Below are 45,641 nucleotides of genomic sequence, written 5' to 3' on the forward strand. Positions count from 1 at the left end.
CAGCCAAATTTTGAACATATTGTTAACCTCAAAAATCATCAAAAATCGGCAATTTTTGCAATAAGGCGGATGGGATTCGAACTTCCAGCTTCAAAGTGATATAAATATGTCAATTCCATGAAGGTGCGGAAAATACAAACTAACAACAATTTAGGAGATACACTTGTTGGTCTAGAAACCCAACCTGATGAAGGTAGAAATAAGTATCCCTCAGTTGTATTGGTTCACGGATTTGGAGCAACAAAAGAGGAGGGTGGCATGTTTGATGACATTACAGATAGTTTGGCAAAAAGTGGAATCTTAGTATCTAGGTTTGATTTTTCCGGACGTGGAGAGAGTGAAGGTAATTACTCTGATACGTCACTTAGCAAACAACGTGATGATTTGGAATCAATCCTCGATTTTGTTAAATCACAGCCATTGGTTGATACGGCCCGAATTGGAGTACTCGGACAATCTTTTGGTACACCTACCACTATAACCTTACATCCTGATATAAAATCACTTGTTTTAATGGGGTCGTTTGGTCACGTTAAAGAGATAATGAAAAACCTTTTCGGTGATGGTTACAACCCATCAGGAATATCAACTAGAGTGAAAACGGACGGCGAAACTGTAAAGTTAAACCCTGTGTTTTGGAGCGATTTTGAAAATCACGATATTTTAGCCTCAATGAAACTGATTAAGTATCCCGTCCTTTTTATACACGGATCCGAAGATGATATTGTTCCAGTGTCTGAAATGGAAGCTCTTTTTAACGTTGCAAATGAGCCAAAAGAAAAAGTTGTTATCGAGGGTGGAGACCACGGACTAGATCCACACAGAGATAAAATGATTAAAGCTGTCGTTGACTGGTTTAGGAAAACATTATGAAGATTGTTGACATTCCTTATGTTAAACAACCTGAGCCAACTTCTTGTGCGCTGGCTTGCTACACAATGGTTGCCAAGCATTTCTTTCCGGAATCAACCTTTGAACAAATAGCAGAAATATCAAACTGGCAAAAAGGTTATGTCGTTTGGGCTTTCAAGTTTTGGCTTTGGATTATAGACAAAGATATCAAAATCACAGAATACGACACGCTTGATTACGATGCTTGGGCAAAAGAAGGTCTACATGGTTTAAAAAAGTCTGTTTCAGAAAAAGAGTTTAACTATTATTTAAACAACTCAAAGGATCTAGAATCGTACTCCGAAGATATTGCTAAAGTTCTTCAGCATCCAAATTTTACATTAGTTCAAAAAAAGCCGACATTTGAGCAACTAGAAGAAGCTGTAAATAGCGAAAAAGTTTGTGAGGTAGTTCTGGATTCAAGGACACTTAGAGATCATGATGGCTTTTCACTTCACCGAGTCGTTGTGTTGGGAATAAACAAAGACGAGATAACTTTCCACGACCCGGCTTTCGCGCCAAACACTAAAGTTTCAAAAGAAAAATTTATTAAATCTTGGTTAGAGGCAGTTTCAGAGCCTGAGTTATGCGTTTATGAAAGGTGAACATTAACAGCAAATTACTGTGACAAATTATCAACAAAAGCAGATTGAAGTAATCAATAAGATTGAGAAGCAAGTGAATGGTAATTCGCTACGCTTCAGTACCGTATCGCCAGTCGAAGACTACGAAAATGACAATAGACAATGTTTAACAAGTGTTCATATACCGAACAAAACTCTTAAAGAAAAGATACAAACTGTACTAACTGAACCCCTGCAGGCTATTGAGCCGGATTATTACTACTACTTACCCGATTCGCTTCATTTGACTATCAAAAACGTGAGGGTAATCAACGAACCTGCACACTTCGACGAGAACGATATATTAAAAGTCGAAAAAGTCTTTTCCGAAACGATTCCCAAATACAAAGAATTTAACGTGTATTTCTACCGTTTATTACTTTTTCCTAATAGTCTTGCACTTATTGGTACTACTGATGAGGAATTAGATGACCTTGTTTTAGATTTGGACAAAAAACTAAGCGAGGCCGGCGTCCCAGATGATAAAAAGTACTCGAACTTAAGATACTTTTTTTGTAACATGACCCTCGCTAGATTCTCCCAGGCATCAAAGAAATTCAAGCAAAAAGTAGAAGAGTTGTCAGATTCCATAGATTTTGAACCCTACGCAATTAACTCTGTTACCTTGTTAACCTGTAACGCTGCTTTCAAAAAACGGCATGTAATCAACACTTGGAGCTTGAAATGAAACTTATTGTAGGAATTGTACTGATTTTTGGTAAACTAATTCGGGATATTTGATAATTTCTACCCAGTTTGCGGTTCGGAAGTCATCAACTACTCCCAGCAAAAGGTTTTGGCACAGGGCCAAAGACTTTTGCTGGGATGCAGATTGAACCTTTCAGGTTCGGGCAGCTCTTGCTTTAGCAAAAGAACCCCTGGTTGATGGCATCCTAGTCCCGCAGCTAACTTTTTGTCTTACGCGTTTCCCCCAATTGGAGTAAGAGGTCATATTGCCAATTTCGTTCTTTGACTACGGCAGCATTGGCATCAGAAGAGCCTGTGGCTCTATAGATAGCCTGCTGAGCATAAATCGCAGAACCATAAGAGTGTCGGGGAACATGCGCGGTTGCTACAGCTTGCCTTGCGGCACGGGCGGCAGAGCGGGCGGGGCTATCTTCTCCTACATCACGAGCAGCAGCATGAGATTCAAGAGAAGCCTTGCGAATAACTGCCATCTTGAATACCCCTGTATTAATCCATGCCTCAAGGATTTCGATAGCTTGTCTAGGGCGATGGTCTTCTGGATAATCTTCCTCAAAGTATGGCAGGACACGCTCGGCGCAATTAATTGCCCAGATTGCCAATGTCTTATGGTCAGTTTTACTCACAAGTTCCAACATTGCCTCATCTTTGTGCGTAATTGAGAATTTTTTTTGCTCCACATTAGTCTTTAGATTGTAACAAAGTTGCTTTTAAAATCGTTTTAGTCACAAGTTTTAAATTTGAACACAGGTGAAACATCCCGAAGAAAAATGCTGACTGTTTTTGGACCAACTCCCTTAAATTCGAAAAGTTTTTCTTCGAGATCTTTTTTACTTTTGGCTAATTCAAATAGATTAGTGAGAGTTTTGTAATCTCGTTTTAATTTTTTAGAGACCTCCAACAATTTTGTTGCAGATGAAAAATCATAGCGTACATAATGTCCACGATCTAAAACCTTGACCAATTTATCCCAACCCGCATCAATAATCGAATCAGGAGTTATTAACCCTTCCTTCAAAAGTTCAAGATAAGTATTTCGAGCTACTTTCTGTTGAATAGGCTTGCCAAAAAGTAAACATGCTAAAAACCATTTGAAAAGCTCTGTCTCTTTTTTGCTTTCTATGTCTATACCTAGATCTTTTGAATAAATATTTTTTTTCATTAAAAAGTACTTCCTTTTTACCTTTAAATATAAAGTTTAAGTCCATCATAAGCAGGGAATGCTCTTGGACAAATTTTTGTAAGTTCTTTCTGGAATTTTTCATGGGGAGGTACTGATTTACCAATTTGGGTCAAGAAAATTTGGCTAACTTTCCACTGACAAATTTTAGGTAAATCTTTGTCCACTCTTAAATGAGAATAGATTTTCCTTTCCCAGGTTGAACCATCTACTATAAGCAGATCTGCCCCTTGGCAAATGTTTTGAAACTTTTTTGTCAACTTAGCTGTATCAGAAGCATAAATAATTGTTTTTAAACCTTTTAATTTCCAAGCAAAGGTAGGGAACTTTTTATCTTTAGAATGAGGTACCTCATAGGGAGTGATCTTCCAGGAGTCTAGCCTGATATCTTGACCGTCTTTAACTGGGATTAGTTTGAAGCCGGATATTTTAAATTTAGTTTGAATCACTTTTAAAGTTTTAGGGTGGGCAAAAACAGTTATCCCAGATTTCTTATGTTTATTTAGCCACTTTTGAATCTTTCTCATACCACCGCATGCGTCCATGTGGCCATGGGTTAAAAGGATAACGTCTACCCCTTCTATATCCTTAGCTTGTTTAAGGAAGTCGCGAGTAACATCTATCAAAATATTTAAGTTATTTTTTATCAACACAGAGCTTTCTAGTCTTTTTGATTTTTTAACTCCCCGAGTTCCACCGCTTGCGCCCGTGCCAAGAAATTTTATTTGCATATCATCCTTTTACGACTACAACAGGTCTAAGTTTTGCAACTTTTTTGGCGATGCCTGCTTGATGTACAACGTCAATAACATCGTTAATATCCTTATAAGCAACGGGCGCTTCTTCTGCCAGGCCCCTTATCGACCCTGCTTGGATAAAAATTCCCTCTTTCTCCAGTTCAGCCTTGAGCTTTTTGCCTTGAATCTCTTTTTTGGCAGCATGCCTTGACATTCTTCTACCGGCTCCGTGGCAAGTTGAACCAAATGAAATATTCATTGCTTCATCTGTTCCAACAAGAACATAAGAGGCCGTCCCCATGCTGCCAGGGATGATTACCGGTTGGCCGGTTTTTTTATATTCTTCGACTAAATCAGGATGGTTTGGGCCGAAAGCTCGCGTTGCACCTTTTCTATGAACGATAACCTTTTTAATCTTACCGTCGATTTCGTGTTCTTCAACTTTGGCGATATTATGGGCAACGTCGTAAAGAATAGAAAGTTTAGTTTTTGTGCCGAACATTTGCTCAAAAGATTTTCTAACTTCAAATGTAATAAGCTGCCGGTTTGCCCATGCAAAATTGGCCGCCGCCGCCATCGCATTAAAGTAGTCTTGACCCTCCTTTGAAGAGAATGGGCTGCATGCCAGTTCTCTATCAGGCAAACTGATTTTGTAAGCAGAAAGTTTTGAGAGCATAAGCCTGATGTAATCGGTTGCAACCTGATGTCCCAAGCCGCGGGAACCTGTATGGATTAAAATAACAACCTGATTTTCAGAAAGGCCAAAAACCTTGGCAATTTCCACATCATAAAGTTCATCTACTACATCGACCTCTACAAAGTGATTACCGGCACCGAGAGTTCCAAGCTGGTCCCGCCCGCGATCTTTAGCTTGTTGGGAAACTTTTGTGGGATCAGCGTTTTTTAATACCCCGCCGGATTCCAAAAATCTGGTGTCCTTCTTTTCGCCGAAATCTTCCTCGATAATTCTGGAAGCACCATTTGACAAAATTTCATTAAGTTTTTTATCGTCAAGCTTAAGCCGTCCGCCCCGTCCAACTCCCGATGGGATATTTTCAAAAAGAGTTTTGGAAAGCAAACCCTGATGATGTTCGAGGTCCCTTACCACCAATTCTGATTTGAGGAGCCTAACACCACAGTTGATATCGTAGCCGATGCCTCCAGGGGAGATAACTCCGTCCGGATATTCTGTTGCAGCAACGCCCCCTATTGGAAAACCATAACCTTCATGCACATCAGGCATAGCTAATGCTTGGCCTTGAATGCCCGGTAGGGTTGCAACGTTTATGAGTTGCTCGAGCGATTTATCGCGAAAGATTTTGCCAAGCATTTTTTGGCTCGCAAAAATTCTCGCAGGCACAAGCATGTCGGTACGATAAGTCTTAGGAATTTCCCAAATGTAGTCTGTGATTTTGACAAGATTTGATAAAGTTACTGTCACTTTTAGATATCAAAAATTATTGTAGTTTGATACTCTCCCTTTTTGTTTTTGCTAATTTCGGCTTCATGATAAGAGACCGCCTTGATGTCTTCGTCGAAACTTTCTATTTTAAAACCCTGAATCTCCGCTTCGAGGTCGTGTTCTCCTAATTTTTTAAAATCCACGTAAGAAAAAATTGCTTTGTTAATTTGTGAAAGCGTTAAAATTTGAGACAGAAAGTCTACAAGTAAACTCGTTTGGTCATTTGATTCAATCTTAATATGCTCTATTAACAAATTTTGATTATCTTTGATTTTTGAGTCCTTTTTGAAGATTTGGTTCATCCCCAAAAGTGCAGCTTCAAAAAGCTCTGGGAGAGTATCTGCTTTTACTCGAAGTCTAACATCCGCAACATGCGGTTTAACTTTAAAACTTTTCATTTTTTATCTTTCAATTTGAAAGTTTCAATGAGATTGTATGCCGGACCGTCTCGTCCAAGAATTGATTCAAAGAGCTTGATTTCATGAACATGAACTACATTATCTGCTAGTTGAAAATTAGGCAGTTCCACGTTTTTTAGACTTGTTGATTTTTTAAATCTTGCAAGCATGATATGGGCAATATAATCCCTATTTTTTTGTTTGTTGCTTGGAAATTCAGTTTCGAGGCTTATTACGAGGTTCTTATAAGGTGTACTTTTTTTAAAGGTAACCCAGATCGTTTTAATCCTATTTTCGATTTGTTCTACCCCTTTTGGATTTAGAGTAAATGGCGTTATTTCCGTGCATAGAAATTTGATTATAGTTGCAATGTTTACCAGATGTTCTACTCTCACATCCCCTAAAAAATGTGCCGTAATATGCAAATTTTCCGGGCGGGTGATTCTAAGATTGTACTTGTTGAGACTTTTTAGATATCTGGCAAGTTTAGTTTTTAGATGGGTTGGAATGGTTATTGCTAAAAAAACTCTTTTTGTATCTTGTGTCATTTTTATTCATTTTTCTTTGGCTTCTCTGGCTCTGGACGATATGGGGCGGGAATAAATTCGACACCACGGCTTGCATATTTTTCTTTGGGGTAAAGTTTCATGAGACTGTATATTTCCTCGGGAATTTTGTCTGACACTGGAAGACCAATGACTTTTAACTCTTCAACGAAGATTGGATAATCATGGGTTCGTCTGCCGCTTGTTAATATTTGGGCAATTTTTACAGCTTTGTTTTTGGAAAAGTGTTTTAACAGGAGATTTTGGGTTGCCTCGTAAATTTGATTTTGTGCTTTTTGGGCAATATCGCCGTAGATTAGGGTTTTGTCATCTCGATTAGGGTTGGCTGTTTTTAACGCTTTGAGTATTGAAACTGCAGGAAATGCACCTGTTTGCGGATCACCAAGCTGAGGATCGATTGCTCCAAGCACTGCGTTTTGGCTCATAACTATGTTGTCTGCAGCAAGAGCAATAAATGTGCCGCCGCTCATTGCATAGTGAGGGATAAAAACTGTAACTTTTCCTTTATGCCTTTTGAGCGCGAAAGCAATCTGCTCTGAAGCAAGAACTAAGCCTCCTGGTGTGTGCATAATGATGTCAACAGGCATATTGTTTGGAGTCAGGTGAATTGCCGAAAGAATTTGTTCTGCATCTTCTATCCCTATATATCTGGATATAGGGATTCCAAGAAAACTCAAGGTTTCCTGCCGATGAATCAGGGTAATGACTCTGGATTTTCTTTTCTTCTCAATAGATTTTATAAGCAGAATTCTTCTCGCCTCAAGAAGCCGCTTCTGTCCCATTGGCAAGAATATTGAAAGTATTATGAAAAACCAAATTAAATTAAAAATGTTGTCCATAGATGTTTTTATAAAATTAAGGTTAATTTAAAATCTTTTTGGTTTATCTTGAAAACTGTTCCAAGTTTTTTGGAAAGGTTTTGCATTTTCTGCGCGATGATTTCGGCCCTGTCTTTGGATGCGAGCAAAGCCTGACAGTTGTCGATAATTGTGGGAGTTAGTGTAAGTTTTTTGATGCGGCTTCTTTTTACATCTAAGTCCAAGATGAAAATAAATGATTCATCATTTCTTTCAACATCATTGACTGCATAATCATCAACAAAATTGCCAGCACAGTAAATAATCAGTTTGCCTTTGTAGATTTCGACTCCTCTAAAAACATGTCCTGAGTGACCGAAGATGATATCTGCACCTGCATCTATAAGAGCATGAGCGAAGGGTGTGTGATTTTTAGGTACATCATAGCCCCAGTTTGAGCCCCAATGAGCGGATACTATTAAAATTTTGACATCGTCTCTTGTTTTTTTGACTAATTCCAAGAGTCTTTTGGCACGTCTGTCTTTAAGGTCCACAGGAACATAGAAGATTCCCGGCTTATTTTTTGCTGCTTCCCATTGGGGCATGTTGTCGCAAAAAGAGATCATGCCAACGTAATTTCCTGCACCGTTTTCAAGCGCCGGCATGAAGGCCTCAGTGATGTCGATTCCTGCTCCGGCAAAATTGATTGATTCCTTCTTAAAGATATCGATCATTTGCATCAGAGCGTTTGGCCCAAAATCCATTGCGTGGTTGTTGGATATGGATATCGGCGAGAAGTTAGCAATATTCAAACTTTGAACGTTTTTTGGGTCAGTTCTAAAGTGAAAGGTTTTGTTAGGCCAAGGTTTTCCGACGTTTGCTATAACACATTCAAGGTTACATATTTTAATGTTAGCTGACTTGATCGTTGGCAATATATCTCCCCAGATATAAGCCGGAGGATTGTGTCTTAATACTCCGTTGACAAGTCTTCCCAGCATAACATCGCCGACAAAGAGAATTTTCATTTTCTTGCCCCTTTTTTGAAATATTTTAAAAACCAGTCACAGGCCAAATCTGCTACCTTTTTGAGTGTCCCTTCCTCTTCAAATAAATGTGTTGCACCCTCAACAATCTCGAGTTTTTTGGTGCATGTTAATGCGTCATACGCTTGTTGGTTTAACTCGATGACCTCAAAATCACGCCCGCCGACAATTAAAAGGGTCGGCGAAACAACATTCTCTAACATGGCCATTGCCAAATCAGGGCGCCCTCCCCGAGAAACAACTGCTGTGATTTCATTTTTAAGCTGTGCTGATGCAATTAGCGCAGATGCCGCGCCGGTGCTTGCCCCAAAATAACCAATTTTAAGACCTTTTGTTCCTGGCTGTTTTTTTACCCAATTGGTAACGGCAACCAACCTTTTATTTAAAAGATCAATATTGAAGCGATTTTCATAAATCTGATCTTCTTCTTCGGTCAACAGATCGAAAAGAAGGGTTGCGATTTTTGATTTATTCAACACTTTTGCCACAAAAGTATTTCGGGGAGAAAGTCGGCTGCTTCCGCTTCCATGGGCAAAAAGCACGAGGCCGTTGGCTCCTTTTGGGATATCAAGCGTTCCCTCCAGGGTTACATTATCAATTTTTACGTTTACTAACTTAGCCATGATATCACTCCTTTTTCTTTGTTTAAAAGAGCATCGGTAAGTATTGGCATAATTGAGAGAACCTTAATATTTTTCGTGGCAACTTGTTTTGGCAAAGGGATCGTATCCGTACAATAGACACGTTTAGCACCAAGTTTCCATAAATGTTTCCATTCGTCTCCAGTAAATAACCCGTGTGTGACCATAATGTAAATTTCAACAACACCAGCTTCCCGCAATTTATAGCATGCTGAAACCAGGGTGCTTCCGGTGTCTAACATGTCATCCACAATTATGGCTTGGTTCGTTACCTTCCCATACAGTTTTGAATGGACTACGCCACTTGCCGTTCTATGTTTTTTAAAATATGCAATGCGGGAGATATTTGCCTCTTTTGCGACAAGCCGGCATCTTTTAATTGCTCCCTCATCCGGAGCAACGATAGTGGCATTTGAAAGTTTAAGAGCCTTGATTTCACTGGCGAAAATAGGTGAACTGGCAACAGAGATTACTGGCACTCCAAAAAGACCTTTAGATTCCTGGCTGTGAATATCAATCGTAATAACCTTGTTTATTCCTGAGGATTTGAAAACCTTGCCTAACCAAGAAAAAGCCTGGCTTTTGGCAACCTCATCTTTATCATGACGGGAGTAAGCCATGTAAGGCAAAATTGCTGCGACTTTTTGGGCGCCTTCTTTTTTAAGGGTATGAGCCAAAAGAAGCAAAGCGAGTAAATTTTCATCGGGCGGGTTGATTGAGACAACAATCACACATGGTTTTTTGTTTACTTTAGTATTTAAAGAGATGTGGATCTCCCCATTTGCAAAACGACGTGTTTCATAGCTACCAAAGTCTTTTGCGGGGATGTTTACAAAAGCTTTTTTTAGATACTCATATCTGGGCTGCAAAAAGATGACCATTTTGTTTCACCTCTCCTTTCATAATTTTGATAACCTCGTTGTCCTCCACAGGTAAAAATTCATCGTAGTATGCCCCGATTCCGCCAAGAAACTCGTACATACTTGGAATATCAAGCGCGACGAATTCGTCAACCTCGGCGCCGATTTGGGATGCGGTGTCTTTTGGGGCAATGGGTACTGCGACAATAATTTTTTTAGGATGTCTATGTTTAAGTTCCAAAATTGCAACTCTCATTGTGAGTCCTGTTGCGATACCGTCGTCGACAAGAATAGCAATTTTACCTTCAGGTGAGATCGATGCTTTTGTGCCAAGATACAATTCTCTGCGCCTTTTTGCCTCTTGCCGCTGATTTTTGGTTTCTTGTCTAAACCAGACTTGGTCAACGGCTTTTACTTCCTCCTCATTTTTGACTATATGGCCGTTTTCGGCAACGGCGGCAATTGCATATTCGGAAATATAAGGATGGCCGATTTTACGGGTAATAATTAAGTCAAGAGGTGCATTTAGGCACTTTGCGATTTCGTTTGCTGTTACAACCCCACCGCGAGGTAGCGCGTAAACTACGATATCTCTCCCTTTGTATTTTTTAAGTTTTTGCGCAAGTTTTTGTCCTGCATCGGCTCTATTTTTGAAATACATGTTTTTTTGGCTTATCACGATAATCCTTCCATTTGATTAAATATTTTTCAAACCACTGCGCAGCCAGGGTAGCAACCTTATCAAGAATCTGGTCTTTTTCAAAAAGGTCTTTGGATTGGAAGATTTTTTCTAAATTTTTGGCGGCGGTAAGACGGGTATATGCAGATTCGTTCGATGCTATTATCTTTTCATCTTCTTCCGCAACTAATAGCAACACAGGGCTCTTTACCAAGTCCAATGCACTTCCGGCTATTTCCGGATGCCCTGCTTGAGAAACGATTGCTTTTATAACTTTTGGGCCAAGTTCGGCTGCCGCGCAAATCGCAGCTGCCGCTCCAGTATCTGTTGAAAAATAACCGATTGGCAGACCTTTTAAATCTGGGTGTTTTTGAATCATTCTCGTGGCTGAAATGAGACGACTTGATAAAAGTGGAATATCTGCTTTTAGCTCAAGATTTTCTTCTTCGGACTCATTAAGCAAATCAAAATGGACAGTCGCAACATTTGCGCTCCGTAGAATTCCCGCAATAAAATTGGCAGTCTGGCTATGCCTGGAACGTCCAGATGCATGTGCAAAAAGAACAACGCCTAAAGCATTTTTTGGAATTCTTATGTCTTCCTCCACGAGGGTAGCATCCAGTTTGATATCATCTACAGTTCTTGTTGCTTTTGCCATAATTTTTCTTACTCCTATGTAAGTAATACACCTCCATCCACAATAATTTGACTACCAGTTATATAAGAGGACATGTCAGATGCTAAAGAATAATGCGACTTTACCAATGTCATCTGGTTCTCCCATTCGCTGCATTGGATTTTTTATAAAGTTTTCCAAGTTTTGAAGCATCATAATGAGCAAGACCGACAGATGACGGGTGAAGAACATCAATTGAAGTGACGTTAATAATCCTTCCGTCACGTCCTCGCTTAATCATTTGCTCTGCAACATATTTTGTGTAGAGAAACACGCTCTTGAGGTTTACAGCAAGAACTTTTTCAAAATCTGCAAGAGCCATACTCATAACAGGCATGGAAGGATATATACCGGCATTATTGATTAAAGTATCAATGGAGCCGTAAGTTTGAATTGTTTTCTTAACCATCTGCATAATATCTTTTTCTTTAGGTACATCAGCTTGAATTGATAATGCATTACAGCCGGTTTTTGGTAGTTCCCTCGCAGTCTTATCGGCCTTGTCTTTGCCGAGGCTAGTGACGATTACGTTAGCTCCGGCTTGAGCCAGTCGGCAGGAGATACCATATCCTATTTCAACTGCTCTCTGTTACGATCGCAGTTTTCCCGGTTAAATCTAGTAATTTATTGACTTGTATTAATTCCATCTCATCATGTTAACCACCCCTTTAAGGTTGTAAGATGTCCTCCGTTTTTCCATCAATAGAAATTATTACGTTCTTAACTGTAGGAAATTGTTTCAGCGTCTCGGTAATTTGCGCGCGAATTGCAGCTACCCGACACGATCCTCCTACTTGCTCTTCAAGCTTTTTGTCAAAATCAACTTGCGCTACTCCATCCGTAATAGTTAATTTTTGTATCTTCACGTCTGTATTAATACTAGTAAAGTAACCGTGCAATTTTTCCGATTCTGTAGGACCTTTAAGCAGTTCTTCTACGGCAATTCTTGCTGGTGTTTGTGTTTTTCCGGTGCTTCGAAGTACCGGAAAAACATTCGCGCATTGCAATCCTCCTGGTTGCTGATTGCTTCCAAAATAGATTCGTATCGTCGTATTCTTCTCCTTGTCAAACTGAACAGGGATGGTGACCTTATCTATCTCGGAAGCATCTTTTGCTGAATAGTCAAATACTTCAATAGTTCCCATTGTTCCGGAGGGTTCTGCCAGTGTGTTTGTAGAGATTGTAAAAGCTCCAAACTGACCAATATCAGGACTATTTGCGTATGCGCTGCCTTCGGCGAGAATTGTGCCATCTGCATCACGAACTCGCCAGTTAAATTGGTTTTCAAAAACACGCGCCTCTCCTCTTATGACAATTGGTAAGGACACTGTTTGATTTGGTGCCGGTGAAGTAACCTTAATATTTCCCTGTTCGCTGACAATTGGCGAGGATAAAGCTGATGGACTTGGACTTGACAAGGACAAGGGTTGAGGAACATTAAATCTTGCGCGCAACAAATAAACTGCTCCCGCGACAATTAACGTCAGCGCGATTCCTACTAATATTCCTATCGATGTCTTGTTCATTTAGCTCCTTTTAGTGGTTTTTACCAACTTAAGGTAGCCAAGAATGAGCGCGATTACAAACCCTATTGCAACGATAATGAATCGAAACTTATCGTCTCCGCTGGCTATTCCTCTTATGATGCTGTAAAAAAGCGTAAGAACACCTCCAAGCAACAATCCGTCCGCGATAAGTAAAATTTTCTTGAAAAAAGTAAGGCTGATTACGAGCGTTACTATTGAGGCGACAATCGCGATAAGCGCGACATTGCGGTTATAAACTTTCATCCTCTCCTGAAAATCTTTGAACTCTAGGTCGTATTGTTCTTGTTTATTTTTCAACTCTACAAAAACAGATTCGCTAACCCTTTCTTCGGGCCGTGTAACCTTAAGCGCCGATGGCATTTCGGGCTCCTTTGGAGTTTCATAAAATGCAGCAATGCCGAAACCTACAAGCGCGGCAAATAAAACTCCAATAAATATCGTGTAAACAAACCTAAGAATCATACTTTTCCCCTTCCGGACGAACAACCAATATCGGGCATGAAGCATGGCGAATCACATAATCGGCAACAGAACCCAAAAGTACACGTCTAAGGCCTGAACGACCGTGTGTCGATATTACAATTAGGTCGCAGTGCTGTTTTTTTGCAGTTGAGACAATTTTTGAAGTATCAATGCCTTGCTGCACAATTATGGAGACTTTCCCGGTATGATTTTCTTCCAGTTGTGCCTTTATTTCTTCCAGTCCTGCTTTTGCTCTTTTAACTTTGTCTTTGATAATTTCTTTTGCTAACGCTTCGTCTGCGGGAATAGGAGAATATACTGTTGGAGGAATTCCAACAGGAACAAGACCAGCTATTTCCTGCTCTACGGTTGGAACCACCTGAAGTAATATAACTTCAGCGCCCAAAAGGTTTGCCAAGGTGTTAACGTGTGGTATGGCAGCGGACGCGAGCTTCGAGCCATCGTGCGTTACAAGGATTTTTCTGTATACTACTTTCCTCATTCTCTGACCTTTCCTTGTCCACCCGGTTTTCCCAAAATTGCCATTGGTCGTTCCCGCCATATCCGGTTTACCTTGTATTTAAGCGTATAGATATAAAGAAGAACCCAGCCATTTTGGAGTAATGAATTTACGATTTTTCTTCCTTCGGATTCTATGTTGTGTCCGGCAAGCTGTGTAATATTTAAGGACCATAATGGTTTGCACGAAAGGTCAATTATCTTTCGTGGAATTTTTATAATTTCGGAGAAATTACGTGAATTTGTGAACTCAATTTTTGTATCGTCTTTCATAAAGAAATAATTATTTGTCTTTTTTTAGGCCCATTTAACTCGATCAAAATGATTCTTTGATACTCCCCCAAAAGTAGTTTTCCATTTTTATATGGAACGGAAAGTGAAGGACCGAAATAAGCGGCAGTGACATGACTAGGTAGATGAGCAACATGGTGGTTATGGGCGTATTGGTCTCTAATTGTTGTGAATCTTGGAATTTCAACTTCAAACGCGTCTACCAGTTCCAGTTCCAACTTCGGGTCTAAATAGGAGGTTGTAAGCGCGGCTGTAGTATGCGCTACAAATAGTTGGCAAAAACCCTCTTTTTGCTTTTGTGCTTTAACAAGCGCAGCGATTTTATCTGTTATATCAACAATCCCCTTCTGTTTTTTAGTTTTGATAATAAGTTTTTCCATCTATCACCTCTTTTTCATTTTATTTTCCATACTAGATACAAGAAGAAGACGAGAAGCAGTGCGTCTACAATCATAGCTATAGTGTTGATTTCCCGGGTAAGAGTAAAGTTAAAAAAAGTTTTACTTGTAAATGGCATCATGTCATCAAGAATAAACCAGGCGTGAACTAATAATTCGTGTACGAGTGCGCCTACTGCGAATATGGAGATAATCTTTAATTTATTCATTTTCTACTCCTTTTCCGGTGTTTATCCCCTGTGCGATTTCCTTGCTATGTAAAAAAACTTCGTTCAGGGGAATATTAAGTTCCGTGACAAATTCTCCAAGGACAAGTTTGTTAAGCGGGTAAGTTAAATGTTTTTTAACTTTCGGGATAATGTCTTTATGGCCACCGATGATGACAAAACTGACGGGGTAATCTTTGGCAAACTTACGTGTTTCCCGAGCTATTAATTTAAGGTGCCTGTGCAAATGATCTTCTATATGTCTCATAATTTTCCCCTGTTGATCCCACGTGTCGTCTCCATGCTTTACCCTTTGCGGCACTTGTCCATCGAGGACATTCTTATGCTCCTGCATCTCCCCCAAATAAACAGTGAACAGTCGTGCTTTTTCCCTGTCGGCGAGTAGGACTAAATACGGCTTATATTCGTCCAAAGCTTCTATTATGGGTTGAATGTAAGGTGAGTATGAGATAGTGCAAAGTGGAGGAAGATAAAACTCGAATTCTAAAATTTCCCATAATTTCTTGTCTGCTGTAAAGAAGGCGATGCTTCTGTTGCCGCGAGAATCGTATGCAGTTTTAAGGTATTCATCTACACGTCTAATGTCCTTTCTGAACTTTTTCCATTCTTCTTCTCCCAGGGTTTGATTAATTAGAGAGTGAAATATAGAAGATATATTAGATGAAATAGGTGTTTTCGTTCCCGTCGTGCCCAGGTAGACAGATAATATTGGAAAGGGAGAATTAGAAAATTCTCGAAGTTTTTTTATGGTTTTCTCAACTTTGTTGTCCATATATTTTATGATTATTTTTTTGCTTCTGATAAAAATTGCCAAAGTTATCGCCAAAGCCTAATTTTCCTCGAAGCGGGACAAAAGCAACGGGTTCGATGTCGATAAATTTGATCGTACTTCCCGTTTTTTTACCTACTTTTAATTGTTGTCCATAAAGATTATCTCCGATCGGAATGACGATTCTGCCGCCTGCTTTAAGTTGGTCAATCAATGGTTGAGGAATTCGATTACCGGCAGCTGTCACAACAATAGCATCATACGGAGCGTATTTAGGAAGACCGACAGAACCATCGCCTATTTCAACTTGAACATTATTAAGTTGTAATTCTTCGAGAACTTTTGCCGCCCTGTCTGCTAATTTCCCAATTACTTCTATCGTATAGACCTTTTTGGCGAGCTGCGAAAGAATTGCCGCTTGGAAACCGGAGCCTGTACCCACTTCCAGTACCTTTTCGCGGCCCTCGAGTTCCAGCGCCTGAGTCATTACGGCGACCAGCGACGGTTGACTGATCGTTTGACCTTCACCAATCGGCAGCGGGATATCCAAATAAGCATCCTGTCGATATTTTGCAGGGACAAACTTATGTCTCGGGACCTTCAGGAAAGCACTTATGACACGCCGGTCTGTCACCCCTGCCGGTTTTATGTAACCTTCCACAAGTTCTTTTTGCGATTTTCGAACCTCTCTAAGTTTAAAATCCATAATTCCTCCTTACCGATTCATGACGATAGTACTGGCTGTCATTCGTAAAGTGCTTCCCCTTATATCTGCTTAATTCTTTAAACAAATGCTCAAAAGCCTGATTAATTGCTTCGTCCGCGTTAGCACCTTGGAAGTAAGTGTATAAATGTTTTTTAGGAAGAGAGAGATAAATAGAACCATCAAAAAAATTTCTTCTCCTGTTTCTTTTAATGACCACTTTGATTAAACCCAGACCTCGATCGATATGCGGCAACCATTGTTCAAGTTTTTGTACATGCCTATCAATTGAATCCCAAAGATGGCTGCTTAACCGATACTGTCTTGCTGTAATACATAGATTCATATTTTATTCTCCCTTAAGATAAAAGGTTTTTGTTCCTTTGTTTCTACCATTTGTTGAAAAGCTCTGCTTATTTCTACCATGTGCCCTGTGCTGTCCTTTCAACCTGTCTTTACGACAATTTTTTTAGGTTGAGATTTTGGAGCTTTTGCAAAAGTTACCGTCATAACACCATTTTTTGCTTCAGCCTTCGGTTCTTTATTTGTGTCTACTTCTCCCGGAACCAAAACGCGGTAAGAAAAAGAACTCGATGCTTTGCGAAAATATTTTTTCTTCTTTTCTTCCTCTTCTTTTTCGCCCCTAATTGTTAATATTCCTTTTTCGAAAGTGACGTCGACATTTTTAGGGTCGATCCCCGGCACCGCCGCTTCTACATATACGTTATTATTGTCTTCGGAAATCGAAAGCCCGCTGATTGTCGCAGTTGCAGGTAGTAGATCGTCTTCTAATTCTTCGAACAGAGTTGGGAATCCCCACATAGATCTTGGTACTAAATAGTCATTCATTTACATTCACCCCCTTTCGTCTCACTTGTTATAATTGTGTCCGGGTTGAATGCTAGAACTTGGAAGATCTGTCCGGGTAATGAATCTTGAACTAAGCTCTTCAGAGGCCTCAAGGATGTGCTTAATTTTGACGGAAGTAGAAGGCGTGCTCCCTCTAAACCGCGACTTGGGAGAAATAAATTATTTTTAGTGACCGTAAGTGTTTCTATCATGTTGAATGTAGAATAACCGATTCTTCAAGAGACTGCAGTGATGTTCATTACATGCTGTGGATGATATGTAGTACCTTTAATTTGTGACGTTTGTCACAAAAACCTGCTAGAATTCGCGGGCCGCCGATTTTATTGTGGTAATTGATACTGTTTCTCAAAAATTAGACCGGTTTTTCTCTCAATCAAAACCTTTCTACTATAAAAAAGGTGATATTTTAGTCCGTGCGGATGACCCAATATTTGGAGTTTTTTTGTTAAAAAAAGGTCTCGTCAGGCAGTATGTTGTTTCCGAAAAGGGCGATGAGTTGACAATCCATATATATAAACCGGTTTGTTTTTTCCCAGTCATGTTAGTTTTTTATAGCGTTGCCAATCCTTATTACTTTGAAGCAATGGATGACATAGAGGTTTGGCGAATGCCTCCGGAGAAGGTAACAGAATTTTTGAAAAGTGAACCCGATGTTCTTTTGGATTTAACAAGAAGGTTTGCAGCAGGACTTGTTGGCCTTTCGACCAGGATAGAAAATTTAATGTTTAAAGACACATACGGAAGGATTGCTTCTCTTTTAACCTATTTTGCGAAAAGATTTGGACGGCGAGAAGAAGGTGTAACCGTGATAAAAATACCATTGACTCACAAAGATTTAGCTTCCTGGGTTGGCGCATCAAGAGAAAATGTTACCAGGCAAATTGAAAAGTTAAGGAGAAAGGGTTTAATTACTTTCGACAATCACATGATCGGAGTGAAGGACATTCGAAAGTTAGAGAAAGAATCTACTGGTGGCCGTGATTAAAGACTCATAGGTAATTGGGAACATAAAGGAGATAAAAAATGTATTATCTCTATATTCTTTGATGTTCAGACAATTTTCAGGCTGGTTTGGTACGAGTTTGCGTGTATAATACAAATTTATGGTCGAATCTTTGGTCGAAGGAGGCAGTGTTGAATCCGAAAATGGATACGTGTTGCTGGAACTGGGATGCGGAAGCAGGCCTCTTCCCTTCCGGGCAAGCGGAAATTTTCGAGGAGACAATTACTACATCGGCGTTGATTTACCACGCCATCTGCAAGAAGAAGTTTATTCACAGAGTAAGTGGGGACTTCCAAACGACGGTTTAAAAAAGTGCGTGGAGCGAATAGAGAGTTTAGATCCCGAAGAGCAAAAACGAATCGGTCTTCTGGAGGCCGATATGTTCCTCGGACTTCCAATTGGTGACCACGCTGTCGATGAGGTATACCTCTCGAATGTTCTTTCGGATCCACGCATATTTTACGACGATAACAGCTCGGCAAATTTTGTGACCTTGTTTTGCGAAATACGAAGAGTTCTAAAAGTTGAGGGTCGTCTGACCGTATTTACCTCTTATGATCCATTGTACGAGAAACAGGTTAAGCAGTTATTGGACGAAAATGGTTTTAGAATAGAACAACAATATAGTGCGAGAAACCCAAAAGATTTGGAATTTATGCGCAGATATAACCGTGATGTGTATTACGGTGAAGGAGCGTATCTTTTGTCGGCTGTTCCTGTTTAATTTTCTACACCAGGGGTATTTGGCCAGGGTCGGACACGGTTTCTCTCTAATATTTCTCGTTGCCCGCGGATTTTATCGCCCCTAAGGGTTTGGTTGTTATGTGTCAGGACGAGTTGTGCGCCAGGCATGGTTTGGTCAACATCGTGGAGAAGGTAACAAGCTGTTGCAAGAGTTCTGTCTTGGGCGTCGACAAAACGTTGCTTAACCACTCCTCTTATGTCTATATCTGGCAGTACGGCTGTGCGTCCAGTTCTACTATCAGGGTGAGAAGCTCGCATCACGTCGCAGAGATGCCAGTAAGAAATTCTTCTTCCGTTGATGCCTGTTGCCCTTAGTTTTAAGGCGTACTGAAACCTTCCGATGTTCTCCTCCTTCAATTCTCGTCTCTCCTCTGGAGTTCTTGGATTTAGGTATTTGGAGTTTGTGACTGCGGATACTTTGTTGGGTGGGTTGGAAGAAAGAAAGTCGAGAAATTCTTCGTATGAATCTGCGCGAAGTTCGCGTTTCACCATTTCTGGAATGTTTCGTATCGTTTCCTGAATTCCCATGGTTGGAGATTATATAGGAGTGGAGGCTTAGAGTAAACTCAAGGTGATTTTTATCGTCCTATAGTGTTATAATAAACAGGTGAAAGAAAATTTAAGTTTCAATAAAGTCCTTGCCGTAGGATCTGTTTGCGGTTTAGGCGCGACCGTAGTTACTGCGGGTATTGTAGAGCGCATGAGCGACGGTGAAGGTATGAATATTCTGCCGACCGTACTTGTAGCGTGGGGTTCGCTCGCTGTTACTTGGGTTTTTGCTTCTGCTGCGGAAAAAAGGGAAAATGACGACATATTTAGAAGAGTAGATAAACACCTTGAAGAAGCTCGTCGTGAACAACTACTTCGAAATCTTTAGTGGCGAGTTTAGAATTCTGGCTAATATAATTATTCCAATATCAACGGTGATTATTTTTACAAGCGAGTTGGTAGCCATTTTGAAAAATGGGTCTAGGTGTTTTAGCTGGGAAAGAGCGTTTATAAAGGGTTGTGTTCCCCAAACAAAATATACTACGCCAAGAATCAAGCCAACCGCTATTCCAAGTTCGATCGCGCCTTCCATATCGCGGCTACTGGAGAACATCGTGTTGCCAATTTGAAACAAAATGTAGAAAAGCACCGCTGCGGGCAAAAACCCCGTCAGCCCGAGCCTTGAATAGATAGTGATGTTAAGAATAATTAAAAATAGACCTACAATAAGAGGCGCAACGCCGATTAAAAAATGCCTAAAAGGGTCGCTTTCTGCTATCTGTACACTTCCCAACTGAATATCTTTTTCGCCTATTTTCGGAGTTAAGTTCATTTCCCCAACGTAAACGCCGAGTATTTGGGCCGTGGCTGCATGCGAAAATTCGTGGATTACCGTTCCCGGCAAAAATAAAAAGGAAAAGATGCCAATCGCGAGCCGTTTACTTCTGGTAAGTCTGAAAAGAAGCATCAGAAGGCTGCTGGTGAGCACTCTTGAAAGAAGAAAGAGTGATATTAAAAGCAGAATAAATGTTAAGGCAGGATTCACCTTTCAATCTTATCAAAAACTCTTATTTTTCGAGCGGAAGCGAGGAAAATAGACTCTTATTGTCCATCAGTCCATCAGGGTGCCACCTTGTCGTAGAGACAAGGTGGCACCCTGATTTATTATCGTCTTCTTACCTTTTTCTGGTAAGATTTAATTAGGCAATGGATTTGCAGACAGTTTTTTACGTACTTGGAATTATCTTTTTTAGCATCTTGCTCGCCTTTATGCTGGCGGTTGTTATTTTCCTTTTCTACGTTAAAAACAAGATAAACAATATCCAAAGACAGATCGACAGAAAGATTGGGGCAGTGACAACAATTGCCCGGGCTGGCAGTAGTATTGCTTCGGGTATGGGAAATACCGTTGCCGGTGCTGCGCTTGAGGGTGTCTCCAAAATTTTAGCCAAAACAAAGAGTAAAAGGAAAAGAAAAAGTTAGGCTTCTTCTGTAAACATGCTTAGCATGCAGACTAGCTGGTTTTCAAAATCATCGAGTTCGCGAATCGATTTTATCTTTTTGAATTTGGCGCTCTTTTGGAGATTTGAAAGCGTGTAACCTTTTTCGTAGGCGTTGGTGATAATCGGACTGATGTAGTATTTCTTGCACGTGTCCGGCTTATTGCGAAGGTGGGCAGCCACTTTTTTTACAGCATCGATGACATTTTTGTTTGATTCCGTTCGTTTGCGAACAATACCAATTTGGTCAAGTAGTTCTGCTGCAAGCAACGTTCCTCCCCAAGTTCGGAAATCTTTGGCTGTGATGTCCCTGCCTGTCACCTCTTTTAAGTAATTATTGACGTCGTGCGAGTGGATCATCTGGTAGTTTCCGTTTTCGTCCAAATATTCAAATAGCTCTTGACCAGGAATTTCCTTGCAGCGTCTTATGATGTCTGCTACCTTTTTGCTGTGAATTCGTAGTTTGTGATAGACGCCCGATTTGCCTTTGAATTCGAATTTAACCATGTCGCCCTCGACGTCGACTTGCTGCCTTGTGAGTGTTGTTAGGCCATAGGATTTATTTTGAAGAACGTAAGCTTCGTTGCCGACGCGGATCAGAGTGTTTTGGAGTAGCCAAACGGCTGTTGCTATTACTTTTTCTCTCGGCAGCCCTGGAAGATTCAAGTCTTTTCTTATTCGCCTTCTTATCCTTGGAAGGCTTCTTGCAAAATCTAAAAGATGAAGAAATTTGTGTTCCTGGCTAAGTTCGGTCCAAAGGTCATGATACCTGTATTGTTTTCTGCCTTTGCTGTCGTAACCAGTCGCTTGGAGATGGCCGTTGATGTGGGGGGAAATCCAGACTTTTTCCCAAGCAGGAGGAAGGACGAGTTTTTTGATACGATCAAGTGTATCCTTATCCTCGATCGGTTTTTTGTCAGGGCCAAGATATGTAAATGATTTAGGGCCAGTTCTTACCCTTTTTATCCCAGGTTGTTTGTCCGAAACATATCTTAGGTGAGCTTCTGCTAATAAATCGTCTGTTGGCATAACTGGCAATTACTATTCTGCGGCAATATTTGGTCTTTTGCCAGCTTTTTGCTATTTTGCCCTAAGCAGTATGGGCGGAAATGATTTTAATTCACGTTTTCAGAAAATTAAGATGGACAAGGTTTTTGCCCCGCTGGCGGAAATGGTTGCTGAAAATCCGGATATGAATATCGGGGGTTTTGCCTACATTATGGTCACAACGCCAGAGATAATTCGCGCAAGTAACCCACACGTGGATAAGTTTGTAGACAATGGGGGTGTTTTGGTGATGCTGCCGATTACTTGGTGGAATTTGACAAAAAGAGCAGAAATTGCAAAAGATATTTTTGTGTTAAGTGGAGGCGTGAGCGGTCAAGGTTAGTTTTAACTTTTTATTCTTTTTGGTTTCCAGGCCATGTTCATGTACACTCCACCCTTTTCTAGTTCGTCTAGCACTTGATTAAGTCTTTTTTCTTGGGTTTGTTTTTGTTTGGCGCGTGTAATGCAGCCGATGTAGTCGTTTTGTTGATAAGGCAGACGTTCTTTGTATTTTTCCATCATTCCCCCACTGACCAATGCTTTTCTCATAAATTCGGGCATTGGGTAGCGTTGTCGCTTCATGTGATTATTATATCCAGATCTGCTTTAATTATTCTGTGCCGGCCAAAAAATCTCATTACGAACAACTGCGCAAGAAGTGGCTAAAGCGCCACGACGAAGCCAGAAAGAATCTTCACGAAAAACACAAAGAAGCGCTGGACTATGTTATCGATAAATTTCCAGCTAAGGACAAGCTCGCCTCTTCTGCCGTTGGTCTCTTAATGCTTTCCTCGGTTGTTCCAGCATCGACCGCGTTATTGCCCGTAACGGATGCAGAAAATACTCACGTGGTTGCAGCTCAAGGCTACAACAAAAGTAAGCTTTTAGGTGAGCTTTCCCTGACAGTGCCAGAGGAGATGCGGGCTCTTACCCCAGAAGAAGAGGCAAAAATTGGTGAGGTGCTCTCACGTAACTTTAACGCAAAAGTTAGCGCTGATATAAATGGCTTAAGGTTGAACAGATCCTATGGATATATTGGCGCGGAGCAGCATTTAATGAGGTACCCTGGCGACACAATGGCTACCCACCTGACTCCATCGGAAGCTAGCAATCATATGATTTATTCTTCCGGGATGGCTCCGGGTCGAGGGGCGTGGGGGTATTTCGCAAAGTCTAAAGCGGAAATGAATCAGACAGTAGTTGAGCGTGAACGGTGGTATATCGCGACACAAACTTTTCTGGCGCCGAATTATAAAGGGAGGCTTTCGGAGTATCGCGACTTTTTCAAATACAGGAAAATGCTTCTTGTGAACACAAAAACGGGTCAAACGGTCGTTTGTGATATTGGCGACGCGGGTCCTGCCGAGTGGACGGGAAAGCACTTGGGTGGGTCGCCTGAAGTGATGTATCATTTAGGTTATGGCGGTGGTTCAAGGAAGGGGTCTGTCCTGTACTTTTTCATTGACGATCCGGAAGACCGGATTCCGCTTGGGCCTGTGGAGGAGTCACAGAAGATATGAAAATTTCAAATTTCTAATCAATTTATTAATTACTGAATTTTAAATTAAGAATTAAAAGGTATGAGAAAAAAATATTTTTACAGCCATCTTATTAATCTCGATACGTTAATTTCGGACCTTGATTCTCTTGATTTAAAAAGCGAGGAGAAAAAGGAGCTGCTGGATATTGCCCATATGCATGTTCACCAGACGATCATGGATAGTATTCTTTCGGAGCTTACCGATGTCGACAAGAAAAGATTCTTGGAGCTCGTTCTTCACGGAGAAGACGAAAAGGTTTGGGGACACTTAAACGAAAAGGTTGAGAAAATTGAAGAAAAAATAATTAGCGCAAGTGAACAGATAAAAGGTGAGCTTAAAGAGGACATTAAAAAGGTGAAGAGCTAGTAAAACTATTTTCCATTTAAAAATTTGCCATTTACCATTGATTTTTCAATTCAATATCTATAAAAATGATAAATCATTAAGATGTCTCAAGAGCGACTAATTTACCTTGACATTCTTAAGGCGATCGCGATAATCGGCGTTATTTGGATCCACGTAATTAGCGGTGCTTTTAATTTCATTGACCCAAAATCGATAAGTTTTAAATTTTACCTGGTTTTAGATCAAATCTTTAGGTTTTCTGTTCCTCTTTTTGTCGCGCTTTCGGGTTACACGCTCGCCTTAAAGTACGAAGATTTTAAGGTAAACTTGAGGGAATTTTTTACGAGGCGGGTTATCAGGATTCTGCCTTGGTATTTATTTTGGGCGACCTTTTTTCTGCTTTACGTAAAATTAACCGAACCTGCTTATTCTTCACAGTACACGCTTTTTGAAAAGTATTTTTTGGGACGCGCGGATTACCATTTGTACTTTGTGCCAATGATTTTTCAACTTTATTTGCTTTTTCCGCTTCTATTGTTTTTGTTGCGCAGGGCGAAACTGGGGTTGCTTGTTGGCATGTTTCTGTTTGAGCTGGGGTTTTATTATTTTTTGACACAGGTTACCGAGGGCAGCGTTACTTCTGATCTGTTTAAGACGGACCAAAAGCAATATGTATTTTTCGGAACGTGGGTTTTTTATTTTCTTTTGGGGATTTATCTGCGAATTAAGGGCAATACGCTTAGAGCTTTAAAATATATATCTGCAGTTTTTTTGGTCGCTTCATTTTCTTGGGTGCTTTTTGACAGTTTTAAAATTGTGAGTGAATCGGGCAATTTGCTGGCCGCGACAAGGTTTACAAGAATTCCGGTTCTTTTTTACGCCAGTTCGTTTATTGCCTTCTGCTTATTTTTTTCTCAATACTTGCTGCGCTTGCCTCAAAAAATTGTAGATATGCTTGTCGTTGCGGGTAAAAGGTCTTACGTAATTTACCTTCTACATACTTTTGTTATCCGGTTGGCCTTTGAACATATTCCCTTTTCCGGAAACTTGAAAGTACTGGCAGTTGCGACTTTTACAATTGTCGTTTCTAACTTTTTGGCGCAAATTGCGATTTTTACTGCTTTGTATTTGACGAGGAAGGTAAAGCTTACTGGCTAAAGAGTCGAGATTGGGGAATTATTTGTTTTGCTTGAGATGGCGAACTCCAACGTAGTTGAGCAGTTGCCGCACCACCATTTTCGTAGAAATCCATTCTGATAGAATATCTTTGACCAGCAGTTAGGGTAATTGTCCCTGAAACTTCTGTTGCCGCTTGATCGACCCACCTGTTGATTATTTGTTGATTATTGACCCAGAGTCTTGTTCCGTCATCGGTTCTTGTATAGAACCTGTAAGTTTGCGTGAATTGAGGGACTATAAAACCGGTCCATCTGGTTGAGAAGGTCTGGTTGGCTATTGATGAATGAGGAGAACCGCTTCCCCAAGTAAAGTTAATAGTCGGATCAATTCTTGAAAAAGTGGTTCCCGTAAAATCCATGTTGTTGTAATAAATAGCGGAAAGTCCGTTGCCGGTGGTTGGTGGTGGGGGTGTCGTGTCGTTAAAAGTAGCGGTATAAGCCGCGTTTGTGGATGCAGTTATATTGTGACTCGCGGCGCCGCTGTCTGACCAGGAAGCAAAGGTATAAGTTCTGCCACCCATTGTTTGAGGAGAAGGGGCGCTAATGGAGTTATTCGATCCTTCTATTACTGTACGAGTAAATGGTGCTGCGGTCGTGCCGCTGTTGAACCCAAGAGTCAAACCAGTAAGAGCAGTCTGCAGAGTAAGCGCTACTGTTTTTGGTTGGAGAGCAACGGATGCCGAACTTTCAAGTCCTTGGGAATCTTTTGCAGTCAGTTGTAGTTCAAGGTGTGATGGGTATTCGTGGTCCGGGGCGCTGAATGAACCACTGCTTGCGCCGCTAAAAGTTTGAATTGTATGGGTGTGACAGTTAGAAGGACAGTGCTGCATAAGGAGGGTCCAGGTTAAGGCCGATGCCGGTAGATCTCCGTCCTCGGGATCTGTTGCCGATCCTGAAAAGCTAATGACGTCTCCCACTTTCCAGGTATTTAAGGATGTCGGATTGTCGATTGTTGCAGTTGGTTGTTCGTTGGGCGGAGGAGGAGGTGTAGGTGTGGGTGTAGGAGTTGGCGCGGCGGTTCCATCATTCATCGTGTTTACTATTTCCGCGTCGGTCAATTTTCTGTTGTAGATTCTAACCTCGTCGATTAGACCATTGAAATATTGATGGCCGCACCAGGTGTCAGGACATGTATCTCCGATTGTGAATCTTGGAAAAGGATTTGGAACTGCGTGATTTGTGGATGGCTGGGTTTTAACAAGATTACCGTCGAGATAGATATACCTGTTTGTTCCATCGTAAGATGCTGCAACGTGATGCCAAGAGCCGTTTGTGAGGCTTGGGGCGCACAATTTTGCTTCGTTGGACCATGTCCACCAGTAATTAGAAATTATGTGGACCGTACTTGGACATGTGGAATCATTTCCAATTTTAAGCGCGGTTACCTGATTGGTTGTGTAATTACCCCAGCCGATAATGCCGTTGACTCCAATGGCGTTTGGGTTTACCCAGGCACTAATAGTGTAATTGGAGTTGCCTGTTGGTATGTTTGCCGCGCTGGAAACGGTGACGTTATTGCTGGTTCCATTAAAGCTAAGTCCTCCTCCTACTTTTCCCGTAGTCCAGGTCGCGCCGTTTACAGTGCCGAGGTTACCGCTGCCGGCTGTGTTTACGGTTGTGGTGCCCGAACCTTCAGAAAACGGCCAGTAAGCAACAAGACCATCGGTTGGTGCAGTACCGCCTGAGGGTGGTGGTGGAGGCGGAGGAGTATTGCCAACATATTTTACTCTTCTAATCTGCCCGTCAAAATTAACATAGAAAAGCTCCCCTTGGGGAGATATTTGCAGATCAACCGGCCTGGCTGCTTGTTCGACAAAGGGTTCAATGTTTTGAGGGCTTGGTAAACCGTTTGTTCCTTTCAACATAGCCCAAATGCAGTTTCGGGAAAAGTCGGCAAAAAACAGCGAGCCGTCATATTTGTCGGGGTACGCGCTACCTTCGTAAAATTCGAAGGCGACTCCCGCTAAAGAGGAGCTTCCTATGGTACATGTTTCTGTGGGTACGACTTTGTTGTTGTGGTTGTAAGTGAATACAGGTGGTGTGACAGCATTTGCTGAATATAAATTCTCACAAATATTTAAATTCAATGCATCGTAACCGGGCTGACGACCGTTGCCTTCATAACATGGCCAACCGAAGTTTTCGACGGTTGCGTCTGTCGGATTTGCTACCCTGTTTATCTCCTCCCATGTTTCCCAACCTACATCTCCCAACCATATTTCGTTCGTACCGGGACGCATGACTATTCTAAAAGGGTTCCTTAAACCATAAGAGATTATTCTTTTGGCTTTTGGATCAGGGTTATTGAAGAGAGGATTATCGGGTAATGCTTCGCCTGTGTCCGGATTAATACGGATGATTGATCCATCGAGACTTGTAGGATCGCCGTTGGTCCTTAAGTCTTGACTTCTTAGAGCTCCACCTTCTGCGGTAGGCGGTGTGAGTGCTGTACCTGCTACGCCTGGTGGGTCACCACAAGGATTAACAGGGTTTCCGTCCTGACCATAATCAGCAAAAGTAAAACTCGCGCCATCGCCTCCACTTGCGTAAAGCGCGCCGTCGGCTCCGAATGCTAAGGAACCAAGGGAATGACTTGGATACTGCTGGCACCAGTCTTCAACGAGAACTTGCTCTGTGCCTGTCATAGTGTTGCCGTTTGCTTGGAGTCTCGAAAGACGGCCGCTGACGACACAGCCATCTGTGGTGGCGCCCGGAGGTGTGGGACAGGCATCGCCCCATGTGGGTGGGGTTCCGCCAATAGGGGCGTCGTATGCGTAAAGTACGTAAATATATGGTTTGGTGGGGAAATTTGGATCCAGCACCATTGACATTAGGCCTCTGTCCCAAAAATTGTGAACATTAGCGCTGAGATCCGCGAAAACTGCGGGGGTTGTGTCGGTTAAGTTGTCGAAGACTTTAATTATGCCGCTTTTTTCCGCGACAAATATTCGACCGTCCGGGGAAAAGCGGAGTGTCATAGGGTTTGTGAGACCGCTAAAGACTACCTCATCTTCAAAGTTTACCTGTGTTGCTGCTTGGACGTTTTTGTCAGACTGCTTATAAAAGATGAAAGTAAAAAGGATCAGGAGGAGGATTGGTAAAATGAATTTGAGTTTTGCCACCTATTTAAAAACTGACTCCAAAAGATGAAGTTAGATATACTATAGCGGATTATAGATTACTTTTATTGTTTGTCAACGAACAAGTACGTTTTTACTGTCGTGCTAAACTAAGTTTATGACTGGAAGAACGCATGATTTAGCGGCGTTTACCGCTTTGTCTCTCGTCATTTTAAATACTCCCCTACCTCCAATTTCTCTGGCAACCGGATTATGTGCGCTAGGGGCTAATTTTATAGGTGGGCTTGCGCCGGACCTGGATCAGCCGACCGCTGATTTATGGAGAAGACTGCCAGCCGGGTCTGTTATTGGCAGATTAGTTTCGCCAATTATGGGAAGCCACAGATTTATTTCACATTCAATATTAGGAGTTGTCCTGTTTGGATTTGTCTTGAATGCTCTTCTGAAATGGATGGGAACTTTTGTGCTCGTTGATATGGGGCTAGTTTGGAGCGCTTTTATGATAGGTTTTGTGTCGCATTTAATTATGGACACGCTGACGAGGGATGGTGTGCCTTGGTTCTTTCCCATTCCTGTAAGACTAGGATTCCCGCCGATTAGCGCGCTTCGAATGAAGACGGGTGGCTATTTGGAAAAATACGTCGTGTTTCCGGGGCTTCTAATATTTAATGGCTACTGGTTTTCGCACCACTACCACTTTTATGTGGAGTTCTTGAGGAGATTCTTCTAGTTTACAAATAACTTTACAATTAAGTTGACAAAGGTCTCGTAGGCGCGTGAGATCTTGTGATTTAAGGTGGCATCCTTGAGTCCCCGAAAGGTGCCCTACCTTAAATTCTAGGATGTTCAAGGATTGGGACCTTAAAGAAGGATCTCACCTTGAACTTTACCTATACAAATTAACTTTGTCGTTGCGGCAAGGTGCCACCTTGATTCCGTAGTCCGCAAGGTATTTGAGGTTTACAATTAACTTTACAATTATATTGACAATTGGCCTCTATGTTAGTATAATATTAGTTATGTTTCAACCTAAATTTAGCTACACTCCAAAAATGATAAATACTCTCGCTTCTATCGAGAGGCTTTACGGTCGGCTTCTTGGAGAAAAGCTCGTGCCCTCTTTGGCGTTGAAGCTTTCTCAGGAAAATCAGATTCTTGCGACTCACCATTCAACGAGTATTGAGGGTAATCCCCTAACGCCTCGTGATGTGACGAACATCATCCTTGGTGATCAGATTCCGACTACAAAATCGGAAACGGAAGTTAAAAATTACTTTGCGACTTTAAATAAATCGTTCGTGCTTGCCAAGAAGCGGGTTCCCATAACAATTGATTTAACAGAAGATCTGCACGCGGAACTAATGCGGGGCTTAATAAGAGACGGAGCGGGAAAGTTTCGAGACGGCCCTGTTTTTGTCGGTCATAAAACCAAAGTTGAAATTGTTGTTAAACACAATCCGCCTTTTCACTCGGCCGCGGAGATTAAAGGCGCATTAGACGAAGTTTACGACTGGACAAATGAAGAAGACGATTTACATCCTCTTATCAAGGCCGGCGTTATGCATCATGAATTTGCCTATATCCACCCGTTTTTTGACGGTAACGGGAGGCTGGCGAGGATTTTGACTGCTTACTTTCTGCTTTTGAAGCAATATGAGGTCGTACGGTTTTTTATTCTGGACGATTATTACGACATTGACAGGCAGCAATATTCGGACACGTTGCATACGGCAGACAGTGGAGACAAAACAAAGTGGCTGGAATATTTTCTGGAAGGAATTGGCTATTCTTTGCAGGCTGCTTTAGCGCGAATTGAAGGCTTTAGACGAGATTCGGTCGATGAAGTTGCGGGAGAAAAGAGGGTTTTGGTTAGCGCGCGGGAAGAAGACGTTTTGCAAATTATTATCGACAAGAAAGCAGTTAGAACTTCCGACATTCAAGAGGTGCTGGATGTAACAAGACAGCAGGCTCACGCGCTTCTGGCATCTTTGGTCAAAAAGGGTTTGCTTAAAAAGTTTGGAAAGACCAAAACGAGTTACTACAAACTAATTTCTCCCAAAAAGCAGGAGGAGACCAGTCTTTGATATACTTTTCGTGATGCTTAAACGTTTTTCTGTGGCACTTTTGGGAGTCTTGCTCTTTGTGATTTTTTCGCAATCAGCTTTAGCGCAAGCTCCAAGACGCGGAGTCGTCTCACCTACTCCCTCACCGACACCTAGTCCGCCTGTGACAATGGCTGCAACACCCTCCGCAACCGTTAAAGAAGACATAACTCAACCAGAGGAAGAGGTCGCAAGAGAAGAATTCATCAGGCTTTTTTCAAGGCGCGAAATAACCAACCTTAATTTTTTTAATGCCGGAGGCTATATCGTTCAGAGCGCAGTTCGATCGGGAGTTCCCGCGAACACGATTATTTTGATTTTGCTTTTGCCATTTTTGGCAACATTATTCGCGTTTGTCAGGCACGTCGTAGGTTTGCCCAGTTTGGAGATGTTTGTGCCAATCGCGCTTTCAGTGACCCTAGTTTCGACCGGGTTTACGGCAGGTGCAGTGTTGCTACTTGCGATTTTGTTTGGTTCGACTATTGCCAGGGTGATTCTAAAAAGGGTAAGAATCATGCAGTTTCCCAAAATGGCGCTTTCGATTCTGGTCGTTGCCGTTTCTGTTTTTGCAGCTTTGACGATCAGCGCCGAGTTGGGAATGCTTTCTGTTAAGCAAATTTCGATTTTCCCGATTCTTATTCTAATTCTTATTGGCGAAAAAGTTGTTTCGCTGCAGTTAACAAGGAGCTTCAGAGAAACATTTTTGGTTACAACCGTGACGTTATTTTTAGGACTTGTTGGATTCGCGCTTCTCTCGTGGCATGTTGCGAGGCAAGCTGTAATTTTGTATCCGGAAGTAGTTCTGTTGTTGATTCCACTCAACGTGATGATTGGAAGATACTTTGGACTGAGGCTGACTGAATTTTTACGCTTCTATACTCTTTATCGACATGCCCGTAAGTAAAAGCGTTCTGGGCATGAATGCCCGTAACTTTTTGTATATCAGAAAGTACAATCTGCGCGATTCCAAAAAAACCGCGGATAACAAGCTTGCGACCAAACGTATCTTAATTCGCGAAGGAATTCCGACCACTCGTCTGATCAAGGCTTTTTCTAGCAGGAAATCTATTACGAAATTTGATTGGGACTTGCCCAAAGGCGGATTTGTTGTCAAACCTGCAAGAGGTTACGGCGGTGAAGGCGTTTTAGTTTTTAAAAACTGGAAGGGTGAATTCGGAGAAACGCTTTTTGGCGAGGATTACGATACGGGTAGGCTAGCATCGCACATACTCGATATCATAGAAGGTGTTTATTCTCTACAATTTCTGCCGGATCGCGCTTTTATAGAAGAAAGAGTCAGACCTCATCCGTTCTTCAAAAAAATCGCGCCCGGGCTTGCGGATATTCGGGTTATTGTTTTTAACAAGGTGCCAATAATGGCGATGTTGAGACTTCCGACCGCGGAATCAAAAGGCAGAGCAAACCTTCATTTTGGGGCAATTGGTGTTGGGATTGATCTGCGGACTGGGATTACAAAGCACGCGATTTATAAGAATCGTTCAATAAGAAGGGTGCCTGGGACGAAAATTAAGACGAGGGGTATCAAGATTCCAAATTGGGATGAGATTTTGGAGATGGCTGTTCAGGCTCAAGCGGCTATTGAAGGTTTGGGTTTTGCTGGTGTCGATATGGTTGTTGATATTAAACGCGGGCCGTTGGTGCTTGAAATTAATTCAAGGCCAGGGCTATCGATCCAAAACGCGAATCAGGCTTCTTTAAGGTCGAGACTTGAACGTGTCGAAAATGTCGAAATTCCAAGTATTGAGCGCGGAATTGAACTTGCAAAATCACTTTATGCCGAAGATTCGCTCGAGAAAGTAAAGGTTAAGCCGGTCGTGCTTTCGGTAATAGAAGAGGTAATGATAACGACGCAAGAAGGTGTTACAAAGTCATATCACGGTAAGATGGATTCTGGAGCTTATCGAACGTCGATCGATTATACCGTAGTAGCTGAGCTGAAGTTGCCGATTCTGACAAGGAAAATACTAATAAAATCGGCAAGCGGACAGCAGCTGCGAGATGCTGTCCGGATTAGGTTTAACCTCGGTGGTAAAATAATTTCGACGGTTGCTACAATTGCGCAACGGGCGCATTTGGAATATCCTATTATCGTAGGCCGAAAAGATCTGAAGGGCTTTTTGATTGACCCCAAACTTATGAAGGAAGACGAGGAAGAAAAAGTCTCGTAGAGGCGGAATTTAGACCTATAATATGGTATAATACACGTTTCATGGTCAGAAACGAGTGCGGTCCGGACTATTATTCTGTGGCTGAGAGAAGTCCTATCTCCATTGGGAGTCAGAGGATTGCTTATAACAGATCTTGGTCAAACATTCATGGACGACACAACGACGTACGGGTAGGTGTGCAAGAAAATCAGCCGGTTTTTGTTTTGGGAGGATTTAATCATAATTCAGATACACCTGCTGAGTTTGCGCGATTTTCAGATGCGATTGCAGGAGACATTCGTAGCAAGCGGCCTAAACTTGTATATTTGGATATGAACAGGGAGCCACTAACTGTTGGGTTAGAGGGAGACCCTGTAGAGGCAAGACTCGAGAGTCTTCCTTTTAAAGATGGCTCTGTGGATTTCATGGTTCTTGACAGAACGGTAAACTTTATGGATCCCAAACAAGTTGAAGGTTTTTCTAGGTCAGCTGCGAAGGTACTCTCGCGGAATGGCTTGATATTTGCTACTTTTAGTCAGCCTACGTTATTTCACATCGGGGAGTTTCTAGATTCATTACATCACAAAGCTGATGTATACAAGTATAATTACGATGAGCTCTGTAAGTTGACCGGAACTTACCTCAAACCTGTCTTATTCGCAGAGGTAGACGCAGATTATATTAAAGATTACTTCACCGTTGTCTTTTCAAGGAGGGACAGTGAGTACTCGCGCCATCAAGGACAGCCATATCTGTTTTACTAAAATCGCAAAACATATCAATAAGTGAAAAAGCCAATAGATATTAAATTGACTCATGCGGGAGTCAAAAAACTTAAGCGCGAACAAGAAGAGCTAATTGCTAAACGCCCTGGAGTGGTAGTTCGCCTGACAGCCGCTAGAGAACAAGGAGATCTTTCGGAAAATGCTGGCTATCACGCGAGCAAGGAAGAACTTGGGAAGATAGACAGTAGACTGCGAGAGATCCATGTATATTTAAAGTTTGGTGAAGTTATGAGTTCCGCGAGCATTGACACTGTTGGAATTGGTAGTACCGTTACAGTTTCAGGAGACGGCGAGAAGAGGGATTTTTCGATTGTGGGTGAACTCGAGGCGAGCCCGATTGAGGGAAAAGTTTCTAATATCTCCCCTATTGGTAAGGCGCTTCTTGGCGCTAAGGTTGGAGACAGTGTTAAGGTTGAGATTCCTGACGGAGAGCTTACGTTTAAAATACTTTCCGTCAAGCCTAGTTAAACGAGGGGCTTTTGGCCGCTATTTTGAAAATCTTCAAGAAAAGTTTTTAACCCCGTATCTGTTAGTGGGTGTTTGACGAGCTTTTTTAAAACGTCTGCCGGGCACGTTGCGATGTCACAACCCAAAAGCGCCGCCTGTTTTACGTGCAGGGGCGATCTTACGGATGAGAAAAGTATTTTTGTTTCAAAATTGTAATTGTCGTAAATCGTTCTGATTTCCCGAACCAAATCGATTCCGTTTTGCCCGATGTCGTCTAGCCTGCCAGCAAAGGGGCTAACGATGTAGGCACCTAATTTGGCTACTAACAGTGCCTGGTTGGGGCTAAAGACGAGTGTCATGTTGACGCGGATTCCCTGAGCGTTCAAAGTTTTAAGTGCTTTCAAGCCGGCTTCGGTCGTAGGGAGTTTGACTACTACGTTGTTTCCTAGCGCTGCCAATTTTGTTCCTTCCTCGACCATGTTGTGAGCATCCATTGCTAAAACCTCGAGGCTTACGTCTCCATCTACAACATTAAGAATTGCAGAGACAGCGTCGTGATAATCCATCCCTGCTTTGGTTGCCAGAGTGGGATTCGTGGTTACCCCGTCTATTATGCCGAGGTCAACCATGCTTTTTACCTCTTCTGGATTTGCGCTATCTATGAATAGTTGCATTTGTTTTTTTGAGTATACAACTGTTTACTTGTCAATAAAAGTAAGAAATCGCCTAGAAAGCTTTAAGCTTTCTGTTGCAGCGAATCGATTCGTTAAGACAGAAGGTATTAAATATGTCAAACTATATCAAACGTTTAGGAAAACTTCACATGAGTATCATATGTCCAATCGTTTTGTTTAAAAAAGCCTTAAGTTTTGTGTAAAATTAAAGGGTGGTTAGGTTTTTTGCTGTAATTTTTTTGGTGTTTTCGTGCTTCGGACTTTTTTTGTTCAAGCGTGACAGTTTCGGTACCACCTCCCCTATTCCTGCTGAGGTTAAAAATAAACCTACTAAAAGTGTAAATTCTTGGTATCCGAATGTACTGGGCCAAAGGAGCGAAAATCTTATTCTCTCGTCCTCTTCTGCTATTTTGGTTGATTATGACAGTGCTGAGGTCGTATATGGGAAAAACGTGAATGACAGATTGCCTGCAGCTTCCACAATAAAAATAATGACAGCCTTGGTTGCTTTGGAAAACGCAAATGCCAAAGATGTGTTTGCCGTTTCCGAAAAAGCCGCAAGCGTTGGCGAAAATAGCATGGGTCTTTCTGCCGGTGAAAAGGCGACGCTGGAGGAACTTCTATACGGCATGATGCTTGTTTCCGGCAATGATGCGGCGGTTGTGGTTGCGGAAGGCGTTTCGGGAGGCGAAGAAGAGTTTGTGAGTCTTATGAATAATAAGGCTGCCGAGCTTGGACTTAAAGACACTAAGTTTGTGAACGCCTCCGGGCTCGATGTGGATGGTGAAGTCCAGTATTCGAGTGCCTATGATATGGCAGTAATTGCTCGGTATGTCTGGGAAAACTATCCGACATTCCGAAATATCACTTCGACTTTTCATAAATACATCGAGACTACTTCAACGCATAAGGATTTTGATCTTTACAACGACACGAACCTTTTGACAACTTATCCGGGTGTGCGTGGAATTAAACCTGGGTTTACGTGGGAGGCTGGTTTGTGCTTGGTTACTTACGCCGAAAATGATGACCGCAAACTAATTGGCGTTGTTTTGGGCAGCGGGGATCGGCGCGGCGAAATGAAAGAGCTTTTGGACTACGGTTTTGGTTCATTTGGTATTGTTGTTATTCATCCAGATCTGGACTTGTAATTTCATAAACTTTCGAGGACTGAAAGCCCTCGGTATTGTCTTTTAAGTTCACATCGGGTGGCAGAAAACCTAAATCTTTTTTCTTATGCTGGAGAAGTATGTAGCCGTTTGGCATCAAAACTGCGATCTGAAAATCGCAGTTTTGATGCCAAACCGTTATAAATTTGAGGCTGATTTGACATTGTTCTTGCGATCTGTTGTACTGCCGTACCTGATTATTTGAGATAAAATTTGGTGCCGGTATGAAGAAGGCTCAAAAAAACGATTCTTTGGTAAGGCTCTACGAGTCAGGTATCAAGTTTTTGGTTCCTCTTTCCGTAGTAGATACTTACAAAACGATAATGAAAGAAGCCATAAAGTTGGTAAATGCCAGCTACGGCTCGATTTTTATTAAAAAAAATGGTGTTTTAATTCGAGTCTACGCCTCCACATCTTCTCTCTACAAGACAAAAATTAGGCCAAAAGGCTTCACTTATCGAGCAGCTTCGCTTGCAAAACCTACGATTCTGGACATTTCTAAAGTAGAAAAATTTCACCCTAGGGTCAAAGATATGGGTGTTAAATCTACAATATTTATTCCACTTGCTTACAAAAAAGAATCTATCGGTGTACTTTCTGTTGATTCTTTTAAATACAGAACTTTTTCGAAACACGAGCTTGATCTCCTTAAACACTTCGGCTCGCTGGCTAGTCTTGCAATCAGAAAGGCCCAGCTTTACCAGGAGGCAAGGGATGCTATTGGGTTTCGGGATTTGTTTATTTCGCTTGCAAACCATGAATTAAGAACGCCAATGACAACTATTTACGCTTACTCGCAACTCCTGGAGAAAAAGCTTGCGAAGAAATCTCCGAAAGAAGCTAAATACGCAAAACTCATGAAGGACGAGTCTAAAAGACTTGAGCTTTTGCTAAATGATTTTCTTAGACTTGACCAGATACGAAAGGGAGAAATGGAGTACAGATTCAAAAAGATCGATATTCGTGACGTACTTTCGCGGGCTACGGATTTATTCGAATCGGGACACAAGGACCATAGACTGATTTACAGAAACGAAATGGTTAATGGACAAAGTACTATTACTGCTGATTTTGACAAGATACTACAGCTTGTCGTTAATCTCCTTAACAATGCGGCTAAGTTTTCTGGTCGTGGGACAGAAGTGGAGCTCTTAGCGAAAAGGTCTGGGGAGTTTGTTTGTATAATGGTTAAAGACCATGGAGTGGGTATTCACAAGCGGGATCTTGGTCATATATTTGAGGAGTTTTATAAGGGCAACAGAAAAAGACTTCCAGGAATGGGGCTTGGGTTATTTTTGGCAAGATCGATCGTTGATAAGCATGGAGGGAAGATTAGTGTAAAATCTAAGCTGAATAAAGGTACAATTATGGAAGTTTTGCTGCCAGTTAATTAAAGTCGATGAATGAATACGCGCCAAGAGAAAGTCTTGAAGGGGTAGTCAGACAGGAAGTTCAACATGCTGAAGCACTGAATGCTTTGGTGGACAGAGGCGGTACTAAACTTGCAGTGCCTATGATGGTCGATCTTCTCGGTCATCCAACAATCAGAAAATTAGTCGTTCTTGGGCAGCCAACGGCTGGTAAAAGTACGTTGATCGGGCAAATGATAGAGGTTTGCAGACGTGTCAGTGAACAAACTCAAGAAAATATAAATGTAAATATTACGATGTATGAGACGCATCTCAAAAGACTGCAAACCGATACAGGAATATCTTCTGAGGACCCAAAATATCCTTGGGCAAGGCTGAATTGGGATATTGCCAGGGAAGTAAGCGTGAGGCTAGACGATCATGGGGGCAGGAGCGTAAGGTTCGTGGAGATTCCAGGTGTTGGAAGAAAAGGTCAGGGCGTAAGAGACAGGGCAGTTTCTGCCTTCAATAGGTTAGCCTGGATATCCCAGTCTTCAGATAGTCATGACACTATGTTTCTATACCTAATCGCAGACCCGCGAGCTCAGAGGAAAGCGATACATCTGAGGACTGCCATTCCAGACCTGCCTGATCACCAGGTTGTCCCATACTTGTCGGAAAATTTAGATATAGTTGTTGCCGGAATGGACGACAGCCCTAACCCGGGGTCGGAAATAAAGGAAATTATAAGCCGGGCTGCCCGCGAAGAACACATCAATGATATTAGGCGTGAAGTAAAAGAGATAACAATAGGTTGGACAGTTGCAACATCCCAAGAAGCTAAGGAAATGCCCAAGCCAATCGCGAGCGATTCCGAACTTTCTTTTACGATGCGGAGCGACATGAGAGATGAATTTGGATACATGGAGCAAGTATTTTACAGAGAAATGGGGCTTAGCGAGCAATTTGCGAGAGTCGGGTACAATTATATTCGAAGAGGAACCATCACTTGGTACCCAAGGCTTGTCCCGACTCCTGTTTAGGACTTCCCTCTGGTTGGGACACAGGGATGTGTGATTTGCTCGGTAGCACCCAGGAGAGGATTCGCGATTTGCTTGCTAGAAGGGATGTGTGATTTGTTTCACAAATCCACATATGATTTCGTAACTATTGAAATAGTTTTTTCAATAGTACTCCATCATAGCGAACCCTAAGAGGGTCGCTCCGTCGTACTTACACAAAATATATTTTGTACAGTAACAAAAATATTTTGTGGGAGCACAGGGATTCGAACCCTGAACCGACTGCTTAAGAGGCAGTTGCTCTACCATTGAGCTATACTCCCATTCCACGAAGTGGAATCTCGCCAATCAGTGCCATTCCGTCATTTCTCCTCTTCAAATTCAGAGGATTTTGACAAATATCCCAAAATTCTTCGAATTTTGGAAAGGAAGAACAGACTAAAGGTTGAGCGGAGTTATTTATAACTTCATGAAACCAAAAAGTCTAGTTCTGACGAGTGCTCGCAGAGGGATTTACTTCGACTCCGTTCTGCAATGCAGAACTGCGCTCAGTATAAACTTCTCATCCCTCCCTATCACCCTGTGTGCGCCAAGTCTCTTTACAATGGAACACGTTTGAGGCTTATTTTAGCAGAGTGTATCAGACATTTCAGCAGTACCAAATTCAAGTTCCTATGTACACCTAAACTAGATTGAATTTAATAGATAATTTTCCAACTAAAACTGCATAACTGTACCCAAAAACCATAAACAGCACCCCATTTAACTCTTGATATTGTAACGCATTGTGTTACAATAATAATGTGATTGGCATTCGTAAACTTCTCTGGGATGCGTGGAACACAGCGCATATTGCAAGACATAATGTTACACCTGATGAAGTAGAACAAATTTGCCATGCTGATCCGGTAGTACAAATTGGAAAGAAGGGAAGATTGCTTGTCTTTGGTCCTACAGATAGCGGGAAAATACTTGCGGTAATTCTTGATAAGGAAGAAGAGAAAAATGTGTATTATCCAGTAACTGCATATAAAGCAAGCAAAAAACTGATAAGGATATACCTAAATCAAAAAGGAGGTGAGCAAAAATGACACAAGTAAAAAAAACAATACCTGAGTTTAAAAACCGAGAAGAAGAAGCAAAATTCTTTGATACACATGATATGGCAGATTACCAGCATGAATTTAAAACAGTAAAGGCAAAATTTGCTAAAAACCTTTCAGAGGGTATTACTGTCAGATTTGATAAGACAACCATAGAAAAACTTCGGGAAATAGCTCATGAAAAAGGAGTGGGTCCTACAACTCTTGCCAGGATGTGGATTTTGGATCAGTTGAGACAACAGGCATAAAAACTGGCGGACATAGACGCTACCAGAACCTATTTTGCGATCCCAATTGACTGCTTTTTATATTTCAAATTATCTCAACTAACGACAGTAGCACCTGTAGGTTTCTCAAGGTCAGTGCAATCCGAAGAAAATCGTAGAAATCCGTAGATTTGTGCCCCTGGAGGGAATCGAACCCCCAACCGTCCCGTCCGAAGCGGGATGCTCTATCCGTTAAGCTACAGGGGCTTCTATTTGTTTATGCCATCCGTATTGTATAGCTGTTTTCCGTCTGTGGCAATTCGCACACCTTATATCGCATTTGGAAATTTCTGTAATTATTTTGTTAATAGAACCATATGATACTAATCTCGAGACGTCCATTAATTTGTCTTTTGAATGGTCGAATTCTAGTACAATTGGATCTTTTTCTCCACAATCGACACATGCATGTTCTAAAAGATAATTCCAAATATATTTTCGAATTACTAACTTTGTTATTTTATTTCTCTTGCGGGCTTTTATTAAATAATATTGTCTGTTATTTATATAGTGCTTTCTAATATAAATCCTGCTACAGTTTTTGCAGTGAGATTGTAAAATGCCCTTTAGCTTAAATTTAAAGTTAAATTCACTATCTTCTTTTGATTGTTTACAGTTGGTACAAGTTTTCACAAAGTGATAGTACTTGAAAGTGTATTTAATTTTCAAGTCCGGTGCGTGGCTATAAGATCTTGTCTAGCCTCAGACTTCTGTTGAGTAAGGATTGAAGCGCAGCTTATCTTGCGTAATTTTTTCTTCAGGACTAAAATTTGAGCCATGGTAGGTTCGGAGCGTGAAGGCCCGTCTGACCCGAGAAAGCGCGAAAGCATGCATAGGATTGCGAGATGGGCTGGTGCCGCTGCCCTCAGTTTGACCTATGCCACTTCCTGGCAAGCCCGACTGGTAGCTGAAGGTGTTGATAAAATAGCTCCCCCTTACACTTGGAAGGATCTTTTAGACATAAGTAACACTCTTGAACTGGGTTGGGAATACGGGCAAGAGCTAGTTGGAGCTGCACACGCAGACAGGGAAGGGGCGTGGGCTGCTTTCAGGCTTTTTAGTGAACCTTCCGGATCTTACAGAAAATCACCATTTTTAAGGACTACTTTAGAGCATAGTCAGACCGAAGGAAAGTTCTCAGTCGGCTTAGGAGATAGCTACATGTTGGGAGAATACGATAATACTTCGCCACTGACTCTTTACAAGGATTTGATGATAGAAAGACGGGGCGTTTCAGGTTGGGTAGATTATATAGTCGCGCAGCGTGGAAAAACAACCGAGGAGATTATTCGCGATCAGGTACTTTCTCCTAAGGTTAAAGGCGAGCTTGACAAATGGGATGTTTTTGATGCTTGGTCTAGCGTTGGGGCAAACGATTTTATAGAAGTAGCAACTACTATTGATGCGATTCAAGAACTTAAGTTGGTCGGGTAGGACCCCTTAGAGCATCCGGAGGTATTATTTAAATACTCTCGCCAAATGCTTGATATGCTTTCTGTTACCCGCTACCGATTCTCAAAGTTTCTCAACGCGCTTTATGACGAATACGGTCAAAAGATTCGTCACATCGTCATAATTTTGCTTCCTGATTTGGGTCGCGCGGCAGCGATAACTTCACAAAAGTTCGGTTTGGAACCAGAACGTATAGCCATAGTTGACCCCAGGGCTAAAAGAATAGTTAGCGAAATTGCCGAAAAGGTTAATGGTGCATGGTTGGAGGAGGCTCAGGAGTTTCATGAGCGGACCGGGATAAAAATAGTTGCTATAGACACGTTTAAGGACTCGCTCTTTAGAAAAGACGATCAGCATCTTAATAGAGCTGGGAGAGAAGCGATCGCAGAAGAAGCCTACGATAGAACAGTGTTTAGTGCCACCTAATGAGCTTATAGTTCTTCGTCTTCGAGTTCTTTGTCGACACCTAGCGGTGTGGGGTTTTCATCGCTATCATCACCGTGAAGGCCGACGCTTTTTAACGCATCATCGATGTCTGGAGATTCGGAGTTTGTAGCGTCGCCAGAAAAAGGATCTTCTTCGCCTGTCACTGAAGGAGCGGCAACCGGATCGGTAAACTGATCTTCGTCGGGCTTAGATTCATCTACAGTCGGTACAGATTTCGCATCACCGGAATCTGTGTTTTCTAAGTCTTCGTCGGTAGGTTCTGGTATATTGTTTGGATCGTCTTGCATGTTTGGGATATTTTACCTTCGGTGCAGGGTTTAGGCAAGGCCTGAAACTGCTTAATGTTTGCTTCTCTTGATATAATTTATGCCTGCATGAGGGAACGTGAACCGAATCCACAGGAAAGAAAGATTTTTTTTCACTTTGTGAGACATGGAGAGCCAGAAGAATACGGTGAGACTGATTCGCCCCTTTCCCCAATCGGCAGAAGACAAATCGAAGGATATGCCCGAAACTTTTTGAATAGCCTAGAAGGTAAACCAGAGGTAAGGATTGCTTACAGCAGGAGGCGAAGAACGAGGGAATCTGCGGACATAATTGAAGCGGCCTTTAAAAGCTCTCCAGGCGTATACTTCGGCATGTGGCCTCAAAATTCAATTGAGCCACATGACACGTTGGAACCCCTCATTGAAGCTGGTATAGACAGCCGCGAAGCCTTCAGTGAATGGCGGAAAAACGCGGAATTTGTTTATAAGGAAGTTGTTGACATAAGAGGACCAAAAGATATTTGGGACGACATCCACAGAGTAGTCAGACGGTTTTTGAACATCTCTTCAGTAATTCCTAAAAACAAACCTGACTGGCATCTTATTCTTGTAACTCACGAGACAACGATTGCGTCACTTGCTGCGGAAATTGGCGTTGATCTTGATAATTTACAAATAGGTTATGCAGAATCGCTTAAAATAGAGATTTCTGACGAGAGAATGAAATACAGCTTTAGAGATCTTCTGGTTGAAAAACCTATCGAGAAGAGGGGTTAAATTCGGTTACTTGCAGCAAAAGAGAATTTTTAGACTTATAGTTTACACACGCTTGGTGTTGTGCTAAAATTTCTCCTCATGACTAGAGAAAACGGAGGCTCCGGCGGGCAGGGGTCAGAAGCTGAAATAACAAGGCAACTCACGCAGCGTATTGCCGAATTAGCTTCGGGATTCTTTGGTGAAGAAGATCGGATTGTTCGAAGAGATCCGACAGGGCAAAAGCCGAATTTGATTATTTCCGGAGGCAAGATGTTGGAAGGGACAGACTGGGAGGGAGCGACATTGAATATATCCAGGCATAATTTTAGTGGGGTTTATCAGGATGTGGATGATCAGGAGATTTGGACTTTTTACCCTAATCGTGTTCAGAAAGTAATTAGAAGGAGTGTGGGATATCTAGCTTTTCCTGGATACACCAGTCCCGATCGTGTTGTCCCAGTTACTACTGTGGATTTGCAAGTTCTTCTTAATGATCTAGAACATAGTGAACCAGGTCCGCCATGGCTGCCGGCACCAAATATATAAGGTACCCTCACGTTAATTTATGCTAAAATTAGCCATAAAGCCGGGGTGGTGGAATGGCAGACACGCAAGACTTAAAATCTTGTGACCGCGAGGTCGTGAGGGTTCGACCCCCTCTCCCGGCACTCCTGCAGAGCAGGATTGCAACTTGCCCGATGACATTTTAATGTATCAGGTATACTTGCTAAGAAGTGAAAAGGATAAGTCGCGGTCATACGTTGGACTGAGGATAAAAGGGGTTAAAAATAGGCTTTGGGAGCATAACTCCGGGAAATCCAAGTACACTAAATCTTTTTTGCCTTGGAAGCTTGTTTATTTCGAGAATTTTTACTGTAGGACTTGCGCAGAACAGAGAGAAAAGTTTTTAAAATTAGGTTTTGGATTCAGGTTTAGAAAGATTGTTTTAAATAATTATCCGTGCGAGTAGACTACGGTCTGCTCTGCAGACCGGGGAGTAGCTCAGTTTGGCTAGAGCGCTGCGTTTGGGACGCAGAGGCCGGAGGTTCGAGTCCTCTCTCCCCGACTTTTTACTGCTTGCTTTCTGTAAAAGCTGATTTTCGGGGTTCATCCGGCATCTTCGAAAGAACAATATTGAGTCTCCAAGGGTCTAAATCTAGACCGGCAATAATTCTAAAAACTGACAAAGAGCTGGGCCAAGCTCGGAGTCCTGTTTCGAACATACTGATTGTTGCCTGTCCTACCAATGATCGTATTTCGAGATCGGCTTGGCTTAAGCCTTTTTCGGTTCTGAATTCGCGCACGAGTTGTCCAGGAGTTAGCCTTTCGTATTTCTCGACTAATTCTGCGGGTGGTAGTTCCGATTCAGCAGAAAAATGCGCTCCAATATCTCGTTCTTATACCATTTGGCAGGAATTGTACATACGTGGGAAGACTCGAGTCAAATAATGTTCTTGAAAAATTTAAATTGTAAATGGTTACAATAATTGTATGACCTTGAAGTTTATCCAGGCAAATATTTTTATGGGGAAATATTTGGACTCGTTGATCGATTTTATCAAGGATGAAGACCCTGATATCGTGACTATGCAAGAGGTAACGGCTTGTGACTTTAATCTGTATGAGGATAAAAGCGCCCATATTTTTGATGTTATTGGCGAGAAAACAGGACTGGAGGGTGTTTTTGACCCGGTTATGGAGCTTGCCGGCAAGCCGGACGCGGAGTTCGGTAACGCGGTGTTTTCCAAATACGAAGTTACAAAGCATAAGGTTCTAGTTCTAAAAGAATTTCGTCCTGTTACTTGGGAAGAACTTGAAGCAACGGAAGGGCGACCAGGTATTAACCCCCAGGTAGAAAAGCACGCAGTGGACGCTATTGTCGACGTAGGAGGGACTAAAATCCACGTTGTTAGCTGGCACGGCGCTTGGGTATCGCATGCGGAGGACAGCCCAGAATCAATAAGACAAGCACAAATTGTGGCTGATTACCTTGAGACTCTCGAAGATCCGTTTATTGTGGCTGGGGATTTGAACGTTGGGCCACAGACAGAGACGATTGGGTTGATTAACAAGGTTGCGAATAATTTGATGATGAACTCAGGGGTAAGACAGACGACGCATCCGACGGTACATAAAATAGCGCCCCGCGGTTATCTAATAGATTATATCTTTACCTCTTCTCATTTTAAGGTAAAATCGCTTAAAGTTCCGGAAATTATTGTTTCTGACCATCTTCCTGTCGTCGCCGAACTTCAAATTTAAGTCTGCTTCCAGACCCCAGGCTTAGTTTAGGAGCAGTAGACCTTAGGCGCGCAGTCACGTTCAGTTCACATGAACGTGACGAGGACCGCAAGATACATGGAGTGCATCCTATAGTTGTTAAACTATGTTTAAGGTGATATAATCCATAGTTTGTATGGAACGGAGACAAGATAGAGGTGTCGTAGATGAGCGCAAACGCGCTTTTTTAAAATTGACAGGACGCGCGGGTCTTGTTGTGGCTCTGAGTGGTACCGCTTTAAGCGGCGTAATTTTAGCTAGGAGCTTAAATGATGGATCCGAAAACGAAATTACGGATTTACTACTCTATCCGAGCATGGATTCCGCTCAAAAGCTTGCAATAATCGAAAAACGAGGGTTAGCAGTGGATTCGTACGAAGGATTGGGTCCAGAAAACCCACAGGAAGAACTAAAAAGACTGGTTGTGGAGGATTTTTGCGCTAAGCTTGGAATCAATAAGCAAGCAGCAAGCGACTTAGATCGCTCTATCGTGTTTATTGATTCTTCCTCTGATCACCCAGACAGTGTTATAAACTTTACTCCCGGCCAAGCGCAGATTAATACCTCGGTTTCGAGAAGTCTTGCTCGTGACGCGAGGGATAATTCTTACACAGACGTGGCATTTATTAGGTCCTTGCTTTACTTATCGTGTGCGATACGAAGGTTGCCAAAGGAAGTTGCGGAAATCGAGCATTTTCATGAAAGAATTCCTGGGGAAATTTTGCCCGTGGAAATTTATGCCCGCAAAGGGTTTTCTTTGCTCGGCAGAACACCTGATGGACAAAAAGAATACGTTCTTAGTGGTGCCGAGGTTCCGGTTGCTGCTATCGTGGCTGAGACTGTCGCGAGTGACAGGGGTAGATTCGTTCCTTTCCCTTTCCCTCCCGAAAGTGCGTATCCTCACTTAATTGATTTAGTAAAGGACATTAATAAAGGCGTAGAGATACCTCAAGGGGAATTCGCCGTTCTGGCGATGGCGGGAAGGGTTGACGAAATTTTAAAGAGGTGGGACCGCAGTTTTTCTCCCGCGGTTAAGACATTGGCCTCAATTGCTTTGGTCCAAGCAGGAGCACATTCTCCTGATGAGGCTAGAAGACAGGCTTCGGTTTATCTCAATAGGCCAGAACTGAATCTTCCCAAAACAGCTTCTGCAAAAGAACCAACGTTTTATTAATTTCTGGTAAAATATATCAGCCCGCGAATTTGCGGGTGTAGTTCAATGGTAGAACACCAGTTTTCCAAACTGGATACGAGGGTTCGATTCCCTTCACCCGCTCCATACAATTTTATCGAACCCTTGGATTTTAGCTTTAGAAAGTTGTTAAAATGTTGTACAATCCAAGCCCATAAGGTGTTATCCTAACGGGAATCGAACTAGCCTT

At 41.9% G+C, this 45,641-nt stretch carries 60 protein-coding genes and 5 tRNA genes; 32 read left to right on the forward strand and 33 right to left on the reverse strand.

The features are described 5' to 3' along the window. The first annotated feature begins 117 nt into the window (after positions 1–117). From NUV69_01900 to NUV69_01910, 3 genes are read left to right on the forward strand one after another with little or no spacing between them, the layout of a single operon-like run. Positions 118–873: an alpha/beta hydrolase gene (locus NUV69_01900; GenBank protein MCR4324418.1), complete on the forward strand. Its 756-nt coding sequence runs from the start codon at positions 118–120 to the stop codon at positions 871–873. Next, the gene (locus tag NUV69_01905; GenBank protein MCR4324419.1) at positions 870–1,496 is read left to right on the forward strand and encodes a hypothetical protein; all 627 of its coding nucleotides are present in this window, start codon (positions 870–872) and stop codon (positions 1,494–1,496) included. The genes NUV69_01900 and NUV69_01905 overlap by 4 nt, the downstream gene beginning before the upstream one ends. 19 nt (positions 1,497–1,515) lie before the next feature. Next, positions 1,516–2,202: a hypothetical protein gene (locus tag NUV69_01910; protein MCR4324420.1), complete on the forward strand. Its 687-nt coding sequence runs from the start codon at positions 1,516–1,518 to the stop codon at positions 2,200–2,202. Positions 2,203–2,419: 217 nt separating this feature from the next. On the opposite strand, the gene NUV69_01915 is transcribed toward NUV69_01910, so the two are convergent. The 23 genes from NUV69_01915 to NUV69_02025 form a co-directional block, all read right to left on the reverse strand. Continuing rightward, positions 2,420–2,899 carry a hypothetical protein gene (locus NUV69_01915; GenBank protein ID MCR4324421.1) on the reverse strand — a complete coding sequence of 160 codons (480 nt, stop codon included), beginning with the start codon at positions 2,897–2,899 and terminating at the stop codon, positions 2,420–2,422. Between the two features lie 41 nt (positions 2,900–2,940). After that, positions 2,941–3,381 carry a DNA methylase gene (locus tag NUV69_01920; protein ID MCR4324422.1) on the reverse strand — a complete coding sequence of 147 codons (441 nt, stop codon included), beginning with the start codon at positions 3,379–3,381 and terminating at the stop codon, positions 2,941–2,943. Positions 3,382–3,404: 23 nt separating this feature from the next. Beyond that, the gene (locus NUV69_01925) at positions 3,405–4,130 is read right to left on the reverse strand and encodes an MBL fold metallo-hydrolase (GenBank protein MCR4324423.1); all 726 of its coding nucleotides are present in this window, start codon (positions 4,128–4,130) and stop codon (positions 3,405–3,407) included. A gap of 1 nt (position 4,131) precedes the next feature. Continuing rightward, complete coding sequence (locus NUV69_01930; GenBank protein ID MCR4324424.1) at positions 4,132–5,502, reverse strand: RtcB family protein; 1,371 nt, start codon at positions 5,500–5,502, stop codon at positions 4,132–4,134. Between the two features lie 77 nt (positions 5,503–5,579). Continuing rightward, the gene (locus tag NUV69_01935; protein ID MCR4324425.1) at positions 5,580–5,996 is read right to left on the reverse strand and encodes an archease; all 417 of its coding nucleotides are present in this window, start codon (positions 5,994–5,996) and stop codon (positions 5,580–5,582) included. Beyond that, positions 5,993–6,544 (reverse strand): RNA 2',3'-cyclic phosphodiesterase, encoded by a 552-nt coding sequence (gene thpR / locus NUV69_01940; GenBank protein MCR4324426.1) that lies wholly within the window; start codon positions 6,542–6,544, stop codon positions 5,993–5,995. The genes NUV69_01935 and thpR overlap by 4 nt, the downstream gene beginning before the upstream one ends. A gap of 2 nt (positions 6,545–6,546) precedes the next feature. Next, a complete protein-coding gene (locus NUV69_01945) occupies positions 6,547–7,401 on the reverse strand; it encodes a hypothetical protein (protein ID MCR4324427.1) in 855 nt (284 codons plus the stop codon). An 8-nt stretch (positions 7,402–7,409) separates the two neighbouring features. Then, positions 7,410–8,387, reverse strand: a complete 978-nt coding sequence (locus NUV69_01950; GenBank protein MCR4324428.1) for a CapA family protein — start codon at positions 8,385–8,387, stop codon at positions 7,410–7,412. Then, entirely contained in the window at positions 8,384–9,028 is a 645-nt protein-coding gene (locus NUV69_01955) for a dienelactone hydrolase family protein (protein ID MCR4324429.1), read from the reverse strand. The genes NUV69_01950 and NUV69_01955 overlap by 4 nt, the downstream gene beginning before the upstream one ends. Continuing rightward, positions 9,016–9,927 (reverse strand): ribose-phosphate diphosphokinase, encoded by a 912-nt coding sequence (prs, locus tag NUV69_01960; GenBank protein MCR4324430.1) that lies wholly within the window; start codon positions 9,925–9,927, stop codon positions 9,016–9,018. The genes NUV69_01955 and prs overlap by 13 nt, the downstream gene beginning before the upstream one ends. Next, positions 9,899–10,567 (reverse strand): phosphoribosyltransferase family protein, encoded by a 669-nt coding sequence (locus tag NUV69_01965; protein ID MCR4324431.1) that lies wholly within the window; start codon positions 10,565–10,567, stop codon positions 9,899–9,901. Before NUV69_01965 ends, prs begins: the two co-directional genes overlap by 29 nt. Further along, a complete protein-coding gene (locus tag NUV69_01970; GenBank protein MCR4324432.1) occupies positions 10,551–11,243 on the reverse strand; it encodes an alpha/beta hydrolase in 693 nt (230 codons plus the stop codon). The genes NUV69_01965 and NUV69_01970 overlap by 17 nt, the downstream gene beginning before the upstream one ends. A 109-nt stretch (positions 11,244–11,352) precedes the next feature. Further along, positions 11,353–11,787 (reverse strand): SDR family NAD(P)-dependent oxidoreductase, encoded by a 435-nt coding sequence (locus NUV69_01975; GenBank protein MCR4324433.1) that lies wholly within the window; start codon positions 11,785–11,787, stop codon positions 11,353–11,355. 142 nt (positions 11,788–11,929) lie between these two features. Beyond that, positions 11,930–12,787 carry a GerMN domain-containing protein gene (locus NUV69_01980; GenBank protein ID MCR4324434.1) on the reverse strand — a complete coding sequence of 286 codons (858 nt, stop codon included), beginning with the start codon at positions 12,785–12,787 and terminating at the stop codon, positions 11,930–11,932. Beyond that, positions 12,788–13,270, reverse strand: a complete 483-nt coding sequence (locus NUV69_01985; GenBank protein ID MCR4324435.1) for a hypothetical protein — start codon at positions 13,268–13,270, stop codon at positions 12,788–12,790. It abuts the gene before it with no gap. Continuing rightward, on the reverse strand, positions 13,260–13,772 hold the full coding sequence (locus tag NUV69_01990) for a universal stress protein (protein MCR4324436.1): 513 nt from the start codon (positions 13,770–13,772) through the stop codon (positions 13,260–13,262). The genes NUV69_01985 and NUV69_01990 overlap by 11 nt, the downstream gene beginning before the upstream one ends. Continuing rightward, on the reverse strand, positions 13,769–14,062 hold the full coding sequence (locus tag NUV69_01995; protein ID MCR4324437.1) for a hypothetical protein: 294 nt from the start codon (positions 14,060–14,062) through the stop codon (positions 13,769–13,771). Before NUV69_01995 ends, NUV69_01990 begins: the two co-directional genes overlap by 4 nt. Further along, positions 14,059–14,460, reverse strand: coding sequence for a secondary thiamine-phosphate synthase enzyme YjbQ (locus tag NUV69_02000; protein ID MCR4324438.1), 402 nt, complete (start codon positions 14,458–14,460; stop codon positions 14,059–14,061). Before NUV69_02000 ends, NUV69_01995 begins: the two co-directional genes overlap by 4 nt. A 14-nt stretch (positions 14,461–14,474) precedes the next feature. Then, positions 14,475–14,687: a hypothetical protein gene (locus NUV69_02005; protein MCR4324439.1), complete on the reverse strand. Its 213-nt coding sequence runs from the start codon at positions 14,685–14,687 to the stop codon at positions 14,475–14,477. Next, entirely contained in the window at positions 14,680–15,477 is a 798-nt protein-coding gene (locus NUV69_02010; protein ID MCR4324440.1) for a hypothetical protein, read from the reverse strand. Before NUV69_02010 ends, NUV69_02005 begins: the two co-directional genes overlap by 8 nt. Next, the gene (locus tag NUV69_02015) at positions 15,461–16,180 is read right to left on the reverse strand and encodes a protein-L-isoaspartate(D-aspartate) O-methyltransferase (protein MCR4324441.1); all 720 of its coding nucleotides are present in this window, start codon (positions 16,178–16,180) and stop codon (positions 15,461–15,463) included. Before NUV69_02015 ends, NUV69_02010 begins: the two co-directional genes overlap by 17 nt. After that, positions 16,170–16,523 (reverse strand): HPF/RaiA family ribosome-associated protein, encoded by a 354-nt coding sequence (locus NUV69_02020; protein ID MCR4324442.1) that lies wholly within the window; start codon positions 16,521–16,523, stop codon positions 16,170–16,172. The genes NUV69_02015 and NUV69_02020 overlap by 11 nt, the downstream gene beginning before the upstream one ends. Positions 16,524–16,621: 98 nt before the next feature. Then, positions 16,622–17,026, reverse strand: coding sequence for an Hsp20/alpha crystallin family protein (locus NUV69_02025; protein ID MCR4324443.1), 405 nt, complete (start codon positions 17,024–17,026; stop codon positions 16,622–16,624). Between the two features lie 346 nt (positions 17,027–17,372). On the opposite strand from NUV69_02025, the gene NUV69_02030 reads away from it, so the two are divergent. Together NUV69_02030 and NUV69_02035 are read left to right on the forward strand one after the other, a co-directional pair. Next, positions 17,373–18,032 carry a Crp/Fnr family transcriptional regulator gene (locus tag NUV69_02030; protein ID MCR4324444.1) on the forward strand — a complete coding sequence of 220 codons (660 nt, stop codon included), beginning with the start codon at positions 17,373–17,375 and terminating at the stop codon, positions 18,030–18,032. 118 nt (positions 18,033–18,150) lie between these two features. Next, positions 18,151–18,774 carry a class I SAM-dependent methyltransferase gene (locus tag NUV69_02035; protein MCR4324445.1) on the forward strand — a complete coding sequence of 208 codons (624 nt, stop codon included), beginning with the start codon at positions 18,151–18,153 and terminating at the stop codon, positions 18,772–18,774. On the opposite strand, the gene NUV69_02040 is transcribed toward NUV69_02035, so the two are convergent. Next, the gene (locus tag NUV69_02040) at positions 18,771–19,322 is read right to left on the reverse strand and encodes a hypothetical protein (GenBank protein ID MCR4324446.1); all 552 of its coding nucleotides are present in this window, start codon (positions 19,320–19,322) and stop codon (positions 18,771–18,773) included. The two genes, NUV69_02035 and NUV69_02040, sit on opposite strands and share 4 nt — an antisense overlap. Positions 19,323–19,401: 79 nt before the next feature. Between NUV69_02040 and NUV69_02045 the strand changes: the two genes are divergently transcribed. Further along, positions 19,402–19,671 (forward strand): hypothetical protein, encoded by a 270-nt coding sequence (locus tag NUV69_02045; GenBank protein ID MCR4324447.1) that lies wholly within the window; start codon positions 19,402–19,404, stop codon positions 19,669–19,671. Here the strand turns inward: NUV69_02045 and NUV69_02050 are convergent. Continuing rightward, entirely contained in the window at positions 19,654–20,328 is a 675-nt protein-coding gene (locus NUV69_02050) for a hypothetical protein (protein ID MCR4324448.1), read from the reverse strand. The genes NUV69_02045 and NUV69_02050 overlap by 18 nt on opposite strands. A 161-nt stretch (positions 20,329–20,489) precedes the next feature. Between NUV69_02050 and NUV69_02055 the strand changes: the two genes are divergently transcribed. Beyond that, on the forward strand, positions 20,490–20,765 hold the full coding sequence (locus NUV69_02055) for a hypothetical protein (protein MCR4324449.1): 276 nt from the start codon (positions 20,490–20,492) through the stop codon (positions 20,763–20,765). Here NUV69_02055 and NUV69_02060 read toward each other — a convergent pair. Then, positions 20,762–21,811 carry a DNA topoisomerase IB gene (locus tag NUV69_02060; protein ID MCR4324450.1) on the reverse strand — a complete coding sequence of 350 codons (1,050 nt, stop codon included), beginning with the start codon at positions 21,809–21,811 and terminating at the stop codon, positions 20,762–20,764. The two genes, NUV69_02055 and NUV69_02060, sit on opposite strands and share 4 nt — an antisense overlap. Positions 21,812–21,923: 112 nt before the next feature. Between NUV69_02060 and NUV69_02065 the strand changes: the two genes are divergently transcribed. Further along, complete coding sequence (locus NUV69_02065; GenBank protein MCR4324451.1) at positions 21,924–22,172, forward strand: hypothetical protein; 249 nt, start codon at positions 21,924–21,926, stop codon at positions 22,170–22,172. A gap of 2 nt (positions 22,173–22,174) precedes the next feature. Here NUV69_02065 and NUV69_02070 read toward each other — a convergent pair whose 3' ends face one another. Then, entirely contained in the window at positions 22,175–22,411 is a 237-nt protein-coding gene (locus tag NUV69_02070) for a YdeI/OmpD-associated family protein (GenBank protein ID MCR4324452.1), read from the reverse strand. A 35-nt stretch (positions 22,412–22,446) separates the two neighbouring features. On the opposite strand from NUV69_02070, the gene NUV69_02075 reads away from it, so the two are divergent. The 3 genes from NUV69_02075 (at position 22,447) to NUV69_02085 (ending at position 24,873) form a co-directional block, all read left to right on the forward strand. Beyond that, positions 22,447–23,349, forward strand: coding sequence for a hypothetical protein (locus NUV69_02075; GenBank protein ID MCR4324453.1), 903 nt, complete (start codon positions 22,447–22,449; stop codon positions 23,347–23,349). 60 nt (positions 23,350–23,409) lie between these two features. Beyond that, entirely contained in the window at positions 23,410–23,736 is a 327-nt protein-coding gene (locus tag NUV69_02080) for a hypothetical protein (GenBank protein MCR4324454.1), read from the forward strand. A gap of 81 nt (positions 23,737–23,817) precedes the next feature. Continuing rightward, the gene (locus NUV69_02085; protein MCR4324455.1) at positions 23,818–24,873 is read left to right on the forward strand and encodes an acyltransferase; all 1,056 of its coding nucleotides are present in this window, start codon (positions 23,818–23,820) and stop codon (positions 24,871–24,873) included. Here the strand turns inward: NUV69_02085 and NUV69_02090 are convergent. Then, positions 24,863–28,015 (reverse strand): PQQ-dependent sugar dehydrogenase, encoded by a 3,153-nt coding sequence (locus tag NUV69_02090; protein ID MCR4324456.1) that lies wholly within the window; start codon positions 28,013–28,015, stop codon positions 24,863–24,865. The genes NUV69_02085 and NUV69_02090 overlap by 11 nt on opposite strands. Before the next feature lie 115 nt (positions 28,016–28,130). Between NUV69_02090 and NUV69_02095 the strand changes: the two genes are divergently transcribed. The 6 genes from NUV69_02095 (at position 28,131) to greA (ending at position 33,496) form a co-directional block, all read left to right on the forward strand. After that, on the forward strand, positions 28,131–28,703 hold the full coding sequence (locus NUV69_02095) for a metal-dependent hydrolase (protein MCR4324457.1): 573 nt from the start codon (positions 28,131–28,133) through the stop codon (positions 28,701–28,703). Between the two features lie 289 nt (positions 28,704–28,992). Next, positions 28,993–30,057, forward strand: coding sequence for a Fic family protein (locus NUV69_02100; GenBank protein ID MCR4324458.1), 1,065 nt, complete (start codon positions 28,993–28,995; stop codon positions 30,055–30,057). A 13-nt stretch (positions 30,058–30,070) separates the two neighbouring features. Beyond that, entirely contained in the window at positions 30,071–30,979 is a 909-nt protein-coding gene (locus tag NUV69_02105) for a hypothetical protein (protein MCR4324459.1), read from the forward strand. After that, positions 30,966–32,264: a hypothetical protein gene (locus tag NUV69_02110; GenBank protein MCR4324460.1), complete on the forward strand. Its 1,299-nt coding sequence runs from the start codon at positions 30,966–30,968 to the stop codon at positions 32,262–32,264. The genes NUV69_02105 and NUV69_02110 overlap by 14 nt, the downstream gene beginning before the upstream one ends. A gap of 41 nt (positions 32,265–32,305) precedes the next feature. After that, on the forward strand, positions 32,306–33,007 hold the full coding sequence (locus NUV69_02115) for a class I SAM-dependent methyltransferase (protein ID MCR4324461.1): 702 nt from the start codon (positions 32,306–32,308) through the stop codon (positions 33,005–33,007). Between the two features lie 21 nt (positions 33,008–33,028). After that, complete coding sequence (gene greA, locus NUV69_02120) at positions 33,029–33,496, forward strand: transcription elongation factor GreA (GenBank protein ID MCR4324462.1); 468 nt, start codon at positions 33,029–33,031, stop codon at positions 33,494–33,496. Here the strand turns inward: greA and fsa are convergent. Further along, entirely contained in the window at positions 33,493–34,149 is a 657-nt protein-coding gene (gene fsa, locus NUV69_02125; GenBank protein ID MCR4324463.1) for a fructose-6-phosphate aldolase, read from the reverse strand. The two genes, greA and fsa, sit on opposite strands and share 4 nt — an antisense overlap. 212 nt (positions 34,150–34,361) lie before the next feature. Between fsa and NUV69_02130 the strand changes: the two genes are divergently transcribed. From NUV69_02130 to NUV69_02140, 3 genes are all read left to right on the forward strand, one after another. Further along, entirely contained in the window at positions 34,362–35,300 is a 939-nt protein-coding gene (locus NUV69_02130) for a D-alanyl-D-alanine carboxypeptidase (GenBank protein MCR4324464.1), read from the forward strand. Positions 35,301–35,542: 242 nt separating this feature from the next. After that, positions 35,543–36,712 carry a GAF domain-containing sensor histidine kinase gene (locus tag NUV69_02135; GenBank protein ID MCR4324465.1) on the forward strand — a complete coding sequence of 390 codons (1,170 nt, stop codon included), beginning with the start codon at positions 35,543–35,545 and terminating at the stop codon, positions 36,710–36,712. A gap of 5 nt (positions 36,713–36,717) precedes the next feature. Further along, positions 36,718–37,710, forward strand: a complete 993-nt coding sequence (locus tag NUV69_02140; protein ID MCR4324466.1) for a hypothetical protein — start codon at positions 36,718–36,720, stop codon at positions 37,708–37,710. A 230-nt stretch (positions 37,711–37,940) separates the two neighbouring features. On the opposite strand, the gene NUV69_02145 is transcribed toward NUV69_02140, so the two are convergent. After that, a tRNA-Lys gene (locus tag NUV69_02145) sits at positions 37,941–38,012 on the reverse strand. Between the two features lie 480 nt (positions 38,013–38,492). On the opposite strand from NUV69_02145, the gene NUV69_02150 reads away from it, so the two are divergent. Further along, positions 38,493–38,780, forward strand: coding sequence for a hypothetical protein (locus tag NUV69_02150; protein ID MCR4324467.1), 288 nt, complete (start codon positions 38,493–38,495; stop codon positions 38,778–38,780). After that, positions 38,777–39,040: a BrnA antitoxin family protein gene (locus NUV69_02155; GenBank protein ID MCR4324468.1), complete on the forward strand. Its 264-nt coding sequence runs from the start codon at positions 38,777–38,779 to the stop codon at positions 39,038–39,040. The genes NUV69_02150 and NUV69_02155 overlap by 4 nt, the downstream gene beginning before the upstream one ends. Positions 39,041–39,192: 152 nt before the next feature. Here the strand turns inward: NUV69_02155 and NUV69_02160 are convergent. Then, a tRNA-Arg gene (locus NUV69_02160) sits at positions 39,193–39,265 on the reverse strand. Between the two features lie 570 nt (positions 39,266–39,835). Here NUV69_02160 and NUV69_02165 point away from each other — a divergent pair. Both NUV69_02165 and NUV69_02170 read left to right on the forward strand, forming a co-directional pair. Continuing rightward, positions 39,836–40,492: a hypothetical protein gene (locus tag NUV69_02165; GenBank protein MCR4324469.1), complete on the forward strand. Its 657-nt coding sequence runs from the start codon at positions 39,836–39,838 to the stop codon at positions 40,490–40,492. Between the two features lie 45 nt (positions 40,493–40,537). Beyond that, positions 40,538–40,936, forward strand: a complete 399-nt coding sequence (locus NUV69_02170) for an SGNH/GDSL hydrolase family protein (protein MCR4324470.1) — start codon at positions 40,538–40,540, stop codon at positions 40,934–40,936. Positions 40,937–40,941: 5 nt separating this feature from the next. Here the strand turns inward: NUV69_02170 and NUV69_02175 are convergent, their stop codons facing one another. Beyond that, positions 40,942–41,244 carry a hypothetical protein gene (locus NUV69_02175; protein ID MCR4324471.1) on the reverse strand — a complete coding sequence of 101 codons (303 nt, stop codon included), beginning with the start codon at positions 41,242–41,244 and terminating at the stop codon, positions 40,942–40,944. A gap of 87 nt (positions 41,245–41,331) precedes the next feature. On the opposite strand from NUV69_02175, the gene NUV69_02180 reads away from it, so the two are divergent. The 5 genes from NUV69_02180 to NUV69_02200 all read left to right on the forward strand — a co-directional run bounded on the left by NUV69_02180 (position 41,332) and on the right by NUV69_02200 (position 43,045). Then, positions 41,332–42,000 carry a histidine phosphatase family protein gene (locus NUV69_02180; GenBank protein ID MCR4324472.1) on the forward strand — a complete coding sequence of 223 codons (669 nt, stop codon included), beginning with the start codon at positions 41,332–41,334 and terminating at the stop codon, positions 41,998–42,000. Positions 42,001–42,078: 78 nt separating this feature from the next. Continuing rightward, positions 42,079–42,525, forward strand: a complete 447-nt coding sequence (locus NUV69_02185) for a hypothetical protein (protein MCR4324473.1) — start codon at positions 42,079–42,081, stop codon at positions 42,523–42,525. A gap of 39 nt (positions 42,526–42,564) precedes the next feature. Continuing rightward, positions 42,565–42,647 (forward strand) — tRNA-Leu (locus NUV69_02190). A 41-nt stretch (positions 42,648–42,688) separates the two neighbouring features. Continuing rightward, complete coding sequence (locus NUV69_02195; protein ID MCR4324474.1) at positions 42,689–42,949, forward strand: GIY-YIG nuclease family protein; 261 nt, start codon at positions 42,689–42,691, stop codon at positions 42,947–42,949. Between the two features lie 21 nt (positions 42,950–42,970). After that, positions 42,971–43,045, forward strand: a tRNA-Pro gene (locus NUV69_02200). Positions 43,046–43,049: 4 nt separating this feature from the next. Here the strand turns inward: NUV69_02200 and NUV69_02205 are convergent. Beyond that, positions 43,050–43,283, reverse strand: a complete 234-nt coding sequence (locus tag NUV69_02205; protein MCR4324475.1) for a helix-turn-helix domain-containing protein — start codon at positions 43,281–43,283, stop codon at positions 43,050–43,052. Positions 43,284–43,470: 187 nt separating this feature from the next. On the opposite strand from NUV69_02205, the gene NUV69_02210 reads away from it, so the two are divergent. The 3 genes from NUV69_02210 (at position 43,471) to NUV69_02220 (ending at position 45,538) form a co-directional block, all read left to right on the forward strand. Then, complete coding sequence (locus NUV69_02210) at positions 43,471–44,241, forward strand: endonuclease/exonuclease/phosphatase family protein (protein MCR4324476.1); 771 nt, start codon at positions 43,471–43,473, stop codon at positions 44,239–44,241. Between the two features lie 154 nt (positions 44,242–44,395). Beyond that, positions 44,396–45,433: a hypothetical protein gene (locus NUV69_02215; protein MCR4324477.1), complete on the forward strand. Its 1,038-nt coding sequence runs from the start codon at positions 44,396–44,398 to the stop codon at positions 45,431–45,433. Positions 45,434–45,464: 31 nt separating this feature from the next. Beyond that, positions 45,465–45,538, forward strand: a tRNA-Gly gene (locus NUV69_02220). The last annotated feature ends 103 nt before the right edge of the window (positions 45,539–45,641 follow it).

The organism is Candidatus Curtissbacteria bacterium, assembly GCA_024654445.1.
Taxonomy (GTDB): Bacteria; Patescibacteriota; Microgenomatia; order Curtissbacterales; family GWA2-41-24; genus JANLHP01.

Excerpts from the sequence above, each read along its gene's own strand:
- NUV69_02060 (MCR4324450.1), bottom strand. The coding sequence starts at position 21,811 with ATGCCAACAGACGATTTATTAGCAGAAGCTCACCTAAGATATGTTTCG.
- NUV69_01905 (MCR4324419.1), top strand. The coding sequence starts at position 870 with ATGAAGATTGTTGACATTCCTTATGTTAAACAACCTGAGCCAACTTCT.
- NUV69_01935 (MCR4324425.1), bottom strand. The coding sequence starts at position 5,996 with ATGAAAAGTTTTAAAGTTAAACCGCATGTTGCGGATGTTAGACTTCGA.
- NUV69_02005 (MCR4324439.1), bottom strand. The coding sequence starts at position 14,687 with ATGAATAAATTAAAGATTATCTCCATATTCGCAGTAGGCGCACTCGTA.
- NUV69_02020 (MCR4324442.1), bottom strand. The coding sequence starts at position 16,523 with ATGAATCTATGTATTACAGCAAGACAGTATCGGTTAAGCAGCCATCTT.
- fsa (MCR4324463.1), bottom strand. The coding sequence starts at position 34,149 with ATGCAACTATTCATAGATAGCGCAAATCCAGAAGAGGTAAAAAGCATG.
- NUV69_01920 (MCR4324422.1), bottom strand. The coding sequence starts at position 3,381 with ATGAAAAAAAATATTTATTCAAAAGATCTAGGTATAGACATAGAAAGC.
- NUV69_02105 (MCR4324459.1), top strand. The coding sequence starts at position 30,071 with ATGCTTAAACGTTTTTCTGTGGCACTTTTGGGAGTCTTGCTCTTTGTG.
- NUV69_01930 (MCR4324424.1), bottom strand. The coding sequence starts at position 5,502 with ATGCTTGTGCCTGCGAGAATTTTTGCGAGCCAAAAAATGCTTGGCAAA.
- NUV69_02170 (MCR4324470.1), top strand. The coding sequence starts at position 40,538 with ATGCTTGATATGCTTTCTGTTACCCGCTACCGATTCTCAAAGTTTCTC.
- NUV69_01985 (MCR4324435.1), bottom strand. The coding sequence starts at position 13,270 with ATGATTCTTAGGTTTGTTTACACGATATTTATTGGAGTTTTATTTGCC.
- NUV69_01965 (MCR4324431.1), bottom strand. The coding sequence starts at position 10,567 with ATGTATTTCAAAAATAGAGCCGATGCAGGACAAAAACTTGCGCAAAAA.
- NUV69_02070 (MCR4324452.1), bottom strand. The coding sequence starts at position 22,411 with ATGAAGCGACAACGCTACCCAATGCCCGAATTTATGAGAAAAGCATTG.
- NUV69_02035 (MCR4324445.1), top strand. The coding sequence starts at position 18,151 with ATGGTCGAATCTTTGGTCGAAGGAGGCAGTGTTGAATCCGAAAATGGA.
- thpR (MCR4324426.1), bottom strand. The coding sequence starts at position 6,544 with ATGACACAAGATACAAAAAGAGTTTTTTTAGCAATAACCATTCCAACC.
- NUV69_01945 (MCR4324427.1), bottom strand. The coding sequence starts at position 7,401 with ATGGACAACATTTTTAATTTAATTTGGTTTTTCATAATACTTTCAATA.
- NUV69_02180 (MCR4324472.1), top strand. The coding sequence starts at position 41,332 with ATGAGGGAACGTGAACCGAATCCACAGGAAAGAAAGATTTTTTTTCAC.
- NUV69_01995 (MCR4324437.1), bottom strand. The coding sequence starts at position 14,062 with ATGAAAGACGATACAAAAATTGAGTTCACAAATTCACGTAATTTCTCC.
- NUV69_02065 (MCR4324451.1), top strand. The coding sequence starts at position 21,924 with ATGGACAAGGTTTTTGCCCCGCTGGCGGAAATGGTTGCTGAAAATCCG.
- NUV69_02100 (MCR4324458.1), top strand. The coding sequence starts at position 28,993 with ATGTTTCAACCTAAATTTAGCTACACTCCAAAAATGATAAATACTCTC.
- NUV69_02085 (MCR4324455.1), top strand. The coding sequence starts at position 23,818 with ATGTCTCAAGAGCGACTAATTTACCTTGACATTCTTAAGGCGATCGCG.
- NUV69_01950 (MCR4324428.1), bottom strand. The coding sequence starts at position 8,387 with ATGAAAATTCTCTTTGTCGGCGATGTTATGCTGGGAAGACTTGTCAAC.
- NUV69_01900 (MCR4324418.1), top strand. The coding sequence starts at position 118 with ATGAAGGTGCGGAAAATACAAACTAACAACAATTTAGGAGATACACTT.
- NUV69_02015 (MCR4324441.1), bottom strand. The coding sequence starts at position 16,180 with ATGGATTTTAAACTTAGAGAGGTTCGAAAATCGCAAAAAGAACTTGTG.
- NUV69_02185 (MCR4324473.1), top strand. The coding sequence starts at position 42,079 with ATGACTAGAGAAAACGGAGGCTCCGGCGGGCAGGGGTCAGAAGCTGAA.
- NUV69_02165 (MCR4324469.1), top strand. The coding sequence starts at position 39,836 with ATGGTAGGTTCGGAGCGTGAAGGCCCGTCTGACCCGAGAAAGCGCGAA.
- NUV69_02110 (MCR4324460.1), top strand. The coding sequence starts at position 30,966 with ATGCCCGTAAGTAAAAGCGTTCTGGGCATGAATGCCCGTAACTTTTTG.
- NUV69_02210 (MCR4324476.1), top strand. The coding sequence starts at position 43,471 with ATGACCTTGAAGTTTATCCAGGCAAATATTTTTATGGGGAAATATTTG.
- NUV69_01990 (MCR4324436.1), bottom strand. The coding sequence starts at position 13,772 with ATGAGGAAAGTAGTATACAGAAAAATCCTTGTAACGCACGATGGCTCG.
- NUV69_01980 (MCR4324434.1), bottom strand. The coding sequence starts at position 12,787 with ATGAACAAGACATCGATAGGAATATTAGTAGGAATCGCGCTGACGTTA.
- NUV69_01970 (MCR4324432.1), bottom strand. The coding sequence starts at position 11,243 with ATGGCAAAAGCAACAAGAACTGTAGATGATATCAAACTGGATGCTACC.
- NUV69_02115 (MCR4324461.1), top strand. The coding sequence starts at position 32,306 with ATGGTCAGAAACGAGTGCGGTCCGGACTATTATTCTGTGGCTGAGAGA.
- NUV69_02025 (MCR4324443.1), bottom strand. The coding sequence starts at position 17,026 with ATGAATGACTATTTAGTACCAAGATCTATGTGGGGATTCCCAACTCTG.
- NUV69_02095 (MCR4324457.1), top strand. The coding sequence starts at position 28,131 with ATGACTGGAAGAACGCATGATTTAGCGGCGTTTACCGCTTTGTCTCTC.
- prs (MCR4324430.1), bottom strand. The coding sequence starts at position 9,927 with ATGGTCATCTTTTTGCAGCCCAGATATGAGTATCTAAAAAAAGCTTTT.
- NUV69_02135 (MCR4324465.1), top strand. The coding sequence starts at position 35,543 with ATGAAGAAGGCTCAAAAAAACGATTCTTTGGTAAGGCTCTACGAGTCA.
- NUV69_02040 (MCR4324446.1), bottom strand. The coding sequence starts at position 19,322 with ATGGGAATTCAGGAAACGATACGAAACATTCCAGAAATGGTGAAACGC.
- NUV69_02055 (MCR4324449.1), top strand. The coding sequence starts at position 20,490 with ATGGATTTGCAGACAGTTTTTTACGTACTTGGAATTATCTTTTTTAGC.
- NUV69_02155 (MCR4324468.1), top strand. The coding sequence starts at position 38,777 with ATGACACAAGTAAAAAAAACAATACCTGAGTTTAAAAACCGAGAAGAA.
- NUV69_02000 (MCR4324438.1), bottom strand. The coding sequence starts at position 14,460 with ATGGAAAAACTTATTATCAAAACTAAAAAACAGAAGGGGATTGTTGAT.
- NUV69_02140 (MCR4324466.1), top strand. The coding sequence starts at position 36,718 with ATGAATGAATACGCGCCAAGAGAAAGTCTTGAAGGGGTAGTCAGACAG.
- NUV69_02215 (MCR4324477.1), top strand. The coding sequence starts at position 44,396 with ATGGAACGGAGACAAGATAGAGGTGTCGTAGATGAGCGCAAACGCGCT.
- NUV69_02010 (MCR4324440.1), bottom strand. The coding sequence starts at position 15,477 with ATGGACAACAAAGTTGAGAAAACCATAAAAAAACTTCGAGAATTTTCT.
- NUV69_02175 (MCR4324471.1), bottom strand. The coding sequence starts at position 41,244 with ATGCAAGACGATCCAAACAATATACCAGAACCTACCGACGAAGACTTA.
- NUV69_01925 (MCR4324423.1), bottom strand. The coding sequence starts at position 4,130 with ATGCAAATAAAATTTCTTGGCACGGGCGCAAGCGGTGGAACTCGGGGA.
- NUV69_02195 (MCR4324474.1), top strand. The coding sequence starts at position 42,689 with ATGTATCAGGTATACTTGCTAAGAAGTGAAAAGGATAAGTCGCGGTCA.
- NUV69_01955 (MCR4324429.1), bottom strand. The coding sequence starts at position 9,028 with ATGGCTAAGTTAGTAAACGTAAAAATTGATAATGTAACCCTGGAGGGA.
- NUV69_02080 (MCR4324454.1), top strand. The coding sequence starts at position 23,410 with ATGAGAAAAAAATATTTTTACAGCCATCTTATTAATCTCGATACGTTA.